44 protein-coding genes are annotated in these 57,671 nt (G+C 42.5%); 28 read left to right on the top strand and 16 right to left on the bottom strand.

Annotated features, from left to right (window positions below):
- Positions 1 to 187 precede the first annotated feature (187 nt).
- From AC1DU2_RS26150 to AC1DU2_RS26140, 3 genes are all read left to right on the top strand, one after another.
- Positions 188 to 1,408 (top strand): ATP-binding protein, encoded by a 1,221-nt coding sequence (locus tag AC1DU2_RS26150; RefSeq protein WP_477388057.1) that lies wholly within the window; start codon positions 188 to 190, stop codon positions 1,406 to 1,408.
- The gene (locus tag AC1DU2_RS26145; protein ID WP_477388055.1) at positions 1,405 to 1,902 is read left to right on the top strand and encodes a hypothetical protein; all 498 of its coding nucleotides are present in this window, start codon (positions 1,405 to 1,407) and stop codon (positions 1,900 to 1,902) included. Before AC1DU2_RS26150 ends, AC1DU2_RS26145 begins: the two co-directional genes overlap by 4 nt.
- Positions 1,903 to 2,124: 222 nt before the next feature.
- A complete protein-coding gene (locus AC1DU2_RS26140) occupies positions 2,125 to 2,319 on the top strand; it encodes a hypothetical protein (RefSeq protein WP_477388053.1) in 195 nt (64 codons plus the stop codon).
- A gap of 2 nt (positions 2,320 to 2,321) precedes the next feature.
- On the opposite strand, the gene AC1DU2_RS26135 is transcribed toward AC1DU2_RS26140, so the two are convergent.
- The gene (locus AC1DU2_RS26135) at positions 2,322 to 3,830 is read right to left on the bottom strand and encodes a B12-binding domain-containing radical SAM protein (protein WP_477388051.1); all 1,509 of its coding nucleotides are present in this window, start codon (positions 3,828 to 3,830) and stop codon (positions 2,322 to 2,324) included.
- A 177-nt stretch (positions 3,831 to 4,007) separates the two neighbouring features.
- Between AC1DU2_RS26135 and AC1DU2_RS26130 the strand changes: the two genes are divergently transcribed.
- The 7 genes from AC1DU2_RS26130 (at position 4,008) to AC1DU2_RS26100 (ending at position 15,217) form a co-directional block, all read left to right on the top strand.
- Positions 4,008 to 4,619, top strand: a complete 612-nt coding sequence (locus AC1DU2_RS26130) for a hypothetical protein (protein WP_477388049.1) — start codon at positions 4,008 to 4,010, stop codon at positions 4,617 to 4,619.
- Between the two features lie 106 nt (positions 4,620 to 4,725).
- Entirely contained in the window at positions 4,726 to 6,693 is a 1,968-nt protein-coding gene (locus AC1DU2_RS26125) for a prolyl oligopeptidase family serine peptidase (RefSeq protein WP_477388047.1), read from the top strand.
- Between the two features lie 62 nt (positions 6,694 to 6,755).
- The gene (locus AC1DU2_RS26120) at positions 6,756 to 8,747 is read left to right on the top strand and encodes a prolyl oligopeptidase family serine peptidase (RefSeq protein WP_477388045.1); all 1,992 of its coding nucleotides are present in this window, start codon (positions 6,756 to 6,758) and stop codon (positions 8,745 to 8,747) included.
- Between the two features lie 166 nt (positions 8,748 to 8,913).
- The gene (locus AC1DU2_RS26115; RefSeq protein WP_477366014.1) at positions 8,914 to 9,309 is read left to right on the top strand and encodes a hypothetical protein; all 396 of its coding nucleotides are present in this window, start codon (positions 8,914 to 8,916) and stop codon (positions 9,307 to 9,309) included.
- A 162-nt stretch (positions 9,310 to 9,471) separates the two neighbouring features.
- Positions 9,472 to 10,863, top strand: a complete 1,392-nt coding sequence (locus AC1DU2_RS26110) for a TolC family protein (protein ID WP_477388043.1) — start codon at positions 9,472 to 9,474, stop codon at positions 10,861 to 10,863.
- A gap of 12 nt (positions 10,864 to 10,875) precedes the next feature.
- A complete protein-coding gene (locus AC1DU2_RS26105) occupies positions 10,876 to 14,130 on the top strand; it encodes an efflux RND transporter permease subunit (protein WP_477366008.1) in 3,255 nt (1,084 codons plus the stop codon).
- Between the two features lie 4 nt (positions 14,131 to 14,134).
- Positions 14,135 to 15,217: an efflux RND transporter periplasmic adaptor subunit gene (locus AC1DU2_RS26100; RefSeq protein WP_477366005.1), complete on the top strand. Its 1,083-nt coding sequence runs from the start codon at positions 14,135 to 14,137 to the stop codon at positions 15,215 to 15,217.
- 118 nt (positions 15,218 to 15,335) lie between these two features.
- Here the strand turns inward: AC1DU2_RS26100 and AC1DU2_RS26095 are convergent, their stop codons facing one another.
- From AC1DU2_RS26095 to AC1DU2_RS26070, 6 genes are all read right to left on the bottom strand, one after another.
- On the bottom strand, positions 15,336 to 15,872 hold the full coding sequence (locus AC1DU2_RS26095; RefSeq protein ID WP_477366002.1) for a pyridoxamine 5'-phosphate oxidase family protein: 537 nt from the start codon (positions 15,870 to 15,872) through the stop codon (positions 15,336 to 15,338).
- A 180-nt stretch (positions 15,873 to 16,052) separates the two neighbouring features.
- Positions 16,053 to 17,417 (bottom strand): exonuclease domain-containing protein, encoded by a 1,365-nt coding sequence (locus AC1DU2_RS26090; protein ID WP_477365999.1) that lies wholly within the window; start codon positions 17,415 to 17,417, stop codon positions 16,053 to 16,055.
- A gap of 365 nt (positions 17,418 to 17,782) precedes the next feature.
- Positions 17,783 to 18,541 carry an ABC transporter ATP-binding protein gene (locus AC1DU2_RS26085; RefSeq protein WP_477365996.1) on the bottom strand — a complete coding sequence of 253 codons (759 nt, stop codon included), beginning with the start codon at positions 18,539 to 18,541 and terminating at the stop codon, positions 17,783 to 17,785.
- Between the two features lie 137 nt (positions 18,542 to 18,678).
- Positions 18,679 to 18,969, bottom strand: a complete 291-nt coding sequence (gene gatC, locus AC1DU2_RS26080) for an Asp-tRNA(Asn)/Glu-tRNA(Gln) amidotransferase subunit GatC (RefSeq protein ID WP_477388041.1) — start codon at positions 18,967 to 18,969, stop codon at positions 18,679 to 18,681.
- On the bottom strand, positions 18,966 to 19,697 hold the full coding sequence (locus AC1DU2_RS26075) for a lysophospholipid acyltransferase family protein (RefSeq protein WP_477365990.1): 732 nt from the start codon (positions 19,695 to 19,697) through the stop codon (positions 18,966 to 18,968). Before AC1DU2_RS26075 ends, gatC begins: the two co-directional genes overlap by 4 nt.
- A gap of 108 nt (positions 19,698 to 19,805) precedes the next feature.
- The gene (locus AC1DU2_RS26070) at positions 19,806 to 20,438 is read right to left on the bottom strand and encodes a lysophospholipid acyltransferase family protein (protein WP_477388039.1); all 633 of its coding nucleotides are present in this window, start codon (positions 20,436 to 20,438) and stop codon (positions 19,806 to 19,808) included.
- Between the two features lie 159 nt (positions 20,439 to 20,597).
- Here AC1DU2_RS26070 and trpS point away from each other — a divergent pair, with 159 nt between their 5' ends.
- The 4 genes from trpS (at position 20,598) to kdsB (ending at position 23,731) form a co-directional block, all read left to right on the top strand.
- Entirely contained in the window at positions 20,598 to 21,593 is a 996-nt protein-coding gene (trpS, locus tag AC1DU2_RS26065; protein WP_274212672.1) for a tryptophan--tRNA ligase, read from the top strand.
- A 176-nt stretch (positions 21,594 to 21,769) separates the two neighbouring features.
- Complete coding sequence (locus tag AC1DU2_RS26060) at positions 21,770 to 22,384, top strand: deoxynucleoside kinase (RefSeq protein ID WP_090652037.1); 615 nt, start codon at positions 21,770 to 21,772, stop codon at positions 22,382 to 22,384.
- A gap of 22 nt (positions 22,385 to 22,406) precedes the next feature.
- On the top strand, positions 22,407 to 22,994 hold the full coding sequence (locus AC1DU2_RS26055; RefSeq protein ID WP_477388037.1) for a hypothetical protein: 588 nt from the start codon (positions 22,407 to 22,409) through the stop codon (positions 22,992 to 22,994).
- A gap of 2 nt (positions 22,995 to 22,996) precedes the next feature.
- Positions 22,997 to 23,731 (top strand): 3-deoxy-manno-octulosonate cytidylyltransferase, encoded by a 735-nt coding sequence (gene kdsB, locus AC1DU2_RS26050; RefSeq protein WP_477388035.1) that lies wholly within the window; start codon positions 22,997 to 22,999, stop codon positions 23,729 to 23,731.
- Positions 23,732 to 23,852: 121 nt separating this feature from the next.
- Here the strand turns inward: kdsB and AC1DU2_RS26045 are convergent, their stop codons facing one another.
- On the bottom strand, positions 23,853 to 26,882 hold the full coding sequence (locus tag AC1DU2_RS26045; protein WP_477388033.1) for a glycosyltransferase family 117 protein: 3,030 nt from the start codon (positions 26,880 to 26,882) through the stop codon (positions 23,853 to 23,855).
- Between the two features lie 413 nt (positions 26,883 to 27,295).
- Between AC1DU2_RS26045 and AC1DU2_RS26040 the strand changes: the two genes are divergently transcribed.
- The 5 genes from AC1DU2_RS26040 (at position 27,296) to AC1DU2_RS26020 (ending at position 35,026) form a co-directional block, all read left to right on the top strand.
- Positions 27,296 to 28,432 carry an FIST signal transduction protein gene (locus AC1DU2_RS26040; protein ID WP_477388031.1) on the top strand — a complete coding sequence of 379 codons (1,137 nt, stop codon included), beginning with the start codon at positions 27,296 to 27,298 and terminating at the stop codon, positions 28,430 to 28,432.
- Between the two features lie 3 nt (positions 28,433 to 28,435).
- Positions 28,436 to 29,968 (top strand): response regulator, encoded by a 1,533-nt coding sequence (locus AC1DU2_RS26035; protein ID WP_477388029.1) that lies wholly within the window; start codon positions 28,436 to 28,438, stop codon positions 29,966 to 29,968.
- Positions 29,969 to 30,168: 200 nt separating this feature from the next.
- On the top strand, positions 30,169 to 31,779 hold the full coding sequence (locus AC1DU2_RS26030; protein WP_477388027.1) for a CTP synthase: 1,611 nt from the start codon (positions 30,169 to 30,171) through the stop codon (positions 31,777 to 31,779).
- A 21-nt stretch (positions 31,780 to 31,800) separates the two neighbouring features.
- Entirely contained in the window at positions 31,801 to 33,621 is a 1,821-nt protein-coding gene (yidC, locus tag AC1DU2_RS26025) for a membrane protein insertase YidC (RefSeq protein WP_477388025.1), read from the top strand.
- 202 nt (positions 33,622 to 33,823) lie between these two features.
- A complete protein-coding gene (locus AC1DU2_RS26020; RefSeq protein WP_477388024.1) occupies positions 33,824 to 35,026 on the top strand; it encodes a sensor histidine kinase in 1,203 nt (400 codons plus the stop codon).
- Positions 35,027 to 35,118: 92 nt separating this feature from the next.
- Here AC1DU2_RS26020 and AC1DU2_RS26015 read toward each other — a convergent pair whose 3' ends face one another.
- Both AC1DU2_RS26015 and AC1DU2_RS26010 read right to left on the bottom strand, forming a co-directional pair.
- Positions 35,119 to 35,907 (bottom strand): hypothetical protein, encoded by a 789-nt coding sequence (locus AC1DU2_RS26015; protein WP_477388022.1) that lies wholly within the window; start codon positions 35,905 to 35,907, stop codon positions 35,119 to 35,121.
- Positions 35,908 to 35,987: 80 nt separating this feature from the next.
- Positions 35,988 to 37,004, bottom strand: coding sequence for a chitinase (locus tag AC1DU2_RS26010; protein ID WP_477388020.1), 1,017 nt, complete (start codon positions 37,002 to 37,004; stop codon positions 35,988 to 35,990).
- 182 nt (positions 37,005 to 37,186) lie between these two features.
- On the opposite strand from AC1DU2_RS26010, the gene AC1DU2_RS26005 reads away from it, so the two are divergent.
- From AC1DU2_RS26005 to AC1DU2_RS25995, 3 genes are all read left to right on the top strand, one after another.
- Positions 37,187 to 37,735 carry a cob(I)yrinic acid a,c-diamide adenosyltransferase gene (locus AC1DU2_RS26005; protein WP_477365959.1) on the top strand — a complete coding sequence of 183 codons (549 nt, stop codon included), beginning with the start codon at positions 37,187 to 37,189 and terminating at the stop codon, positions 37,733 to 37,735.
- 92 nt (positions 37,736 to 37,827) lie between these two features.
- Positions 37,828 to 38,049 (top strand): DUF2795 domain-containing protein, encoded by a 222-nt coding sequence (locus AC1DU2_RS26000; RefSeq protein WP_002996718.1) that lies wholly within the window; start codon positions 37,828 to 37,830, stop codon positions 38,047 to 38,049.
- A gap of 105 nt (positions 38,050 to 38,154) precedes the next feature.
- Complete coding sequence (locus tag AC1DU2_RS25995) at positions 38,155 to 38,304, top strand: lmo0937 family membrane protein (protein WP_110585189.1); 150 nt, start codon at positions 38,155 to 38,157, stop codon at positions 38,302 to 38,304.
- Positions 38,305 to 38,341: 37 nt separating this feature from the next.
- Here the strand turns inward: AC1DU2_RS25995 and AC1DU2_RS25990 are convergent, their stop codons facing one another.
- Positions 38,342 to 39,061 (bottom strand): 2-C-methyl-D-erythritol 4-phosphate cytidylyltransferase, encoded by a 720-nt coding sequence (locus AC1DU2_RS25990; RefSeq protein ID WP_477365956.1) that lies wholly within the window; start codon positions 39,059 to 39,061, stop codon positions 38,342 to 38,344.
- Positions 39,062 to 39,375: 314 nt separating this feature from the next.
- Positions 39,376 to 40,425 (bottom strand): tRNA preQ1(34) S-adenosylmethionine ribosyltransferase-isomerase QueA, encoded by a 1,050-nt coding sequence (gene queA, locus AC1DU2_RS25985; RefSeq protein ID WP_090652026.1) that lies wholly within the window; start codon positions 40,423 to 40,425, stop codon positions 39,376 to 39,378.
- A gap of 238 nt (positions 40,426 to 40,663) precedes the next feature.
- Here queA and AC1DU2_RS25980 point away from each other — a divergent pair, with 238 nt between their 5' ends.
- Entirely contained in the window at positions 40,664 to 41,911 is a 1,248-nt protein-coding gene (locus tag AC1DU2_RS25980) for an ABC transporter permease (protein WP_477365953.1), read from the top strand.
- A gap of 8 nt (positions 41,912 to 41,919) precedes the next feature.
- On the top strand, positions 41,920 to 42,447 hold the full coding sequence (locus AC1DU2_RS25975) for a DUF3347 domain-containing protein (protein WP_477388017.1): 528 nt from the start codon (positions 41,920 to 41,922) through the stop codon (positions 42,445 to 42,447).
- Positions 42,448 to 42,456: 9 nt separating this feature from the next.
- On the opposite strand, the gene AC1DU2_RS25970 is transcribed toward AC1DU2_RS25975, so the two are convergent.
- Entirely contained in the window at positions 42,457 to 45,684 is a 3,228-nt protein-coding gene (locus tag AC1DU2_RS25970; RefSeq protein ID WP_477388015.1) for a PAS domain-containing hybrid sensor histidine kinase/response regulator, read from the bottom strand.
- A gap of 153 nt (positions 45,685 to 45,837) precedes the next feature.
- Between AC1DU2_RS25970 and AC1DU2_RS25965 the strand changes: the two genes are divergently transcribed.
- Positions 45,838 to 47,124, top strand: a complete 1,287-nt coding sequence (locus AC1DU2_RS25965) for a citrate synthase (RefSeq protein ID WP_477365944.1) — start codon at positions 45,838 to 45,840, stop codon at positions 47,122 to 47,124.
- Positions 47,125 to 47,353: 229 nt separating this feature from the next.
- Here the strand turns inward: AC1DU2_RS25965 and AC1DU2_RS25960 are convergent, their stop codons facing one another.
- From AC1DU2_RS25960 to AC1DU2_RS25950, 3 genes are all read right to left on the bottom strand, one after another.
- Positions 47,354 to 48,379 carry a SusE domain-containing protein gene (locus AC1DU2_RS25960; protein ID WP_477365941.1) on the bottom strand — a complete coding sequence of 342 codons (1,026 nt, stop codon included), beginning with the start codon at positions 48,377 to 48,379 and terminating at the stop codon, positions 47,354 to 47,356.
- Positions 48,380 to 48,457: 78 nt separating this feature from the next.
- Complete coding sequence (locus AC1DU2_RS25955) at positions 48,458 to 50,053, bottom strand: RagB/SusD family nutrient uptake outer membrane protein (protein ID WP_477388013.1); 1,596 nt, start codon at positions 50,051 to 50,053, stop codon at positions 48,458 to 48,460.
- A 19-nt stretch (positions 50,054 to 50,072) separates the two neighbouring features.
- Positions 50,073 to 52,976: a SusC/RagA family TonB-linked outer membrane protein gene (locus AC1DU2_RS25950; RefSeq protein WP_477388011.1), complete on the bottom strand. Its 2,904-nt coding sequence runs from the start codon at positions 52,974 to 52,976 to the stop codon at positions 50,073 to 50,075.
- 394 nt (positions 52,977 to 53,370) lie between these two features.
- Between AC1DU2_RS25950 and AC1DU2_RS25945 the strand changes: the two genes are divergently transcribed.
- From AC1DU2_RS25945 to AC1DU2_RS25935, 3 genes are all read left to right on the top strand, one after another.
- Positions 53,371 to 54,540: an alpha/beta hydrolase-fold protein gene (locus AC1DU2_RS25945; protein WP_477388009.1), complete on the top strand. Its 1,170-nt coding sequence runs from the start codon at positions 53,371 to 53,373 to the stop codon at positions 54,538 to 54,540.
- 140 nt (positions 54,541 to 54,680) lie between these two features.
- The gene (locus AC1DU2_RS25940; RefSeq protein WP_477388007.1) at positions 54,681 to 56,573 is read left to right on the top strand and encodes a RecQ family ATP-dependent DNA helicase; all 1,893 of its coding nucleotides are present in this window, start codon (positions 54,681 to 54,683) and stop codon (positions 56,571 to 56,573) included.
- A gap of 269 nt (positions 56,574 to 56,842) precedes the next feature.
- Positions 56,843 to 57,442 carry a GIN domain-containing protein gene (locus AC1DU2_RS25935; protein WP_477388005.1) on the top strand — a complete coding sequence of 200 codons (600 nt, stop codon included), beginning with the start codon at positions 56,843 to 56,845 and terminating at the stop codon, positions 57,440 to 57,442.
- Positions 57,443 to 57,671: the final 229 nt, after the last annotated feature.

The raw sequence follows: 57,671 nt of genomic DNA, 5'->3' as shown, positions 1-57,671 counted from the left end.
AAAGTATAGGCTTGCTGATAAGAAAAATATTCTCTGCGTGATAAGTTTCAATGATTAACTTTAAATTATGTAACCAACATACCGGGGCACGGCAAATTGGCATGGTATTTACTCATCAAGAAAAGGCAATTGTTAAAAATTAAGACACAACACTATGGATTGTTTATCTTTGTGTTTTCTATGATCTATGAGTAAAATTCGCATTGTCAATTTCGGCCCGATCAAAACTGGGTATACCGGTGAGGGCGGATGGTTGAATATCAATAAAGTCACTGTATTTATAGGTAACCAGGGATCAGGTAAAAGTACTGTTGCCAAAGTAATTTCGACCATGACCTGGTTTGAAAAGGCATTGGTACGCGGCGACTTTGCCACTAAAGAATTCAATACCAAGATATTCAAAAGTCATTTTACTTACCAGAACATAGGCGGGTATTTTAAGAGTGAAACAGAGCTTGAATATGAAGGAAATGCCTACCATATTTGGTATCGGGAAGGCGAGGTTAGTATCCGTAAGATTGAAGACAAAGCGTATGCTTTTCCTAAAATTATGTACGTGCCCTCTGAAAGAAATTTCGTCAGCTCGGTAAGAAATGTTAATAAACTAAAAGGCTTACCCAGCACCCTTTATACATTTTCAGACGAGTTCCTTAATGCCGCACTGGATATACGCGGGCAATTGGAACTACCGATTAACCAGGCGCGATTTGAATTTCAGCAACTGAACAGTACTTCCTATATTGTGGGGGAGGACTATAGGATTTTCTTGTCAGAGGCCTCCAGCGGATTTCAGTCTATAGTACCCTTGTATATTGTAAGCAAGTACCTGGCAGGTTTGCTTCATCGGGAAAAGAATCTGGCTAATAAGCAAAATAGTATTGAAGAGGAAAGGAAGTTAAGGAAGCGGGTACAGGAATTGTTAACCAATCCAGACATTTCTGATGATGTACGTCAAGCGCTGGTCAGCTCTCTTTCAACTCCTGATGAGTATGAGGCATTCGTAAATATCGTTGAAGAACCAGAGCAGAACTTGTTCCCCACCTCGCAGCACCAGATTCTGAATTCGTTGCTGGAATTAAATAATGATAGCCCTAACAATAGTTTGGTGCTCACTACCCATAGTCCATACATTATCAATTATTTGACAATTGCCGTTGAGGCAGGTGAATTACTATTAAATTACTCCGGAGATACAGCCAGAATGAAACTAAATAAAATTGTACCGGTTGCGGCTGCTATTAAAACCCAGGAGTTATGTATTTACCAATTGGATGAGATTGAAGGGGGGATAAGTGATCTGCCAATGCCGGAAGGTGTACCATCCGATAATAATTACCTGAATCGTTCTTTGGTTGAAGGGAATAGGATATTTGATGCGCTACTTGAATTACAACAGGAATTAAAATGAGCGTGGACTTTTTTACGTCGACCTGTAGCGAAGGTGCAAGGACTGACGAATTATTCGGATTGTGCGACGACCAAAATAGTACGATAGCTTACAGCGATACCACCAATTCGAAAAAATGGGTTGCTACGGTCATTAATAATGAAACTCGGGAAGTTGTTTTCACACCGATAGACTATTGCATTACCGTTTATAAGGAAGGTACCAACGATCAGGAAAGTACCTGCGACGGTATGCTTACCACTACAGATACTCTTTATTTGGTCGAACTCAAAACAGGCGTTAAGGGCTGGCAATCACAAGCAATTGATCAAATTTTGAATACTATCCGGTTAATCGCGGAAAATCACAATCTTTCAGCTTTTCGATTTAAAAAAGGATTTGCCTGCAATAACAAACATCCCAACTTTGCGATCATTGACAATGAATTAAATAAGCGGGTATTTAAGGCGACAGGTTTTCGCCTTGATGCTCAGGCTAATATTGTCATTAAATAGGGTCTGCTGAAAAACTCAAATCACCATGAAATACAGGCAGTTGTGTTAAGATTTAACGAATGAAGTGCACGGGTTTATGCGATTTTCCCTCAAAACCCGTGCACTTCAATTTTAGTTAAATTTATTTGCTGTTCGAAAATTCAAAAATACCGGGTATTTCATCGCCATTTTTAACAAAACACCTCGAGAAATCAACTTTTTCATGAGGAAATCATTTTTGAGGTGCATCTACGAGTTTTTCAGCAGACCCTAAGTAACTTTAGGGCTTCCTGCAAGGAAAAAAATGCATCCCATTCCATCATCTACGCAGGCAGCGATGAAAACTTTGCCGAAGCCGCCCGCGCCGAAGCATTGCGTATACAGCAGCAAATGGAAGTGGAATTGGAAAAGGCGGGGGGGATAGTATCAAGTAGTTAGTATCAAGTATCAAGATTTTTAAGTGAGTAGTTTGGGGTTAAAATAGGTGAGTGGTTGATTGGGTGAGTGGCTGATTGGGTGAGTGGCTGATTAAGTTGGCCTTCTGGTAAATACATGGACGTTGACCTGGCTGTTTTGCCTTGGTTATTGCCGAAGTTTATTTTTGATAGCACAGTTTCGAGGGCCGGGAGCGTGTTGTTGAGATTTTTTGTTTTGATGAGGAAATTCCAAACCGGTTCAAATTTTTTCCAGCCGCCGGCATAAAAAAAGTGTTTGAGTTTGTGCATATGCGATTGGTGCTGAATGCTGGCTTTGAAGATATTGTTCCATTTATAAAATTCCTTATAGGCCCACCAGTAGCCATCTTCCAGTTCCTGTGCGCTTAACCCAACGGTTTGATAAACCACTTTGCGGGTATCATACAAATCCCAGTTTTTGGTAACTATCCTTCCCTGCCTTTCCATGGTTTTAAATAATTCGGTACCGGGATAGGGAGTTAACACGTGATAGGTTGATGTTGTAATTGAATGTTTTACACCCCAATCAACTGTCCGCTTAAAAACATCTTTGTCATCATCATCCAACCCAAAAACAAAGCTGCCGTTTATCATGATGCCAAGGCTGTGGAGCCTGTTTACGGCTTTTACATAATCTTTTTCGAGGTTTTGCTTTTTATTACTTTGTTTAAGGTTTTGCGGCGAAAATGTTTCAAAACCCACAAATAAACTCCTTAAGCCGGCTTCTGCGGCTTTTTCAATAAGGTTTCCCCTTAATATCGAATCTACGGTTGCCGCTCCCTGGAAAACACGGTTCATACCCTTCATGCCGTCAAATAGGGCGGTCGAGAATTTGGTGTTGCCTAGCAGGTGATCATCTAAAAAATATAAATGCCTGCCGGGCAGCCGGTCAATTTCGGCAAGGGCGTCATCAACCTCCTGGGTGTAAAAAGTGCGGCCACCTTCAAAAAAAGCATCCTTATAACAAAAGCTGCAATGATGTGGGCAGCCCCTGGTAACCACAATAGAGTTGGGAACAAGGTACAAGTGTCTTTTGATCAGGTCCCGGCGGATGAGCGGAACTTTTTCTAAAGTGCGGATGGTTGAATTGTATATTTTTTGAGGGCAGCGATTTTTAAAATCCAGCAAAAACTTAGGGAACGTATCCTCTCCCGGGCCTGTAAAAATACTATCGGCATGCGGTGTGGCCTCAAACGGCAGCGATGTAACGTGCAGGCCGCCAAGAATAACGTAAGCTCCCTTTGCCCGGTAATGGTCGGCAATTTTGTAGGCACGGTAAGCATTGGTGATGTATACCTGGATAACCACCAGGTCGGGGCTGTCATCCAGGTTAAGTTTCTCTACGTGCTGGTCTTGCAGGTCAACCACATCGTCGGGCGATAGATATGCAGCCAATGTTGCCAGGCCAAGGGGTGGGAACAGGGAATATTTTATCGGCCTCCAAAACGGACTTTCGGCTTCGGTTAAGGCGGGGAGGATCATTTTAACTTTCATATTCTGTAAATAAAAGTACTTTGTTAAACAAAGTAAATGATTTAATTTTTAATAAGCGAAAAAAATGCGTTATTAAGAAGTACTAAGCATATAACAACAAATGCCGGCGGGTGACTAACAATATTTTATTGTTAATTAGAAAAGATGGGTATATTAGTTGAACCTAAATAATCACCCATGCTAAATTCAAAACTAAAGGAGATTTATATATCTTCAGATAAAGAAAACAAAACGTTTATTCCTAAAGAATACATTTTATTATTTATGGGAGCATTTATATCGTTGTTGTCAAGTTTCGGAGTAAGTTATTTTAACAACAAAATCGAAAAAGATAAACAGTTAGCTAAGAATATAGTTGATAAGCGAAATGAAATAACAAAAGCAAAGATCGCTTTTACTGATGAATTATGTAAAAATATCGCAACCAGAATAACCGTTGTTGGAAGCTTATACAATTCAAAATGGGAACACAATGACATTGAATTAAAAAAGTGGCTGGGCAGAAATGAAGCGTTAGATACATTTATGTATGCCCGTACATATTATTATCCTTCCAGGCTGAAAGTTTTGTTCGGTGATCAATATGCCAATTGGTTTAGAGATTCTGTTGATATGCCATTTGATAAATTAGAAGATGAAATTGTTGATTCAAAACAAGAGGACTTGCTTAAAATAAATATGAAAGTAAGATGGCCGAAGTTGGATACTGCTATTCACAATTTTACAAGAGCTATTTATGCTGATGCTTTTAAAGATTTTAAAAAAGTAGATACGATAGGAATTAAATAAGAACAGGTAGTTGATATTCACAGTCTCTCCGTTACTTGAATTACCTATTTTTATTTGTTTTTAAAAGATAGTATTTTCCTAACTTACCACCTCGTAAGTTGACGCTATGAAAAAAACACTGCTCTCGCTTTTTGCGCTATCCTATGCTTTGTATGCTACTGCTCAAACAAAACCATTTAAACCGGCCGATTTTGATAAAATACCTACGGTAAGCGACCCGCAGCTTTCGCCTGATGGCAAATGGGTGGCCTACAGCGTATCTGAAGTTGATACGGCAAAGGATAAACGGGTATCGCACCTGTGGATGCAAAGCTGGGATGGTAAGGAATCATTGGCGTTAACGCATGGCGATGAAGCAGCTTCGGTGCCGCGATGGTCGCCGGATGGTAAGTATTTGTCGTTTGTCTCGTCCCGCGATTCGAAAAAGGGCGGCCAGATCTGGCTGATGGACAGGCGCGGAGGCGAGGGCGTGAAACTGACAGACATTAAAGGCGACTTGGGCGAATATGCATGGTCGCCGGATGGCAAAAAACTGGTGATTGTTATTGGCGACCCTGAAAATAAAGGTAAAGAGGAGCCTAAAACGCCTAAGCCCATTGTTATCGACCGTTATCATTTTAAACAGGATATAGAAGGCTACCTGCAGCACCTGCACAAGCATTTGTACCTGTTTGATGTTGCAGCAAAAAAGCTTGATACCTTAACCAAAGGAGATAAGGATGAAAGCTCGCCGGTATGGTCGCCGGATGGTAAAACGATAGCTTTTGTGAGCAACCGCAGTGCCGACCCCGATAAAAACGAGAACACAGATATTTTTACCATTGATGCCCGGCCGAATGCCAGTATGCTCCAGGTTACTTCATGGAAAGGCCCCGATACAAACCCACAGTGGAGCCCGGATGGCAAACTGATCGCTTTTTTGCGCTCTACCAGTGATGCCGATTATATGATGTACGATCAAAATATGTTGTGCACCATGGATGTGGTTGGCTCCAATAAAAAGATACTAACGCAGCAGATTGACCGCCCGGTTACCGACCTGGCCTGGGGAAAAGATAATAAAAGCATTACATTTTTGGTTGTTGACGACCGTGAACGCTATGTGGCCAGCGTGAACATAAACAATGGTAAAATAAGTACGGTTAATAAGGGCACGTACAGCATTACCGATATCAACACCAACTTAAGCGGCAACTGGGTTGTTCAAAAAACAGATCCTTACACCCCTGCCGAGTTATTCGCGTTGGAAGGCGGCAAGCTGCGCCGCTTAACGTTCCATCAGCAGGCATGGTTATCCAATGTTAAACTGGCTCATGTAGAAGGTTTTGAATCTACCAGTGCAGATGGTACCCAGGTTAACGGTATTATTTTAACGCCCGATAGTAATGCCAAAAAGTTACCTTTTATTTTATTTATACACGGCGGCCCCGTTGGGCAGGATGAATATGCCTTTGATGCCGTACGGCAGGTTTTGGCCAGCGCGGGTTATGCAGTTGCCGGTGTAAATTATAGGGGTAGCAATGGCCGTGGCCTTGATTATTGTAAAGCGATATATGCCGACTGGGGTAACAAAGAAGTAAAAGACCTGCTGGGCGCGGTTGACAAACTGGAAAAATTAGGCATTGCCGATCCCGACCATTTAGGTATAGGCGGATGGAGCTATGGCGGCATCCTTACCGATTATACCATTGCATCTGATACCCGTTTTAAAGCCGCAGCCAGCGGTGCCGGCAGTGCCTTGCAATTAGCAGTTTATGGCAGCGATCAGTATGTTTTACAATATGAAAACGAAATTGGTGTGCCCTGGAAAAATGCCGATAAGTGGATTGCCTTATCGTACCCATTTTTTCATGCTGATAAAATCAAAACACCGGTGTTATTTATGTCGGGCTTAAAAGATTTTAATGTCCCGACCATCGGCAGCGAACAAATGTACCAGGCTTTGCGGTCGCAGGGGATACCTACGGAGTTAATACTTTACCCAAACTCGTTCCATGGCATCACCAAGCCAAGCTACCAGGTTGACAGGCTGCAGCGGTACGTGGAATGGTATGATAAGTACTTGAAGAAGTAAATATCATTAGGTATACCTGATGATATTTTTTGCTAAACAACACTGATTTTTGTTTCATTGCTATGAATAAAAATGTACTAATGTTTGTCGCTGCATTCGCTTTTACGGGCGTTATGGCACAAACGACAAAACGCCCTTTAAAACCGTCTGACGTAAATAATATTCCCACTCTTGCCGATCCGCAATTATCGCCCGATGGTAAGTGGCTGGCTTATAGCGTTTCGGATGTGGATACGGCAAAGGATAACCGGGTGTCGCATTTGTGGATGCAAAGCGTTGATGGCAAGCAGTCTATTCAGCTCACTTACGGCTCCGAACCGGCTTCTTCGCCAAGGTGGACAACGGATGGCAAATTTTTGTCATTCGTATCAGAGCGCGACTCAAAAAACGGCGGCCAGGTTTGGCTGATGGACCGCAGGGGAGGCGAGGGGCATAAATTGACAGATTTAAAAAAGGGCGACCTGGAAGATTATGCATGGTCGCCGGATAATAAAAAATTGGCACTGGTAATTAAAGATCCTGAATATGATGGTAAGGAACCAAAAACAATCCCACCCATAAAAATAGACCGCTATCATTTTAAGCAAGACATTGACGGGTACCTGCAGCACCGGCACACGCATTTGTACCTGTATGATATGGAGAGTAAAAAGGTAGATACATTGACGACCGGCGACAGGGACGATCAATCGCCGGTGTGGAGCCCCGATGGCAAATACATAGCTTTTGTAAGCAATCATACCAATGATCCGGATAGGAACGAAAATTTGGATATTTTTACGGTTGAGGCCAAAGACGATGGCGAGATTAAGCAGCTGACTACTTTTACCGGTCACGATATTCAGCCGCTTTGGAGCCCCGATGGTAAGCATATTGCCTACCTGAGATCGACAAGTGATGCCGATTATTATATTTACCAGCACGATTTGTTGTGTATGATGGATGCCGACGGAAAAAATAACCGTGTACTTACCGAAGCACTGGACAGGCCCGTAAGCAATGTGGCCTGGAGCCGCGATAGCAAAAATATTGGCTACCTGGTTAGCAACGACCGCACCAGGTATGTGGCTCAATACAACTTATTGCTCCGCAAATCAACCACCGTATATAGAGGTGCCGAGTGCAGTTTTGAAAACGTTATTGGTGCAATGCCCGGCGTGTGGATTGCTAAAATGACCACGCCCTATATGCCTCATGAACTTGTTGCTATCGAAAATGGGAAGATTAGAAGACTCACCTTTCATCAGGATAAGTGGCTAAGCAGTGTAAAATTGGCTTATGTAAAAGGTTTTCAATCTTTTAGTGCCGATGGCACGCTGGTGTCGGGAATTTTATATACCCCCGATAGTGTAGTAAATAAAAAACTACCATTCATCCTGTATATTCACGGCGGCCCAACTGACCAGGACGAGTTTGAGTTTGATATGATCCGCCAAACTTTAGCTTCGGCAGGATATGCAGTCGCCGCAGTTAATTACCGGGGCAGCGCAGGCCGTGGGCTGGAATATACCAAAGCTATTTATGCTGATTGGGGTAATAAAGAAGTTCAGGATTTATTAGGGGCTGTAGACGAACTGGTGAAATTTGGCATAGCCGACCGTGACCGGTTAGGTATAGGCGGCTGGAGCTACGGTGGCATTTTGACCGATTACACAATAGCAACCGATCCGCGCTTTAAAGCAGCATCCAGCGGGGCGGGCAGCGCTATGCAACTGGGCATTTACGGCAGCGACCAATGGGTGGTGCAATATGATAACGAACTGGGTGCTCCCTGGAAAAATCCCGAAAAATATATCAAGTTATCGTATCCGTTTTTCCATGCAGACAAAATCAAAACACCAACGCAGTTTATGTCGGGCCTGAAGGATTTTAATGTACCAACCAGCGGCGGTGAGCAGATGTACCAGGCCCTTAAATCGCAGGGTGTGCCTACCCAAATGGTACTTTACCCCGGTCAGTTTCATGGTATTACCGTGCCAAGCTACCAGGTGGATAGGCTACAGCGCTATATTGATTGGTATGATAAATATTTAAAAGGCCCCCCAACCCCCTGAAGGGGGAGTTTTTTATTGAGAGCATTGGTAAATATTTATGAATTTTGTTTAGTTCGGTTTATGTTGAATTCATGAAGATTGCTCTCGCCGGCTCAATTGCAACAATACTTTTGCAGAAAAACATATTTTTTATTTTGATGTTTGCATCCAAAAGAATACCGTTACGATGTTGCCTGAAAAAAATGGTGTAGTTAAAGATTTAAAGGTGCTGCTTGTGGCGGCCTGGTATATCTTTATAGCTGTTTCACATATTTTTTTGCTTCCCAAACTCACTGAACAAGGCAACCAGCCAGCTTCTGGGCACAATTCTATTTTTAAAAGAAACTCCGGTAATTTAACGCTAAATGCGGTGCATTGGAATTTTATTCAGCGTACAGATAAGGTAGTGATAAGTGATAAAAAATCGGTAATCGACCTCCTGAAAGCGGTTGTCGCCAGCTTTATCGTGCTTTTCTTTGCCTTACAGATCTGGAGAATACGACCCCATTGGCAACTGCTTTTCCGTGTTCTGTTTAGTGATTACCGGTATTCATACCTTTCTTTTTGTTCCTTCCGTATTTGATGTGATGGCCTGTTACGGGCATCTGCCTAAGCTATCCTGCTTAAGGCATTCATTTAAATTTAGTTAAATCAATTACCGGTATTAGCCAGGTTTGCTATGTTGTGTTTACATAGTTTTCTGCCCGGCGTGTTGTACCGGTACATCAAATTCCAGGAAACTTATATGCAAATCATAACAAGAAGTGTATTCATACTGATGGCACTACTCATCAGCCTGAATACTTTTGCACAACAAAATATAAAACCTATCGGCCTTAAAGCCCTGCTGAGCCAGGTAAACGCCAACGCGCCGGCGCTGATAACAGATTCGGCTGCAATAGGCATCCGCCAGGCGCAGGCAGCCGAAACGCGCAGCAATTGGCTGCCCAATTTAAAGCTTAATTACCAGGCCGATATTGGCACAAATAATAACGTAGCCGGGCCCTATTTTGGTTTTGGGATCATACCGTCCGATTCGCGGGGAGTGCGTACGCAAAGTAACACCACCGCGGTATCTGCCAATGTAGGTGTAGCCGCCCTGGATTGGGAAGTATATAATTTTGGCGCTTATGATGCCCAAAATAAAGTGGCTAATTCCGATATCCGGGTGCAACAAAGCCAGTTTGCCAACTCAAAATATCAATTACAGGCTTACGCCATCGGCAATTATTTACTGCTGATGAGGCTGCAAAACTTTTTGGATATCCAGTCAAGAAACATCCAGCGTAATGTCGAGATCCGGCGGTCTGTACAATCATTGGCCAAAAGCGGTGTAAGGGCAGGGGTAGATACCAGTATAGCCGAAGCCGAACTATCCAAAGCCAGGTTAAACTACATCGAACTGGCCAACCAGGTAAAACAGGTGCAATTACAGCTTTCGGCAGTAAGTGGCTTGCCATATCAATCTATCGTGCCCGATACCGCTGCCGAAACCGCATTGATAGATCAGCCTGCCGCATTGCAGCCAATTGAGCAGGATACCGTTAACCACCCGATTATCAATTATTACCGGTCGGTATATCAAAATAGTCTGCAGCGGGAAAATTTGGTTAAAAAAAGCTATAATCCTAAAATTATGTTAGAGGGTGCCGTGTGGGGCAGGGGATCAAGCGTTGATGCCAATGACCACTTTAATAGCCTATCCACGGGTTGGGGTTTCGACCGGAACAATTACCTGGTAGGCGTTGGTATCAGCTATAATTTGTTCGACTTGCGCCGCAAGCAATTAAAACTCCGCACCCAAAAGGCCGAAACCAGCTATAACGCTCGCAAGCTACAGGAGCAAAAGCAAATGCTTGCAGTTAACGCCAACCAGGCCGATGTGGAGCTGGAAACCGCCCGCCAGCGCTTACAGGAAATTCCGCACCAGTTGAGGGCTGCTAATGACGGATACCGGCAAAAATTGTCGCTTTATAAAAACGGCCTTACAGATATCATCGAATTAAACGCGGCGCTCAATATCCTTTACCGCGCCGAAACCGATTTTGCACAGGCAAAATACAGCTATTCAAGCGCGTTGTTCCAAAAAGCGGTTACCGATAACCAGGTAAACGCAGTTTTAAACCTTTTAAAATAAGTTAATATGTCAATGGTCACATCCGCACTAAAAAGGCCTATTACCACGGTGGTTATCACTATGAGCCTTTTGCTTTTTGCAGTGCTTAGTGCAATAAAAATACCTATCGATATTTTTCCGCAGTTAAACCTGCCTACTATATATGTAATTGAATCGTACGGCGGCATGTCGCCACAGCAAATGGAGGGGTTTTTCTCCACCCGCTTGCAAGATCAGTTTCTGTATGTAAACGGGATAAAAAGCATCACGAGTAAAAATATACAAGGTTTAACCCTCATCAAACTCTCGTTTTATGAAACTACCAACATGGCCGAAGCATCAGCCCAGGTGGCTTTGCAGGTAAACAGGGCAACCGCTTTTTTTCCGCCGGGGGCATTGCCGCCGCAGGTAATCCGGTTTGATGCGTCCTCATTACCGGTTGGTCAGCTGGTTTTTTCCAGTCCTACGCGTAGCTTAAAAGATATTTATGACCTGGCTGCTACCAAAATCCGGCCCATGTTTGCAACTATACCGGGGCTTTCGGCACCGCCGCCGTTTGGGGCAAACGCGCGGTCGATAACTGTGAGTGTTGATCCCGATAAGTTGCGCAGTTATAATTTAACACCCGATGAGGTGGTTGAAGCATTATCTAAATTTAATGTTATGTCGCCCTCGGGTAACCTCCGGTTAGATAACACGATGTTTTTAACCACCATGAACTCGCTGATTAAAAGCCCGGATAATTTTGGCGATATACCCGTAAAAACGCAAAACGGTGTACCCATATTTATAAAGGATGTGGCCCGTGTTGCTGATGCAGCAGACGTTACGGTTGATTATGCGCTAATTAACGGCAAGCGTTCGGTTTATATCCCGGTGGTAAAAACAGCCGATGCTTCTACCTGGACGGTAGTACAGACCCTTAAAAGTAAACTGCCCGAAATGCAAAGCCTGCTGCCCGATGATGTAAAGGTGAGCTACGCCTTTGATCAATCGGTATTTGTGGTTAACGCGGTTAAAAGTTTAATGACCGAGGGCGGGCTGGGAGCCCTGCTTACCGGCTTAATGGTACTGCTGTTTTTGCGCGATTGGCGAAGCAGCCTTATTGTAGTAATAACCATCCCGGTCTCTATCCTGATAGGGGTGTTGTTATTGAGCCTGTTTGGGCAAACCATCAACATTATGACGCTGAGCGGGCTGGCCCTGGCGATCGGCATCCTGGTAGACCAGGCCACGGTAACCATCGAAAATATCCATCAGCACCTGGAAATGGGTAAATCAAAAAAACAGGCAATTTATGATGCATGCGAAGAGATCTCGTTCCCGCTGCTGCTGATATTGTTGTGTATCCTGGCGGTATTCGCGCCATCATTCATGATGTCGGGCGTACCTAAGGCTATGTTTTTACCACTTTCTTTGTCAATAGGTTTAACCATGATCGTATCGTACATCCTCGCCCAAACAGGTGTGCCGATATTGAGTAACTGGCTCATCAAAGCCGAACGCTATCAACACTATCACCACGGCAAAGTACACGCCCATGCGGGTGAATCGTTGGATGACAAGGAACAAAAACAGGTTGAAAAACACCTGGAACACGAGCAGGAGCACCCCGAAAACAACGACCTGTTTGAAAGAGTAAAACTCTGGCTCATTAATGCCCTCAATAATTCTATGCCCCGAAAGCGACTTATCGTATCTGTTTATTTAGGCGTGGTTATCATTTTAGCGGGATTATGCTTTGTTTTTATTGGTAAGGACATGATGCCCAAAATTAATAACGGGCAGTTCCAGATCAGGCTGAAAGAGCCGGACGGTACCCGGTTGGAGCGTACCGAGGATGCTTTTAAACAGGTATTGCAGGTTATCAATCAAACGGTAAATAACCATGTAGAAATTACATCAGGATACGTGGGGCTAATACCAAGCAGCTACGGTACCAGTAACCTTTATATTTTTAATACGGGTACCCAGGAAGCCGTATTGCAGGTAAATCTTGATGAAAAGTACAAGGTAAATATGGATGAACTAAAAGATGCGCTGCGCAAAAACATCCATTATAAACTTCCCGAACTGCAAATAACCTTTGAGCCGATAGATATGACCGAAAAGATCATGAGCCAGGGTGCCTCGTCGCCTATTGAAGTACAGGTGGCCGGCAAGGATATGCAGCAGATTGAAGGTTACGCCAATAAGGTAGTAACCAAGCTGAAGAATATCAGTTATTTACGCGATGTACAGATAGAGCAGCCTTTAAAGTTCCCGGTAATAAAAATTGCTTTGGATAGGTTAAAAGCTGCGCAGTTAGGGCTGAATATTAAAGATATTGCCCGCTCGGTTACAGCAAGTACATCATCCAGCCGCTTTACTGATAAAAACTTGTGGCTTGATGAAAAAGGTGCCTATACATACCAGGTACAGGTACAAATTCCCGAGTATGTAATGAACACCCTGGATCAGCTGAAAGAGGTGCCGCTGGTAAGAGGGCAAAGCAGCCCGGTTTTAAGCGATATAGCAACATTTACCACAACCTATGTTCCCGGCGAGTACGACAGGGCCGGGCCAAGGCGGTTTTTGACTATCAGCGCTAATATTTATAAAACCGATTTGGGTACTGCCACTACAGATGTGCAAAAAGCGCTGAACTCGGTAGGCGCGCCGCCAAAAGGATTGATTGCCACCATGGGAGGAATGTCGACCCTGTTAACAGATACATTGGGCAGTTTACAAAACGGGCTAATGCTTGCCATTGTAGTTATCTTTTTATTGTTGGCTGCCAACTATCAGTCTTTTAAAGTATCGCTTGCTGTACTATCAACAGTGCCGGCGGTTATTTTAGGATCGCTGCTGATGTTGCTGCTTACCGGGTCAACCTTAAACCTCCAATCGTATATGGGGATGATCATGTCCACGGGGGTATCCGTGGCCAATGCCATTTTGATTGTAACCAATGCCGAAAAATTGCGGATTGATTATAAAGATGCCACAAAAGCGGCTATAACCAGCGCATCCATCCGGTTACGTCCCATCCTGATGACCAGCCTGGCTATGATTGCCGGTATGATCCCCATGGCTTCGGGCATGGGCGAGGCAGGCGAGCAGTCGGCACCTTTAGGGCGTGCGGTTATTGGTGGTTTGTTTGCATCAACACTTGCGGCCCTATTCATTTTACCACAGGTATTTGCGTGGGTACAGCAAAAAACAGATTTTTTATCGCCTTCGCTGATGCCTGGTGAAACCGACGAACAATCAGCTAAAATAACAGAACCAAAAACCTCCATAGTTTAAAATCATGAAATTTCAATCAATTATATTAATAGCAGTCGTAAGCCTATTTGCCGCATGCGGTGGCAATCAAAAGCCTGTAGATATTTCGGCCCCGGCTGCAAAAAGTAAAGCGGGCATCGAAACAGGTATTGTGACAGAGAAAGCCTTGTCAAGTAACGCCCGCCTGCCCGGCCAGCTTAAGCCTTACAACGAAGTAAATATTTTCCCGAAGGTAAATGGCTTCGTGAAAAGTATGTACGTAGATAGGGGTACCATTGTAAAAAAGGGACAATTACTGGTCAGCCTTGAAGCGCCCGAAATGGAATCGCAATTGCAGGCAGCCAATTCAAGGTATCTGCAAGCGCAGGAAAATGCCGTTGCCAGTAAAGAAAAATACCAGCGGTTAAAAGAGGCCGCTAAAGAACCCGGCTCGGTATCGCCGCTCGACCTGGATAACGCGTCGGCTAAAATGAGGGCCGATGAAGCCATGGCAAGATCAGAACAATCCAACGTGGTATCGGTACGTACTATGCAGGATTATTTGAATATCCGCGCACCGTTTGACGGAATGATTGTTCAGCGTAATGTGTCGCCGGGTGCGCTGGTTTCGCCGGGTAAAGGAACAGACCAGCCAATGTTAATCCTGCAGGATATCAGTAAATTGCGTTTAGAGGTTTTTATCCCTGAGGATTATGTAGACAAGGTAGATTTGACCAGGCAGGTAAATTTTACCTACAATTCTATGCCCGGTACACAGCAAACAGCCAGGATCAGCCGGTCGGCAAATGCGTTGGGCAGTATGCGGTCTGAAGCCATTGAGATTGATATTGAGAACAAAAACGGCAACTTAAAACCAGGCATGTATGCCGAGGTACATATCCCGATGCTATCGGGCGCCAAATCATTACTGGTGCCTAACCAGGCCATTGTCCGGTCGACAGAACACGAATATGTGATTGTGGTAAAAGGAGGCAAGGCCCAATTACAGGATGTTAAAGAAGGGCTTTCCCGGAACGACTCGACCGAAGTATTCGGTAATTTAAAGGCCGGCGATACAATTGTAAAACATGCCAGCGACGAGATGCGACAAGGAGATGCGATAAATTGATAGTTGCTCATGAAACCTTACCCGGTTTCTGAAACTTCGTAATGTTTAAAAAAGCCATGCAGAACTTTATCTGCATGGCTTTTGTCCATTAAGGACATCTCTCTCCACTTAAAAGTAGTTATACGTTTATTTTGCCCTCAATCGAATCATCGAAGGTTTTGCCTATAGCCGCGCCGGCCAGCATTTTTACAAAAGCGATGGCGTTGCCATGCTTGTTGTCCCAGTAGTAGCTTTCGGTAGGCTCAACCTTTATTACCGAAATGCGCGGATCGTCAATGCCATCGGTGAACCAAACTTTTAGTATTGGTTCCCAAAGCTCTTTAATTTTTTCCTTGTCTTCACTCACGGTGGCTATACCATAAACATTCAGGAAGTCGGAATGTGCAGATCCCTGGAATAAAAGATGGACCATAGGGTCTTTCGACAGATCTTCATTCTTGTGGCTGTCATTGGCACTCAGAAACCAGAGGTTGCCCTCGTCATCCACTTGTTGAACAGACATCGGGCGAACATTTGCCGGGATGCCGGTTTTAATATTGGTTAAAAAGAAGCAGCTTTTAGCGCTGTCAACCATGGCTTTTAATTTGGCTATGGCCTCTGGTCCGCCAAGATCCTGATAATTATCTTCTGGTTGTTGTTGATTAATGCTATCCATTATTTAAAGTTTTTGTTGGTAAATGTTATAGAATAACCAATCAACATCTTTATTGTGTTAATAAAATTAACTTTTAGGATAAAAACAGTAGTAAGTAGTTAGTATCAAGTAGTAAGACTAAATAGTAAACTCGAAGTTTTTGAAACTTCGCAAGTTTCTGCGCCAGGCAGATTTGTAATCTTATGCAAACACCACCATCCTATCAGGATACCGTGTGGCATAGCTGGATACGATGTTTTTGATATAGTCATTGCCCGGGTAGGGGGTCAGGTAGTTTTTGAGCTGTTGCACGTTATTTGCATCAAAATAGTGCGAGATGTAGCCCATTCCGTAAAACTGGCCTTTCTCCACCAAAATACAGCTATGTTCATCGCCGGTACGGCCTTCATCGCGGATGGCGTAGGTAGGCAGGGCAAGTTTCAGCTGGTTAATAGCGTTATTAACCTTTTGGTTGTAGTCCTCTACAGATTCAACACCTTCGCAGGCGCACTGGCTGCCGGCGGCGCCGGTACATGCGGCCGTGTTGGTTTGTATAAAGCAAAGTTTGGGGCATAGTCCAAAAGCTTCTATCAGTTTATTAAGCAGATTATAGCCATCCAGCAATGAGTTGCAGGTATAAATAACATCACTGAATTTGCGGCGTTTATCAACCGCCAGCCTGGTATAGCCGCGCTGATCCTCAAAGGCATACAGGCAATAGGCGTTTTCAAAGCGTTTTAACGACCGGTTGTATTTTGGCCACAAGCGTTTAATTTCGATGGCTTCCAGTACAAAGGCAATCAGCTCGGTGCCGCAAACCTGGTAGCTTACCTGGTGAATATTGCGTAAAAATTCCTGCCGTTGCAAACCCGGGTTATTGCCGGTAAAATGGCTGCTTACCCGTTTCTTGATGTTTTTGGCTTTGCCAACATAAATCACTTTCCCTTTTTGATCATGAAAATAATATACGCCCGGCGAGTATGGCAATTGCTCCACATCCTTTTTAGGTAAGTTGGCGGGCAATACCTGTTCTTTTGAATTTTGCTTAAGTGCCTGTTTAATATGTCCTTCGGTATCGCTGCTTATTAACAGCGTAAATAATTCGGCCGTGGCTTCGGCATCGCCGGCGGCACGGTGGCGGGCTTCGTTACCGATGCCTAAATGGCGGCAAAGGCGGCCAAGGCTGTATGACGGCAGACCGGGCAATATCTTGCGGCCCAGGCGTACGGTACAAAGTTTGTTCAACTGTAAATCGTATCCGGCGGCGGCAAGGTGGTAGCGTACAAATGAATAATCGAAGTTTACGTTATGCGCTACAAATATTTTGCCGTGTATCAAATGATAAATATCAGCCGCTACATCCTCAAAGGGAGGGGCGCTTTGCACCATCTCGTTGGTAATACCTGTTAAGGCGCTGATATATATGGGTATTTCGCGTTGCGGGTTAACCAGGGTTTGAAAGCGTTTTACAACTTTTTTACCATCATGTATGCATATGGCAATTTCTGTAATGCCATTGGCGCTGGCATGCCCCCCGGTAGTCTCGATATCAACAATTGCATACATATTTCAAATGTAATACAAGTTTGCTAATTATTTTAGTGTTATTTTTATTTTTCTTAGTCCGAAAGTCAGTAAGACGAAAAGTTAAGAAGATCGAAAGTTTTGAAAATCAAAATAGCTAATGGAATGAGCGATTTAAGCATCAAGCTACACCTTGTTTTTATTGGCTGATCCTGGCTAAATGATCCAGCTACCGAAAGGGTGAATATTGGCCAGCAACAGGCACACGTATTTGGATGCGCCTAAATTGAGCTCATTTTAGTGTTAACCATGATTAAATATAAAACATTGATTATAAGTTATTTGTAAACATTTAACTCGAAATGTGTTAAGTTATGTTAACCCAGTTAGATGCATTTGCCCCGGTATTAGTGCGCATCCATTTCCGAGTTTTCCACAGCAAGTCTTCTGTCAACTTTTTGGATATGTTCGTTTTGGTAATCTTTTTCAATCAGGCCGTCGCGCATACGTACTATACGGTGTGCATGCATGGCAATATCTTCTTCGTGGGTTACCAGTATAATGGTATTGCCTTTGGCGTGAATGTCTTCCAACAGTCCCATAATTTCTATGGATGTTTTGGTATCAAGGTTACCGGTAGGCTCATCGGCTAATATGATAGAAGGATTGTTAATAAGCGCCCGGGCCACGGCCACACGCTGGCGTTGCCCACCCGAAAGCTCGTTGGGTTTATGATCAACCCTGTTCTCCAAACCAACATTTTTAAGAGCGGCATTGGCGCGCTCGGTACGTTTTTCTTTGCTGATGCCTGCATAAATCAAAGGCAGGGCAACGTTATCAAGGGCGGTGTTACGGGGCAATAAGTTAAAAGTTTGAAAAACGAAACCGATTTCGGAGTTACGCACTTCTGCCAGCTCGTTATCACTCATATGGCTTACGTTTATTCCGTTCAGGATGTACACACCCTTGGTTGGTGTATCCAGGCAACCCAAAATATTCATCAGCGTTGATTTGCCCGAACCCGATGGTCCCATCAAAGCCACAAATTCGCCTTTATTTATGGTTAACGATACCGATTTAAGCGCGTGGATCACCTCGCTACCTATCACGTACTTACGTCCAATTTCGTTTATGGTAATTAAAGGCTTGTCTTTTAATGGCTCCATGAATGTTTTTTTATTTGGACTGCTGATAGGTACGGAATGTTACAATAGAAATTCAAAATTCAAAATTAAAAAGTCAAAAGCCTGAATGTTATCAAAACAAGCCATCAAACAGGCACTTTTGAATTTTTACTTTTGACTTACTTCTCAATCACCTTAGCCACCAAAAAGTAGTCTTTATCGTGCTTAGGGGCGTTTTCGAGCGCTTCTTCGTGGGTTACCTGTTGTTTTACCACGTCGTTGCGCAGTACGTTGGCGCCGTCGGTCATGTAAACCAGGGGTTCAACGCCGGTGGTATCCAGTTCGTTTAGTTTGGCCATAAAATCAAGAATCTTGCTCATATCCTGTATCATGTCCTGCTTTTCGGTCTCGCTTAGTTCTAAACGGGCCAGGTGGGCAACTTTTTCAACTGTTTCTTTATCTATGGTCATGCAGTTTGCAGTTTTTTATTAATCATATCAAATACTTGGTCACGCAATGCATCGGCATCATCCAGTGTTAAATGGGCCGTTTCAATGGGTTTATGTACAAATATATTACAAATTCCGGGTCTGCTGCCATATTCTTTGCCGGTATCCCAAAGCACTTTCCAGGTATCAAGGGATGATATAGGTAAAATGGGCACTTTCATTTCAATAGCCAGCCTGAATGGGCCATTCTTAAAACTATGCAATTCGGGTGGATAATCTTTCGGGATAGTGGCTTCGGGGAAAATTACTACGCTCACCCCGTTCTTAATTCGTTCGGCCGCAGTTTTAAAAGCACGGAATGATGACATTTTACTTTCCCTGTTAACCGTAACGTCAATAGTCTTAAAAAAATAGCCAAGTACATAATTGTTCAGCAATTCTTCTTTCCCCATAAAACAAATATTGTTTTTGAGTATGGTATTTATGGCCGATACATCAAGGTTTGATGTGTGGTTACCGCATATTACGTAAGTTTTTTTCCAATCCAGCGGCTCTTCAAAAGTGGCGCTGTAAAAAATTCCCGAAATGCTCGAACTCAAAAAAATAATAAGTCGCCGCATTTGGTTAATGTACCGGTACCGGCTGGTTTTTTGCCTGAGTATATATAAAACCGGGTAACAAAGGGTGAAAAAGACGGCTATGCTATACCTGTAAAAATTGGTATGGATCCTTTTCAGTGTTAATTTCATGTTCCCCAAATGTAAAAAAAATACTGGTTTCAGAAAGCTTAATGCTTCATGCGAAAACCTTAAAGCTAAAATTTTCACGTTAACTTCATTTGCAGGTCTCAATAAATTTTATGCAATTGTTTGTAGCTTTTCGGATGCGGCCAGCTTTTGTTGGATGATGGTGTAAACGTCATCGCGCAGGGTATCTGCATCTGCAATGGTAAGGTTGCTGGTATCTATGGGTTTATGAACGTAAAAATGGCAAATACCCGGCCTGCTGCCATATTTGGTGCCGGTATCCCAAAGTATTTGCCAGGTGTTTACAGATGTTACCGGGATGATGGGTATTTTATGTTCAATAGCCAGGCGGAACGGCCCGCTTTTAAATTCACATAATTTAGGCGGATAATGATCTGAGATCATCCCTTCGGGAAAAATAACCAGCGAAACGCCTTCCTTCAACTTTTCGGAGGCTTTTTTAAAAGCCCGGAAAGACGACATTTTACTTTCGCGGTTAACAGCGATATCAACCGAGCGGAAGAAAATGCCGGTTACCAGGCCGTCCTCCAGTTCCTGCTTGCCCATAAAGCTGCAATTGCTGTTTACGAGAATGCACATGGCCGAAATATCGAGGTTAGAGGTATGGTTTGGGCATATGATATACGGTTTGCTCCAATCAACAGGCTCCTCATACTCAAAATTATACAATATACCCACCAGCGCCGAACTGATGAACCCCCAGGCCCGGCGCAGTTTGTTCATGCTATGGTACCGGGAGGGTTTTTTAGAAAAATATTTAAAAAAAGGCCATAATAAAAAGTAGGATAGCGCTACACTCAATACATATAAATAGATGTGCACTTTTTTCAATATCATTTTCATCGCCATCAAAAATAGAAAAATTCCTTACTTTCGCCACCTATGGAAACTGTTGTTAGTGGCATCCGTTCGACCGGAAATTTGCACTTAGGAAACTATTACGGGGCTTTGCAGAACTTTATAAAAATGCAGAATGAATATAACTGCTTTTTTTTTATTGCCGATCTGCATTCGTTAACCACGCATCCAACACCTGCCGATTTACATAGTAATGTAAAACAGGTTTTGGTGGAGTACCTTGCCGCGGGTATCGACCCTGAAAAGGCTACTATCTACGTACAGTCAGATGTGCCCGAGATTAGCGAGCTATATTTATATTTAAACATGAACGCCTACCTGGGCGAACTGGAACGCGCTACATCATTTAAAGACAAAGTGCGCGCCAACCCCGATAATGTGAACGCGGGCCTGCTTACCTACCCGGTATTAATGGCGGCGGATATCATTATCCATAAAGCCACCAAAGTGCCTGTTGGTAAGGATCAGGAACAACACCTGGAAATGGCCCGTACCTTTGGCAACCGCTTTAACCGGCTGTACAACCACGATTATTTTCCCGAGCCTTACGCCTTTAATTACAGCAGCAACCTGGTGAAAATTCCGGGGCTTGATGGTAAAGGTAAAATGGGCAAGTCAGAAGGGGAGGGCAATGCCATTTTCCTTTGTGATACCCCGGAAGCCATCAAAAAGAAGGTAATGCGTGCCGTTACCGATGGCGGGCCAACAACCGAAAACCAAACCAAACCCCAGGAAATTCAAAACCTGTTTGATTTGATGAAGGTAGTATCATCTGCGGATACCGTTGCCCATTTTGACGATTTGTATAATAAAATGGCTATCCGTTACGGTGATCTTAAAAAACAGCTTACCGAGGATATGATCATTGCTACAGCGCCCATCCGCGAGCGGATAAACGCTATTGCGGGCGATGCCGATTATTTAAGAAAAGTGGCCGCCATGGGCGAAGAAAAAGCCCGCGCAAGCGCCTCAAAAACCATCAGGGAAGTACGGGAAATTATAGGATTTAAGAAATTTTAAAAATCATCTGAACCGGAATTAAACGAATTAAGGAATTTCCGGAATTTATAACAGAAGCCCTTTGAGGGCTTTTTTGACATTTAAAAGTTGAAATAATAAAGTATTGAGCCTTTTAAAATTCAAGTAATTCTGTAAATTCGACAAATTACGGTTCAGACAAAACTCATTGACATCGCATGCACATAGCTATTGTAGGAAATATTGGCGCCGGTAAAACCACGCTGACTGAAATGCTGGCCCATAACTACGGCTGGGAACCACTTTTTGAAGCCGTAGACAATAATCCCTACCTGGAAGATTTTTACAGCGACATGAAACGCTGGAGCTTTAACCTGCAAATTTATTTTCTGAACAGCCGTTACCGCCAGATTATCGATATTCAGAAAACCGGCCGCAATATTTTGCAGGACCGTACCATTTATGAGGACGCCTACATATTTGCCGAAAACCTGCATGATATGGGGCTGATGACCACCCGCGACTATCAAAACTACGAATCGATATTTGAGAATATTACCGAGTTTATAAAGCCGCCCGATTTGCTGGTTTACCTTAAAGCATCAGTGCCCACGCTGGTAAGCAACATACAGCGCCGCGGCCGCGAGTATGAAATAGGCATCCGCCTGGATTACCTTTCAAAACTGAACGAGAAGTACGATAAATGGATCAAAAACTATAAACTGGGCAAATTGCTGATCCTCGATAAAGACAACCTCGATTTCGCCAATAATACCGAAGATATGGCTACCATAGTTCAGTTGATCGAGCGGGAAATTAATGGGTTGTTTTAGACTTTAAATTTGTCTGTTTAACATGGCTATTGTTCGTAAATATTTTGATGAATCATGGAATGAAATTCAGGATATTTCAAAGGAGAGTATTTATCATGTTGAAATATTTGAAGGTGATAGAAAAATAAAAAATGAGCATTTCTCCGAGGGGATATTAGTTGGAATTTCGTATTACATTTCTTCTTTAGATGAAATTCCATCGCTTTTAGTTGGTACTTCCGATACGTGTTTTATAAAAGAACATACAATCCGAAACCATACAATTAGAGAATATTTAGACTATAAAGGAGGTGCGTTGATTAGAAAACGAGTTTGGGTAGCCGATTCACCTCACGACAACTTAATATGTATTCAGGATACATATTATGATAGTTTAACCAACTTACCTGTTAACACCAACATTGAAAAAAGCTATTTTAATAGGGAAGGATTAGAGATATACCGTTTCGAATATTTTCCGAATGGCTCTTGTCTTCACATTCATAATATGCAGGAATATCAATGTGATATTTATCCTGATAAAATAGGCGTTGATCCAAGTATAGATTTTTCGTGGGAGGGTTTTGAATATTATAAATATGCAGAGCCAATAGTACCTAATACAATTTAAAAATGAAAATCCTCGGTATTATCCCCGCCCGTTACGCGTCATCCCGTTTTCCGGGAAAGCCATTAGTTGACATTGCCGGTAAAAGCATGATTCAAAGGGTGTGTGAGCAGGCTAAGAAATGCGTTGATGTTGCCGAGGTAATAGTGGCTACCGATGATAGCCGCATATTTGACCATGTACAAGCCTTTGGAGGAGTCGCGGTTATGACAGCCGACTACCATCAAAGCGGTACCGATCGCTGTGCCGAAGTTGCCTCCTTACATCCTGAATATGATGTGATCATCAATATCCAGGGCGATGAACCCTATATCGACCCTGAACAAATTACTAAGCTCGCAGCTTGCTTTAATGATCCCGGTACTCAAATAGCTACGCTGATAAAAAAGATTCTAACCAGGGAAGAGTTGTTTAACTACAATTCGCCTAAGGTGGTTATCAATAAATTATCAGAAGCCATATATTTTTCAAGAGCTACGTTGCCGCATATTCGCGCACAGGAGCCGGATAACTGGCTGGAGTTTTATACTTACTATAAACACATAGGCATTTATGGCTACCGGGCAGATGTGTTGCAGCAAATTACAAAACTCCCCATCTCGGGCCTCGAGAAAGCCGAAAGCCTTGAACAGCTGCGTTGGATTGAGAATGGCTACCGCATAAAAGTTGCCGAAACAGAGCTGGAAACCCATGCAGTGGATGTACCGGCTGATTTGGAAAAATTGAATTTGTTCAAATAAATATATAGCTAGGCAGACGGAAAACTTACGAAGTTTTTAAAACTTCGTAAGTTTCGTTCACTTGCATATGGTGGGCAGCTAAGCCCTTAGCGTTAGGCCTTTCCGCTTTCAGTTCTTTTAATTACCTGTTCTCCAGCACCGCAAACTTATTCCCGTAATCATTTAACTCATCCTGGAATTGTTTATGCAGCCCGGTTTCGTTGTATGCTTTGGTGGTTTCTGCCAATCCGTTCAATACATACAGCTGAAATTGTACTTCGCCAACGTTAAGGGCCTCGGGTTTATCTTTTAGTAGGGTGTAATTATAGGCAAGCTGATCGGTAAGGTAATTACCTATCCCTTTGGCGTAGCGGTTGGCCAGCTCTTTATCGTTAAGTTTATAGGCCAATTGGGCCAATAGCAGCTTACGGTGGGCGGTATCAATATTGGGGTTAATATCGGGCATTTCCTGGTCAAATTTATGCAACGCATTTAGGGCCAGATCACTGCGGCCGTCCTTAATCAGACCCTGGGCAAGGTCATGAAAGGTGGTTTCCATGAATGGGTAAAACTCGGTTTTGCTTACATCGTCAAGGTAGCGGGCATGTTTAAAATTGCCGTATTTAAACTTGTTCATTACGTTATTGTACATCACCAGGCTGTTTACCTTACCCAATTGGTCGTGCACCGTGGTATCGGCCTTAAAAGGGATGAGATGATAGGCGAAGCCTTCTTTGTAAAGATAAGGTTCCATTCCCATCATGTATTCCGAAGCTACACCTATCGTGAAACATACCGGCCGTTTCCAGTCGTTATGTGCCAGCAGGTCAATCATGGCCAGTTTATCTTTATAAATATAATCGCCTTTGAGTTGCCACTCCATACTATTGGTTAACTTATACTTTTGCTGTGGGGTTACCACGCCGTTTTTTACAAGCTGGTCGGGGTCAACCTTTAGTTTAAAGTTTTTGGTGGGCAGGTAGTTCATGCTTTCGCCGCTTTGGTATTGCACTTTGGTGCGCTCATCATCCGATGTTATGAAATCAAATACCTCTTTTACATCAACCGAACCGGGTATTTTGGCATCGTTATAAGCCATAAAATCGCGTACACCCTGTTTGTATTTATCAAAAGGCATGGTTATGGGCAGCGGGGCCGATTGGTTCATAGGCTTTTGCATCTGGCGGATGTACCAATCGCCGCTAAACAGGCTGGTGCAAACTATGCGCACATCGGGCCTCACGCCTTCAACCTCCTGGTCGTACCAAAGGGAATAGGTGTCATTATCGCCATTGGTAAACAGGATGGCATTTTTGGGGCACGAGATCAGGAAATTATAAGCCATATCATGCGGCGTCATCTTGGTAGACCGGTCATGATCGCCCCATTCCTGCCTGGCCATTAAAACAGGCGCAACAAGCAAGCAAACAGCCACTGAAGCAAAAGCCGCACCCTTGGCGTTTACTTTATGCCTTATAAAATCATTAATAGCCAGCACGCCCATACCTATCCAAATGGCAAAGGCGTAAAAGGAGCCCACGTAAGAGTAATCGCGTTCGCGGGGCTGAATATTGGCCTGGTTAACGTAGAGTACAATAGCCAGGCCCGTAAAAAACCACAGCAGGCCAATAACCATGGCGTCGGCTTTTTTGCGCTTAATGTGGTAGGCCATACCTAATAAGCCAACAATTAAAGGCAAGGCGTATAAAGGAGTGTAGGTATTGGAACTGGTTACCGATTTGGGCAGGTGTTTGCTGCCATCAAACCAGCCCGATGTCCAGTTGCCATCAATAGATGCCGTGCTGGTTTGACCGTCGGTATCATTGTAGCGGCCAACAAAATTCCATAAAAAGTAGCGCCAGTACATCTGGTACATTTGCCAGCTTAACATCCACTTCATGTTATCGGCAAAGGTAGGGCTTTGCCCGTCGGCTAACTGTAGCCATTGTTTGTAAAACTGCACATTTTGAGCATATTGTGGATCGCCCTGGGTGCTGTGCATGCGCGGCATGATGGTGTTATGATCATACGTATTGATGAGCTTTTTGCCGCTTACTTCGTACCGTTCGGCCCCTTTGCGGCACAGGTTTTTACCCTCCCGCTGGTCGGTAAGTTTGGCATCAAAGTACGGGCCGTAAAGCAATGGTGTTTCGCCATATTGGATGCGGCCAAGATAATCGTTAAGTGTAAAGGCATTGTCCGGGTGCGAGTTATTCAGATCGGTATTGGCCGTAGCCCTGATAGGGATATAAAAAAATGAGCCGTAGCCAAAGTAAATAAAGGCCAGGCAAATCAACGCCACGTTTAGCGCGGGTTTTTTATGACGGATGCTGTACCAGATACCCAAAGCTAATGAAGCTACAATCAACATTACAAAACACATGGCACCACTGCCAAAACCCAGGCCCAGGGAGTTTACGAAAAACAGGTCGGAGTAAGCCGCGAATTTTATAGTGTATTCCCTGATACCATACTGCACCAAACCAAGTAATACAATGCTGAGCAAAAATACAACGATGCCGCTTTTTATAGTCGGGTTTTTATACCTGCGGAAATAATACACCATGGTAATGGCAGGAATGGTTAACAGGTTAAGCAGGTGGATGCCGATAGACAGGCCCATAACATATGCTATTAAAACTATCCATTTATCGGCACCGCGCTCATCCGCATGGGCATCCCATTTTAAAATGGCCCAGAATACTACAGCGGTACATAGCGAGGACAGGGCGAATACAATAGTCTCCACCGCCGAAAACCAAAAGGTATCCGTATAAGCAAACGCTAATGAACCAACCAGGCCGGCCCCCATTATCGCAATCAGCTGTGATGATGTGATTGTTTCACCTTTTGCGATAAGCAGCTTTTTGGCCAGCGCGGTAATTGTCCAGAACAAAAACATCACCGTGGCAGCGCTTGCAAGGGCCGAACCGAGGTTGGTAAAATAGGGTACTTTGGTATTGTCGCCCATGGATAACAGCGAAAATACTTTGCCCAGCATGGCAAACATAGGATAGCCCGGCTGATGCGATACCTGCAGACGATAAGCGCAGGCTATAAATTCGCCACAATCCCAAAAGCTAACTGATGGCTCGAGGGTTAAAATGTAGGTTGCAAGGGCAATTACCAGGCAAAGCCAGCCCAGCAGATTGTTGATTTTGTTGTACTGCATTATTAATAAGGTTGTAATTGTTTTATCATACGTTAATGCGGTACAATTTCGAAGTAAAATATCAGAAGGCCATGGGCATTAACATCTGCTTAACATCTTTTAACAAAATTTAACTTATTGATTTTGAGTGGGTAGGTAGCAGTCGATACGGCTACGTAATGCTGTGACAATAGCAACAAAAAAAATTAACATTATTGAATATAAAACGTAAAAGCATATAAGCCGATTTATTAAGCACCCTGAACAACAGCGGGATAAACCGGTTAGTTAACCATTAAGAAAGCAACATAATAATCAACAATTAAGGAATTGTATCTTTTTAGTAAATCGTTCAAATTTTCAATGGTTTGGCCGTTATTGCTCTTTCTTTTGTTTAAATTACAAAAAATACTCCAGGATAAACCTTTTCAGTTATGAAAACCGCACAGCATCATTTTATCAATAATAAGTGGATCGATTTCAACCCCGATAATGCAATTAACTCAGCAAAATGCCAGCTTGTGCTTGTATTTGGCGCGGCGGAGCTAATTACGGCGCCTGAAGTATATGAGCATCTGAAAATAAAATATCCTATCGCCGATATTGTTTTTTCTTCAACTTCGGGCGAGATATTGGACAACGAGGTTTATGACGATAGCATAGTAGTTACTGCCATCGAGTTTGAAAAATCGAGCATAAGTTGTGCTACAACCCATGTAAGCAGCCAGGCCAGCAGCTTTGAAACCGGCGCCTACCTGATGTCGCAGCTGGATAAAAATGGCTTGAAATGCGTGTTCATTATTTCCGATGGTACGTTTATTAACGGCAGCGACCTGGTGGCTGGTTTTAACAGCGATAACCTGGATAATATACCGGTAACAGGTGGCCTGGCAGGCGATGCAGCCAGGTTTAACAGCACTTTTACCAGCCTTAATAGTATACCCGCGCAAGGTAATGTAACAGCTATAGGTTTTTATGGCGCTGATTTAGTTATCAGCCACGGCTCAAGCGGAGGATGGGACGAGTTTGGCCCGCAACGTACCATTACCCGGTCGGATAAAAACGTGTTGTTCGAGATTGATAATAAAAGTGCGCTTGACTTATACAAGGAGTATCTTGGCGAATATGTAAAAGAATTACCGGGGTCGGCCTTATTGTTTCCATTGTCATTAAGCATAGCCGGCTCTGATAAAAGGCTGGTGCGTACAATTTTGAGTGTAAATGAGCAGGAAAAATCCATGACCTTTGCCGGCAACCTGCCCGAAGGAAGCCATGTGCGGCTGATGAAAGCCAATTTTGATAAGCTGATAGATGCATCATCAACGGCGGCAACAGATGCCTCGGATAGGATCGCAGCTACAAATCTGGCTATTATGGTGAGTTGTGTAGGCCGTAAACTGGTGCTTAACGAACGTACCGACGAGGAATTGATGGCCGCTAAAGAAATTTTTGGCGATAAAACGGTTATTGCCGGCTTTTACTCCTATGGTGAGCTATCGCCACTAAACAAAGGCTCAAATTGCGAACTGCACAACCAAACCATGACCATTACCACTTTTACCGAGAACTAATTTATGGACTACCATTACCTGTTAGCTAAGCAAATAAGAAAAATGCTGCCGGCCCGATACCTGCAGGATGAGGCCATTTTGCAGTTTTTGAGTGCTGTAGATAATAGTTTTAAAAACTTCGACAAATCAATAAAGCTTGCCGATCATGCCTTTAACATTAGCGAACGCGAATACCTGGCCGCAACAGACGATCTTAAACAACAAAACGAGATCAAAAAAAGATCGATAACACAGTTAAAGGAAGCCATAAAAGCGCTTAACCCCGATGTTGAACTGAAAATTTCCGACTCGGACGATGACCTTATCCATATCATCAGCTTTTTGCAGGAACGTATAGCCAAGGCCAAGGAGCTTGAGGTAGAGCTTATTCAGTCAAAAGAACTTGCCGAAAAAGCGGCCATGGCCAAAGCTCAGTTTCTGAGTATCATGAGCCATGAAATACGTACACCAATGAACGCCGTAATAGGCTTTACGCACTTGCTCATTCACCAGGACCCTAAGCCCGAGCAGAAAGAGTTTTTGGGGTTTTTAAAGTTTTCGGCCGAGAACCTATTGGTGCTTATTAATGATATATTGGATTTTAGTAAGATAGAGGCAGGTAAAATTGAATTTGAACACGTTGATTTTAGTATTATCGATTTGATAAAAAACACCCGTTTATCTCTTTTACAAAAGGCAAATGAAAAAAACATCCAGATAAAACTAATGATGGATCATGACCTGCCAAACGCTATTATAGGCGATCCGGTGCGGTTAGGACAGATTTTAACCAATTTGATAAGCAATGCTGTTAAATTTACCGAAAAAGGAAAGGTTACCATTACAGCTACAATGGCCGGTAACGATGGCGATAAATCAATCATTGATTTTGAAGTTGCTGATACAGGCATAGGAATTATGCCCGATAAAATTGACCATATTTTTGATAGCTTTAGCCAGGCCAGCACCGATACTACCCGCAAATACGGAGGCACAGGCTTAGGTCTAACCATTACAAAACGCCTTTTGCAATTAATGGGTACCGATATAAAATTGAAAAGCGAATTTGGCGTAGGGTCTGTTTTTAGCTTTAGCCTGGCGTTTAAAAAAAGCAAAAGACACTTAAGCAGTACATCTGACAGCGATGAGTTTTACGCCTTAAAAAGTTTGAAAGGGACCAGGTTGCTCATTGCCGAGGATAACCAGATTAACGTAATACTGGCCAAGCATTTTATGAAGCAATGGGATGTAGAGTGTGATGTGGCCGAGAATGGCGAAATTGCATTGATGCTGGTACAAACCCGTGATTACGATATGGTGCTGATGGATTTACAGATGCCCGAAATGGACGGCTACCAAACCACCAAGGCAATACGTAACTTAGCGGGCGAGAAGTATAAAAACCTGCCCATTATAGCCCTTACCGCTTCGGCCATGCTGGATATACAGGATATGGCATTTACAGTAGGGATGAATGATTATGTGAGCAAGCCATTTAATCCTAACGAGCTTCACCGCAAAATAGCTTTGTATAGCAGGAATAAGACAATAGTTTAGCTACTGTCATTTCATTACTTTGTTTATTTTGTAATTATCTCAATTATAAAATGTTATAAATACTGGTGCTTACTAAGCACCGTGGTCCGACCGTTTTTTTCTCAACAAGTACGCCAAAGCCTGAAAATTTTCTTACTTTTGTATCCCGTACACAAACATTTGGTTTMGGCATAAAACCGCAGCCATTTTTCAAAAAAATCATGACTAAATATATTTTTGTTACGGGTGGCGTTACCTCGTCTTTAGGGAAAGGTATTATCTCAGCCTCATTAGCCAAATTACTTCAATCGCGCGGTTATCGTGTCACAATCCAAAAGTTTGACCCCTATATCAATATCGATCCGGGAACGTTAAACCCTTACGAGCATGGCGAATGCTATGTAACCGAGGATGGTGCCGAAACAGATTTAGATCTTGGTCATTACGAACGCTTTTTAAATACCCCAACGTCAAAAGCCAATAACATTACTACCGGCCGCATTTATCAAAATGTGATCAATAAAGAGCGCGAGGGTGCTTTTTTAGGTAAAACTGTACAAGTAGTACCGCACATTACCGACGAAATTAAGCGCAATTTTCGCATCCTTGGCGAAAGCGGCGATTACGATATCGTGATTACCGAACTGGGTGGTACTGTGGGTGACATCGAATCTTTACCTTATATCGAGGCTGTACGCCAGTTTAGGTGGGAGATAGGCTCTGGTAACTCATTGGTTATCCATCTTACTTTGGTTCCTTTCCTTGCTGCAGCAGGCGAATTGAAAACAAAACCAACGCAGCACTCGGTAAAAATGTTGCTTGAATACGGTATTCAGCCGGATATTTTGGTTTGCCGTACCGAGCATCACCTGAATATGGATATCCGTAAAAAAATCGCGCTTTTCTGTAACGTGAATATCAACGCGGTTATTGAATCTATCGATGCATCAACCATTTACGATGTGCCTTTATTGATGCTGAAAGAGCAACTGGATAAAACTGTACTTACCAAATTAAAACTATCGCACAAAAATGAGCCAAGCCTCGAAAATTGGAAAGATTTCCTGGGCCGCTTAAAAAACCCTACGGCCGATGTACGCATTGCCCTGGTAGGCAAATATGTAGAATTGCCGGATGCCTATAAATCTATCACCGAAGCGTTCATCCACGCGGGCGCTGCCAAAGAGTGTAAGGTAAGGGTTGAATATATACCATCAGAAAGCCTGACGCCCGAAAACGCTATTGAAAAGCTTAAAGGCATGCACGGTGTACTGGTTGCCCCTGGTTTTGGCGAACGCGGTTTTGAAGGTAAAATTGAGGCTATCCGCTATGTTCGCGAAAATAATATACCTTTCTTTGGTATTTGTTTGGGCATGCAATGCGCGGTAGTAGAGTTTGGCCGTAACGTGTTGGGGCTTGAAAATGCCAACAGTACCGAGATGAACCCCGAAACCAAGCACCCTGTTATTGGTATGATGGAAGATCAGAAAACAATCACCAACAAAGGTGGCACCATGCGACTTGGAGCTTATGCCTGCGAATTGAAAAAGAACAGTAAGGCTGCTGGTATATATGGCAAAACCAGCATATCCGAAAGGCATCGTCACCGTTATGAGTTTAATAATAACTACTTAAAACAGTACGAAGCCGCGGGTTTAATCCCTTCAGGAATTAATCCCGAGAATAATTTGGTAGAGGTTGTAGAGTTGAAAAATCACCCGTTTTTTGTGGGCGCGCAATTTCATCCCGAATTAAAATCAACAGTTGCGAATCCGCACCCACTTTTTATTAACTTTGTCGCCGCTTCACTGGCTTATGCCCGTAAGAAATAAGTAATTGTACGATACAATATAATGGATAAAAATACTTTCACAGGATTATTCCTGATTATGGCTATCATAGCCGGCTCAATTTATTTTTTAAAGCCGAGCGATGCCGAATTAAAGAAAAACAGACTGATAGAGCACCAGGATTCAGTAAAAAAAGGCTTGTTCAATAAAGCCAATACGCCGGTAGCTGCTAAGTTTGATACTGCTAAAGCCGCGGTTAAAACCGTTGCCGATTCTGCAACTTTAAAAAGCCCCTTCGGCGCGGCATCTGTAGGCAGCGAGAAACTTATCACCATAGAAAACCAGGAGTTATTAGTTAAACTGAATACTAAGGGGGGTAAAGTAGCATCGGTTGAGTTAAAAAACTACAAAACCTTTGATAAAAAGCCGCTGGTATTGTTCAGTGGCGATAAAGATCATTTTGGCTTAAACTTTAACGTTGGCGCTAAAAACATCAACACCGACGAGTATTATTTTACACCAGGCGGAACCGATTTAAAAGTAGCCGAAAAAGATTCGGCTTCCATTACCCTGCGTTTAAGCTACAGCCCAACCCAGTATATTGATTATGTATATAGCTTAAAAGGTACCGGCTTTAAATTAGGCCTTACCATTAAGCCAACCGGCCTTGATGGTGTTATGGCCAACAGCAGCAACCTTAACCTGAACTGGGCAGCCAGCCTGCACAAACAGGAAAAGGATATGAAACAGGAGCGCCAGTATACCACTGTTTACTATTATAATACCGAAGGTACTATTGATTGGCTGAACGAAAATAAGGACGATCAAAAAGAAGTGGCCGACAAAAAGATGAATTGGGTTGCCTTTAAACAACACTTTTTCTCAAACGCGCTGATTGCTAAAAATGGCATAAGCAAATCAAGCCTTGCAGCTACCACTGATGTGGCCGATACCACTGATGTTAGGCAATTAAAGGCCGATTTAACTTTGGCACGCTCGGCCGATGGTAGCGTTCCTTTGGAGTTTTATTTTGGCCCCAACCGCTACTCAACGCTAAAAGCACAGGGAGCTGATTTACAGAAGCTGGTTAACCTGGGCTGGGGGCCTTTAAAATACATCAATCAGTTTGCGGTATTGCCGTTGTTTAACTTCCTGAACCAGTTTAACTGGAATTATGGGTTAATCATTTTGATACTGACAATTGCCCTTAAGCTGGTATTATCGCCGCTTACTTACAAATCATACCTGTCTATGGCTAAAATGCGTGTGCTGAAGCCCGAAATKGACGAGATAAAGACTAAGGTTGGGGAGGATAACCCAACGCTTTTACAACAGGAATACCTGAAGCTTTATAAAAAAGCGGGTGTAAATCCATTGGGCGGCTGTTTGCCTTTGGTAATACAGATGCCAATTGTTATCGCCTTCTTTAAGTTTTTCCCAAGCTTATTTGAGCTGCGCGGGCAAAGCTTTTTGTGGATGCACGATTTATCAACTTATGACTCGGTAATTAAATTTGCGCCTATCATGAATGTTGATCACATCAGTTTGATGTGTTTGCTGATGACCATTTCTACATTGATCTATACTTATTTCAATAACCAGATTTCGGGAGCTACCGGGCAGATGAAATATATCGGTTACATTACGCCGCTGATATTCCTGATCACCCTGAATAGCTATCCATCAGGTTTGAATTATTACTACTTTTTGGCCAACATGCTTACCTTTTTACAGCAATACCTGATTAAGTTCATGGTTGATGATAAAAAGATTCATGCCCAAATCCAGGAGAACAAAAAGAAACCCGAGGAAAAGAAAAAGAAATCAGGTTTCCAGGCCCGTATGGAAGAAATGATGAAAAATCAGCAACAAGCTAAAAAATAAACTTCGGACGAAATATTTAAGCTATGAAATATCCCGGGAGGTTGGCCTTTCGGGATATTTTGCATTTGATGGGTGGGAAATGCAAAGTCTGCAGTTGGTTTATTGCATACGCCGCCGACGTGTAATTTTAATGATACAAATACCCCTTAATTGCAATAACATTTCTTTAACTTAGAAGCTGTTTTGTTATCGGTAAAATTTAATGATAAAACCCCCAGTTCCGGAAAATGAAAATGAGCGCCTTGCCGCTTTAAACTCCTACCAAATTCTGGATACTTTGCCTGAGCAGGGTTTTGACGAAATCACCCTCATTGCATCTGAAATTTGTCAAACGCCTATTTCGCTGGTTAGCTTAATTGATGACGACAGGCAATGGTTTAAATCAAATAAAGGTCTTGAAGTTACTCAAACACCTAAAGAGCTTGCTTTTTGTGCCCATGCTATTTTAGAGCCTGAAAAGGTAATGGTTGTTCCCGATGCGCAAATTGATGAACGATTTGCCGATAATCCACTGGTAACTGGTACCCCACAGGTTGTTTTTTATACTGGTGTGCCGCTTATTAATCCGGATGGCTATGCCCTGGGCACACTTTGCGTTATTGATCATAAAGCCCGCCAGCTTAATAACGCCCAAATACTTGCCCTTAAAGCACTGGCTAACCAGGTGGTTGCACAGCTTGAGCTTAAAAAGAAAGTTAATGAGCTTAACACAACCCGGCTCCAACTGGAAGAATCAAATCAATATCTTGAAAAATTTGCCATAATGGCGGCTCATGATATCCGTAACCCGCTCACCAATATTTTGCTTACAGGGCAGGTATTAAAAGATAGGTTTAAAGATAAGCTTGATGAAAAAGGGAACAAATTCCTGGATATCATTAATGCATCGTCTTATAAATTGATCTCGTTGCTTGAAAAGATGCTCGACTATTCCAAATCGAGTAAGGTGTTGATGCAGAACAGGGAGGAAGTTGAGGTAGTGCGCTTGTTAAACGATGTGCTTAAAATGGTAAATGTACCTGCTGCCTTTACTGTTAACATATTATCGCGGCCTGTTAAAATTACAACGTCGGTTGTTGCGTTTGAGCAGATCATGACTAACCTGATCAATAACGCTATCCGTTATAGCAACAAGCCAGAGGGTATTATACAAATTGAATTTACTGCCGACAGCTGGTTTTACACTTTTACTATTACCGACAACGGCATAGGCATTGCCCCGGAAAACCACACTAAAATATTTGAACCGATGACTACACTGGGCATTAAAGACAGGTTTGATGAACATGGCTCGGGTGTTGGTTTAAGTACGGTAAAAAGCCTGGTTGAGGCATTAGGCGGCACTGTAAAGATTAACTCGGTTATTGATGAGTTTACTACTTTTACTTTTACGTTGAAAAGATAGCGTTAGGTTAAAAGTTCTGGGTCTTGAGTTACGAGTGGACTTTCTTGACTAGAACCAAGGCCTTTCATCGTTTAAAATTAACATAACAGTAGTTATTTCCACCATTCGGCCTTTTCTGTCATTAAAGCCAGTTTTGAACTTGGTTTATTGCCAACATAAGCATCTCTAACGGGTTGCCATCCATATTTTAAGTATTTATCGTTGGGGCTAAACTCGCCCGCACCTATATCCAAATCGCCACAATTTGGTACCCGAAAGTCGCCCCAGTTACAGCGTTGTGTAAAATTACTATCGTACATTTTCCAGTGCCCTGTAAATTCATTATTGGTATAGCCGTCGGCATCTAAATCAATATCATCGTAAACAATATTGTTGCTTTTATCTAAATAGAAAGACGTTTCGAAGCTTCCTTCAAATGTGCCGGAATGAGGCTGTCCTTTGGTTTCGGCAAAGATGTAATTTCCTTTCATTACAAACCGGCCCTTTATGCCTTTGTTTTTATATCCGTCATCGACTCCATAGGAAATATTTTCAAGCTTAGATATATCGGTTATGGCGATAGTTCCGGTAAAGTCGCAGATGTTGGTTTTAACCATTGATTTACCTCCGACTGTATAGGTATTAGTTACCAGCATCTTTTTAACCGATAAAAATTTAATACGAATACGTTGGTATTGATCTCCTATAAACCCATAAATGTTTTGATTTGTTGTTTTTGTCCACAGTTTGGCAAAGTCCCGGCTAATAAATTGAGGGGCTAAATTTTTTTTAATGACCGCGTCTCTCACTACCTCGCGGCTTTTATTCGGTTTGGTGCCGGTTTGCGCAAGGCAAACGTGTACAATTGTGATTAACAAGAAAAATAAAGCAAGCTTTTTCATAGTCTAAATATAAGATTATGAAGCTATATGCCTGCTGTGTTTATTACGGTTATTTACGTTGAAAGATGGTTAAGTATGTTTTAATATTTATAGGGCTTCATTGTAGCGCATGAACATGCACAATTTGGATCGCTGATGCCAAGCTTCTTTAAAAAGAACTGGTAGAAACCAATTCGGTCTGTCATTCCAAAGTTATCGCCTTTGCCGCATTCTACGTCGCCGTTAACAATGTTGATAGTCATGCCAAAGCCCGGTGTGGTACGGCCATTTGCTTTATCATTAGCTGTCGGTTGCCATTTTCCGGTCATTACATCATGGGCCGATGGTTTGTGGGTTTCGGGTGTCATCCAAAAATATATGGCAGCTTTAAAAGCTATTACCGCATCTTGCTCCACCAGCTCGGGGTTGTTGAGCAAGATTTTTGAGTTACCAAAAATAATGTTCGAGGCAAAACCATAGTTTCCGTTATAACTTAATTGCATAGGGCCGCGGCCATAGTACTTTTTGCCTTTAATCGCAGGATATTCGTCGCTGTCGGATACATACACATTTGATGTATTGTCTTCATGTATCAGCATTAATCCGTCGGTATAACTACCGTTCATACCGTGGCGCGTTTCGTGGGCTATTTGTGCAAAAAATGCCGCGAGTTCTTTTTTGTTGATATCGGCTGCCGAGGCAGTGCAAAAGTCGCCATAGTCAACAGTAAACACACTGTCAGGTTTCTTTTTGGCCCACTCTTCATTCCAATCGGCATCCTGGCGTGCCACGGAATCTTTGCCGGTTTTTTTGTTGGTGCGGATAAATTGATAAACAGACACAGCCCTGCGGGATATTTTTACTTTAATCTGCCCTAATTCATCTGCCGCTTTAATAAATGCGGCATAAGTATAAAATTTATCGCGCTGCGGGAAAAGATCATTGAATTGTTTTTCGGTAAGTATACTGCTGATGGATGCCTTAGGTGCAGTTGCAGCTATTGAGGCAGTATTCTGAGCTTTTTTATCCCCGGTGCTGCCGCCGCAGCTAACAGATGATATAATCATGGTGCTGGCGGCAAGGAACAATAGTTTAGATGATAATATGATCGATTTCATGATTTTCATTAAATAACGGTTTTGACTATATTATAGGTGCAAGTTTAATGCTATCATTTTATAAAAGCATTTTATATGTAAAAATTAAACAAAAGTGTTGTGTTATAATATTGGAATTGCGCTATTTGTTTCCAGTAAAAGTGATATATTCACTTTGGCCGAAATGGGTACGAAAAGAATTCATGAAGATATATACTAAAACAGGAGATAAAGGGTTTACATCATTGATAGGCGGCACCCGGGTAGCTAAATACCACTTGCGGATTGAAAGCTATGGAACTGTTGATGAGCTAAACTCGTACATTGGCCTTATTCGCGATCAGGATATTGCAGATCATGATAAGGAGATATTGAAGCAGATACAGGACAGATTGTTTACAATAGGCTCCTGTTTGGCGGCAGATCCCGAACGGTCAAAAATGGTGATACCTGATTTGCATATGGAAGATGTGGAGTTGCTTGAACAGGAAATGGACAGCATGAATGAACAATTGCCCGAGCTGCGTCATTTTATTTTACCAGGTGGCAGTAATGCCATTTCGTTTTGCCATATTGCAAGATGTATATGCAGGCGTGCCGAGCGGATAACTGTTGAACTGGCTACCGGGAGTACTGTAGATGAAAAAGTGAATATTTACCTGAACAGGCTGAGCGATTACCTGTTTACTTTGGCCCGTAAAATTGGATATGATAATAAAGTGCCTGAAAATCAATGGATACCGAGAATTTGATAATGTGAAAAAAAATATTGATATTCCACTTAAAAATATTATAGTTTTGCGAAAAAGTTAATTTACTGATAAATTATAAAATATAGAGAAATATGTATTGGACACTTGAACTTGCATCGCATCTTGAAGATGCCCCATGGCCAGCAACAAAAGATGAATTAATTGATTATGCTATCCGTTCCGGAGCCCCTGTTGAGGTGATTGAAAACCTGCAGGCGTTGGAAGATGATGGTGAACCGTACGAAAATATAGAAGAGATATGGCCGGATTATCCGACCAAAGATGATTTCTTTTTTAACGAAGACGAATACTAATCAGCATAAAAAAGCCTCTGAAAGGGGCTTTTTTATTTAGCCTGCATTTTTGGAATGATTTTAGTAATAAGCTTAACACATTTATCACTTTAAAAACATACAAAAATGAGAGGCTTATTGTACATCATCGCGGTTATCCTGGTAATAGGATGGCTATTCGGAGCATTTATTCACCCATTTGGCGGTGGCTTAATTCACATCCTTTTGGTTATAGCTATTATAGCTGTGCTTTTAGGCGTTATCCGAAGAGCATAACAACCTTAGGCAAATAAAAAGCCATTAGCCGACAAGGTTAATGGCTTTTTTTATTCAACAGCAATTCTGCAATTGCTATATCTTCGGGAAACGTAATTTTGATGTTTTCATGACTGCCCCCGGTAAGTTGGATATCAATACCAGTTTGTTCAACAACGCTGGCATCATCGGTAAATTTGGGGCTGAAGGCTTGTTCATAAGCTTTTCTTAATAAACCGGCTTTAAAAGTCTGGGGCGTTTGCACCAGGTAAACTTCATCCCGCAATAAACTTACCGATTTATCGGCATTGCCCTGCCTTACCGAATCGCGGCTTTTAACGGCCGTTACCGCATTGCCGTGTTCGCCGGCATGATTATATGATGTTTGGATAACGAAGGCGCTGGTGAGCGGTCGCACAGCGTCGTGCACGGCAACCAAAGCGTCGTCGTTGCCTTCAATGGCGCTCAATCCGTATTTTACAGAATGAAAGCGCGTTTCGCCACCGGCAACCAATAGGTGGGGTATGCTGAAACTGTGTTTTTTGCACAACTCATGCCAATATGCATGAAAATCGGGATGAAGCACAAGTACGATATCGGGGTTCACGCCCGAATTAAAAAACGCCAGCATAGTATGCATCACTACCGGCAGGCCGTTAACCAAAAGAAATTGTTTTGGCACCGCAGCCTGCATACGGGTACCCGAGCCGCCGGCTACTATAATAACATACTTAGATGTGGGATGTGAGATAGGAGATTTGAGATTAGCGTCGGTCATCGGTGCTTAATTTCTTTTAATCGTTATGCCTGTTAAAAAATCGGCGAACACAGGCCTGGTTACAATCTATAGCAAATACCTTATGTCATTGCGAGCGATAGCGTGGCAATCTCGTGGCAAGCATAGCCAATTTGCATAGCTCGCGATTGCTTCGTGCCTCGCAATGACATAGATTTATTTTGTCATTTTTCAGTTCAGAGCCACCTTGAATTTTACAATTCAGGATGATGTTAATTCTTAGTAAATCTAAAACAAAAAAAATGAGCTATGAGCTTTAGTCCCATATCTCATTTCTAAAAATCTCAGATCTAGACTTATATAATCAGCATGGCATCACCATAGCTGTAGAAGCGATATTTTTCTTTAACGGCAACTTCATAGGCATTCATTACATGCTCGTAACCGCCAAATGCCGATACCATCATCAACAGGGTTGATTCTGGTGTGTGGAAGTTGGTGATCATGGAGTTTGCAATGCTAAAATCGTACGGAGGGAAAATGAACTTGCTGGTCCAATCGTTGGCGGCTTTTAATGTTTTACCCGCAGATACTGCCGATTCGATGGCACGCATCGAGGTAGTGCCAACAGCACATATACGTGCTTTGCGCTCAATACCGCGGTTTACAATATCGGCTTGTTTTTGTTCGATAATAAACTGCTCCGAATCCATTTTGTGTTTGGTTAAATCTTCAACCTCAACCGGGCGGAAAGTTCCTAAACCTACGTGAAGGGTAACTTCGGCAAAATCAACACCTTTTAATTCAAGGCGTTTCATCAGCTCGCGGCTAAAGTGCAAACCAGCAGTAGGGGCAGCTACAGCGCCTTCGTGTTTGGCAAAAATAGTTTGATAACGTTCTTTATCTTCGGCAGTAGCTTTACGCTTAATGTATTTCGGCAGCGGCGTCTCGCCCAGGATCTCCACATTGCGGCGGAATTCCTCGTCGGTACCATCAAACAAAAAGCGGATGGTACGGCCACGTGAGGTGGTATTGTCAACAACTTCGGCAATTAACAAATCGTCATCGCCAAAATATAATTTATTGCCTACGCGTATTTTACGGGCCGGATCAACCAGTACATCCCATAAACGTAGTTCTTTGTTTAGCTCGCGTAATAAAAAAACTTCGATAGTTGCGCCAGTTTTTTCTTTATTTCCATACAAACGGGCAGGGAATACTTTAGTATTGTTAAGGATCATTACATCCTTATCATCAAAATAGTCAAGTACGTCTTTAAATATTTTATGCTCAATTTTGCCAGAATCTTTGTGTAATACCATTAAACGGGCTTCGTCGCGGGTAGCTGATGGATTGTGTGCAATTAATGACTCTGGTAAATTGAATTTAAATTGAGATAATTTCATGTTTGTGTATATGAATTTTCAGGGCGCAAATGTATGAATTTTTTTGTTAAATTCACGGATTTTTTTAAGGGTGTTGTTATTTTATAAACCTTTAAGTTTAATATTAAAATGCTGTAACTTAAACGCAGCAATACCGTCTAAAAAACAAAAACATTCAACCGGGTAAAATCTGTTCTTTTTGGCTTTTGCTACGGTGCAAATGCAGTAAGGTTAACCATTGAAACCAAAATAAGTTTATATGCTGTTTTTAAAACTTTTCGGGGAAAGCTTTTTGTTTGCTTTTGATGCGCTAAAACAAAACAAAACCCGCACAACGCTTTCGTTATTAGGGGTAACCATAGGCATATTCACCATTATAGCTGTATTTTCGGCTGTTGATACCCTGCGAAATAACCTGCAAAGCAGCGTTAATAAGCTGGGCAACAATAGTATTTATGTTGAAAAATGGCCATGGGTAGGGGGCAGCGATTTTCCGTGGTGGAAATATCTGCAAAGGCCGGTTGCAAAACTTAAGGATTTTAATGAACTATCTCGCCGTAGCCAAACCGCCAAAGCATTATCGTACGAAATTAGTATTGATAACCGCACTATTAAATATAAAAGTAATACAGTTGATGGCGCACAAATAGATGCAGCCTCACAAGATCATAATAAAACCTGGAATTTTGATTTTGCCGAAGGCCGGTATTTTACCGATATGGAGTCAAAAACCGGTGCCCCCATAACTGATATTGGTTTTGATATAGCCCAAAATCTTTTCCCGGCGGGCGATGCGGTAGGCAAGCAGATAAAAGTAATGGGGCGGTATGTTACGGTTGTTGGCGTATTTTCAAAACAGGGAAAAGATATGCTGGGCATATCAACTGATAAGGAAGTGCTTTTGCCGTTAAACTTTGCCCATAACCTGATAGATATCCAGGCCGAAAATTATCACCCCTCAATTATTGTGCGCGGCAAAGATGGCATCCCTACAGATGATGTGGAAAGCGAGATCAGGGGGCTGATGCGTTCAATCAGGAGTTTAAGGCCTGGGGTTGAAGATAACTTCGCGCTTAACCGCACCACCATGCTAACCCAGCAATTAGATAGCGTTTTTAAAGTTTTAAATACCGGGGGAGCCATAATAGGTTTATTTTCGATGCTGGTTGGCGGGTTTGGTATAGCCAACATCATGTTTGTGTCGGTAAAAGAGCGTACTAACATTATAGGCATCCAAAAATCATTGGGAGCAAAAAGATATTTCATACTATTACAGTTTTTAATCGAATCCGTATCGCTTTGTCTCATGGGTGGGTTGATAGGGCTTTTGTTTGTATACTTTTTAACATTCGGTATCAAAGCGGTATTTGATGTACAGGTGATACTTGGCGCTTCAAACATTGTTACTGGCTTAAGCTTTTCGCTGATAACAGGTGTTTTATCTGGGATTATTCCTGCCTATTTTGCATCGGTACTTGACCCTGTTGAAGCAATACGGACTAACTAACGTAATAAATGAAAATTGTAAACCTTATTTCTGTTGTTGCCGCACTGGTAGCCACATCGGCATGTAACCAAAATGCAAAGCAGCAGGAGCTTGCCAAAACCGATACCGCCACTGTAAAAGTTGTAGATGCAAAAATTGCGGATACTGCTAATACAGCCCATGTTTTTTCTGCTTATATCGCGCTAAAAGACCAGTTCCTGAAATCGGATGTAGCGGGAATTAAGGCAGCGGCTTCGGTACTTGAAAATAAACTTATTGGTATTAAAGGTTGCTCAGAAACAGCTACCCTTACCAGGAAAATAGCTGTAACCGATGATATTAATGATCAGCGTGCTGCCTTTTTAACCTTAAGTAGCGATGTGATTGCACTGGTAAAAGGAAGCAAAATAAAAACCACCGCCATTTATGTTGACTATTGCCCTATGGCCGATAGCGGTAACGGCGGGTACTGGCTGTCGTTGGATAAAAAAATACAAAACCCATACTTTCCCGAACAGATGAAAGAATGCGGATCTGTTAAGGAAAAGATGAATTAGCAGCTTCTTTTATTTATTAACGTTGACCGGAGGTTTGTAATATTTGGCCGCTTTTTCAAACAAGGCTTCGGGTGCAAATGGTTTGGTAAGGTAATCGCTCATGCCCGCTTCAAGGGCTTTATTGTAGGTTTCGGGCATAGCATCGGCCGTTAGCGCGATAATAGGGATGTCGGGGTGTAATTTTTTGATAATAGCCGTGGCTTCAAATCCATCCATTACCGGCATCTGCAAATCCATAATAATAAGGTTGTATTTGTTGTTGTTTGCCATGTTTACAGCTATCTCGCCGTTTAGTGCTTCGTCGGCAGCGGCATTCCACTTCCTCAAAAAGCGGGTGGCAATCATCAGGTTCATCTTATTGTCGTCAACAACCAATATATTCATCCCGGTAAGGCTAAATGTAAGCCCGGCCACAGCAGGTGTCATCGCTTGATGGCCGATGGTTTTTGGAGCTATATTAAAGGCAATGGCGAATATAAAGGATGTGCCCTTCCCCAGTTCGCTTGTAACAGATATGGTGCTGTTGTGCAGCTCAACCAGGCGTTTGGTAATGGCCAGGCCAAGGCCGGTACCGCCATAGTCATTATTAATTACCTGCTTGTCCTGCATAAACGGATCAAAAACAATATCAAAGCTGTCGGGACTGATGCCTATCCCGGTATCGGCAACAGTAAACTTCACGGTAACCACCGTGTTGCTTATCTGTTCTTTCTCCAGCTTAATGGAAACACCGCCTACATGTGTAAACTTCACGGCATTGCTTACCAGGTTGTTTAATACCTGGCTTAAGCGCATGTTGTCACCGGTTACCATTTCTGGTATACCTTCGTCAATTACAGCATCCAGGGATAATTGCTTTTCGGCAACCCTGGGGTGAAAAGACTGCTTTATTTTATGGATCAATTGATGAAGGTTGAAAGGCGATTTGTTAAGCTCAAGTTTGCCCGCCTCAATTTTATTATAATCCAAAATGTCATTTATGATGGCCAGCAGGTTCTCGCCCGAGAATTTTAGCGTATTCAGGTACTCCAGTTGCCCGGGTCGTGGATTTTCTGAGAGTAATAAATTGGTAGTGCCAATAACCGCGTTCATTGGGGTACGTATCTCATGGCTCATGATCGACAAAAACTCCGATTTGAATTTTGATGCTTTCTCGGCTACGTCTTTAGCCCAGATCAACTCCTGTCGTGCTTTTTGCTGGTCGGTTATGTCTTCGCCTATGCTGGTGGTTTCTCGCAGGTCGCCGTTTTCGTCAAAAATGATGGTGTTTTGCCAGCTCATAACCCGTTCCTCGCCGTTGCGGCATATAATGGGGTTAATAAAATGGGCTTCAACCGCATTGTTTTTAAACCAGTTGTGCATGAAGTTTTTTAAATCGCCCGGTATAAAATGATCCATCCAGTTCATGCCAACAATTTCGGCCTGGGAGTAGCCAAGTAGCTTGGTCAGGTATTTATTGCAAAATATAATGTTGCCGTTTTTATCTAAAGTAACTGCCGCCAGGTTAATGGTTTCTAAAACCAGTTTGTATTTGCTTTCTGATTGCCGGTAGTCTAATTCGGCTTGTTTGCGTTCGGTTACATCCTGTAAGGTACCGATGATTTTACGAATGCTGCCATCGTCGCGCCTCATCAGCTTACCTATAATTACACTTAAGTATCTTACATTGCCATTGGGCGTAATTATGCGGTACTCCTGCGAGATATCTTTTAAATTTTCGGGTGTCCTGATTAATTGTTTTAAAACATGCCTGTCATTTGGATGAACATACTTTAATAATAAGGTCATCTGTTTTAACCCGAGCAGGTGAACGGCCGAAACTTCGTGGATAATGTTTAACTCCTCCGACCAGCTGAGTAGGTTTGTAGTCAGGTTCCATTTCCAGTTACCTATTTTGGCTATGGTTTGGGCTTCCATCAATTCTACCTGGCTAACTTTTATCGCTTTTTCGGATAATTTAGCTTCGGTAATATCCTGTAGCACCCCAAAAATTCTTTTACTGCTGCCATCATCGGCCTGCAACAGGTTACCGCGGATGATTTTGATGTATTTTACGGTGCCTTTTGGTGTAATAAACTTATGCTCAAACTGCGCCAGCGTTGTGTGGTGAACACTCGAAAGGTAAGCTTCGGCATTTTTGCGGTCGTCGGGATGAATGAGGCTGATATAATAATGAAATTTGCTGATGTTGGCAGGGATGCTGTCAATCTCGAGGAGACTGAATAAATTATCTGACCAATAGGTTTCACTTGTGACGCTATCATACCACCAGTTACCGGTTTTTGATATAGCCTGCGCCTCAAGCAACAGTGCCTCGTTGGCCTTCAATGCGTCTGCGTTTTTCTTTTGCTCAGATATATCAATCAATGCGGCAGATATTCGCCCGGTATAATTTCCATTACGCTCATAAATAGGCATCATATTACACCTGAACCATTGGTTTGTGCCGTAATCGGATACAAATTCAATAGACATAGGTAAACGGTTTGCTATCACGTAATCAAGGCAATCAATATACTTTTTTGCTCTATCGGGTGGCAGTGCCTCTTCAAGTCGCTTGCCAACAATTGCTTTTGGATCGGCCGACCGTTCAATCAGTTCGTTATACCATACATTAAGACAAAGCCTGGTCTCATCAAACTCAAATACCATATCATTAAAAGAGCCTATAAGCGAGTGAAGGTTATTATTAAGATTAACCATTTTATCCACCGCGTTTTTCAGCCGGTATTGATACGCCTTAACAACAAGAAAAGATACGTAAGCTATAATGGTAAAAATGATAATAAGCACCACCAGCACAGGAAGGGAAATATTTAGCCGCGGGGCATTAGCGTAAGCGGTTATAATTACCAGCAGGTTAAGCCCGCATATAGCAACAAACTCCCAGCCTTTTTTACAAAACAGTGTGAGTGCTATAAAAATGGTTATAGAACTAAAAAGGTACGCATGCTCAAACCCGTTTATACTTAATAAAAAGTAATTGTTAATGATCAGAAAGGAGAAAATTGTGATGTAAGTACTTGTATTGTAAACGGCTTTGTTGGTGCCAAAAGACCGGCCAAGTGAAACAATGCACAAAAAACTATTAATAAGCCTCAACCAAATAGGGTCATATGAGTTATAATAACAAAGATAGTGTAGCGAAGGGCTTGCAATAAATAAGCCGATGAGCAATAACCGGTAAATTGTTTCGTCGTTTTGGATTATTAATACTGTTTTAACTTTCAACGACATTAACGAATACTTTTTAATGATTCAGGACAATATTACTTAGCAAAAGAGGGGTAATTTAATAATTTTGCAGTTAAAAATTTACAAATAGTAAATTATCTTAGCGGGTATTAATACGCAGATTTAATTACATTTGTTGCAGATACAAAAATTTCTATGTCGGAAACAGCACAGCTAAAAATTGGTGATAAAACATTTGAACTCCCGGTAATTGAGGGTACAGAAGGCGAAAAAGCGATAGATATTTCAAAACTAAGAGATCAAAGCGGTTACGTAACGCTGGATATCGGCTACAAAAATACAGGTGCTACCAAAAGCGCTATTACTTTTTTGGATGGTGAAAAAGGCATCCTTAAATATCGTGGCTACTCTATAGAGCAACTGGCCGAGAATGCCAGTTTTATTGAGGTAGCCTACCTTTTGATATATGGCGAATTACCTAAAGAACAGGAGTTAACCGATTTTCAATACCAGATAAGCCGCCATACCCTGGTTCATGAGGATATGAAAAAGTTTTTTGATGGCTTTCCGTCAAAATCACATCCTATGGGCCAGTTGTCGTCGTTAATTGGCGCATTGGCTGCTTTTAACCCGGAATCATTAAAAGCCGGTTTATCTGCCGAGGAAGTAAACCTCGAAATCATAAAACTGCTGGCCAAAATGAGTACCGTAGTTTCATGGATCTACAAAAAATCGTTAGGCCATCCAGTTGTTTATCCTCAAAACAAATACGACTACGTGACCAATTTCCTGTACATGACTTTTGCCGAGCGTACAGAAGATTACAAGGTTGATAGGGTAGTGGTGGATGTAATGAACAAATTACTGATACTGCATGCCGATCATGAGCAAAACTGCTCAACCTCAACAGTGCGTATTGTAGGCTCATCAGATGCTAATTTATATGCCTCTATTTCGGCAGGTATTTCGGCATTGTGGGGTCCGCTGCACGGTGGCGCCAATCAGGCGGTGATAGAAATGCTGGAGAAAATTAAAAACGATGGCGGAGATACAGATAAATGGATAGCCAAGGCAAAGGATAAAAACGATCCTTTCCGTTTAATGGGCTTTGGTCACCGGGTGTATAAGAATTTCGACCCGAGGGCTAAGATTATTAAGAAAGCTTGTGATGATATATTAGAAAAATTAGGCATCAATGACGAGGTATTGGAGATAGCTAAAAAGCTGGAAGAAGTTGCCCTGAAAGATCCATATTTTGTTGAGCGCAAGCTGTACCCTAATGTTGATTTTTACTCGGGCATCATTTACCGGGCATTGGGTTTCCCAACTGAAATGTTTACCGTATTGTTTGCCCTTGGCCGCTTACCAGGCTGGATTGCCCAATGGAAAGAGATGAAAGCTAATAAAGAACCCATCGGCCGCCCGCGCCAGATTTATACCGGCGATACCGACCGGGAGTATAAGGATATAAAAGAACGATAGTTCTTTTGGTTCATTTGTTCACTGGTTCATTGGTCTGCTTCTTTAGCCCGACGGCTAACGTAAAGCAATAAACAAAAAAGCGATTGGTAGCCCCAATCGCTTTTTTTATACAGCCAATGACCTGCGGATAGGACCAATAAACTAATGAACCAGTGAACCAATGAACTAAAAAGACCCGCTGGTTTTCACCGGGCGGGCCTTTCAAATCAATCAACCGTAAATAAGTATCTTATTGTTTTGTAATGGTAAAGGTGTTTGCGTTGGCATTAAGCACTATTTTATAGTTGCCGGTTCCTGGAGGATCAATATTTGGTCCGTTTTGCGAAAGGCTGCCTGTTGTGCCACCAAGGTTAGTATCCCAGCCATGGTTAAACCTGAATTTAAATTGTTTATTACCACCACTAACCAAAGCAACAATGCCTGAATAGGTTTTTGTACTTGCATCGTAGGTCAAGTCGGTGTCATCGCTCCATCCGCCTGGTGTCGCATCACCAATAACAGACCAAACTTGCTTGGTAGCTGTGAATGTAAGCGCATTTAGGTCCAGGTGTAAAGCATATAAGCCAGCTGATGGAACAGATAAATTACCTCCCGAAGTGCTTACCTTGCCACCACCGGCGTCGCCATAATTGGTATGATCCCAATCTTTTTTAGACGTTATTTTGAACTCAAGATTACCCGGGGTAAAGGCGGTAAGGCCATCATAAATATTATCGCTGTTTGGCGATTTTAAGCTATCGGCAGTTGACGGGCTCCATCCTTGCGATGCGCCGGGTACATAAACATAGCTTGCCAGTTTGTAAGGTTTTACAGTTAAAGTAAGTACGTTGGTGTAAGTTATAGAGTTAGCTGCAACGGCCGATTTAACACGAACTTCCAAATCGGTATTATTATCATATGATAAACCCATTGTAAGTAAGATAGCATTTAAACTGCCAACTGTGTATGATTGGGTAGTTCCGGTTAAGGCAACCTCAGTTAATTTGGTCGATTTAAAGCTGCTCCCTTTTGTGTCTATTTGCAAGGTATAGTTAACTTTTGTGCTATACCCGCTTATTGACGTTGCCGGCCAGCTAAAGGTAACTGCAACATCTGTTGCTATGTCTCTTGATAAAACCGGCGTTGTAGATGTTGCAGCTAACGTTCCTGCTTTACCAACAGTTGTTACAACCCTGGTTTCGTCCTTTTTACAGGATGATAGCAATAACAGCCCTATGCTGCTTATTGCTAAAATTTTGGTTAAAAGTTTTTTCATTTTTCTCTTTTAATCTGTTTAATAAATGTTTTATAAAGTACCATAAGGCGCAAAGTGCCTTATGGTAAGTAATGAATGCTATTTATAACCCGGATTTTGTTTTAAAGTAGGGTTGTTAACTATATCTGCTGATGGAATTGGCATCAGGTTAAGATCGGTAGATACACTTGTACCGGCTTTAACGCCACCTTTCCAGGCCCAGATGTAATCACCACCGGCAAATTTGCCAAAACGGATCAAATCTGTCCTTCTGTGCATTTCAAACAGGAACTCGCGGCCTCTTTCGTTTAAAATAAAATCGAGCGTAAGTTGTGGTGCAGTAATATTGCCTGTTGCACTGCCACCGTAGGCTCTTGTACGCACTTGGTTCACATAGGTTAATGCTGTAACCAAATCGCCACCAGTACCGCCGCGTAAAACAGCTTCGGCATAAATCAAATAAGCATCGGCCAAGCGGAACATTGGGAAATCGGTATCAGGGAAGTTACCTGTAATGTCTGAGCCAACTGCGCCTGTGGAAGTTACGTTTCTGAATTTTTGAATTGCATAACCATCGGTAAACGTATACTCGTCATTAATTTCCAGGTTCTGTCCATCAGTAAAAAATACAGCTCTTTTATCTGTGTTGCCGCTGTTATCGGTAAATAAGCTTACGTATTGTTTAGTAGTACGTATACCTGCCCAGCCGCCGTTGATGCCAAAATCAGCAGCTTTCATGTTACCACCTACAGGAGCGTGTATAAGGTAGGTAATGCCTCCGTAGCCTGTTGTATGCAAGCCATCAAATGTTATAGGGAAAATTATTTCGTTTGATTTGTTGTTATCAGCAAGAAACAGGTTTTTGAAATTAGGCTCTAACGAATAGCCATCAGCAATTACCTTTTTTGCGTAGGTTATGGCATCGGTGCTTCTATCGGTACCGGTGTAAACTTTAGCGTTAAGGTAAAGTTTGGCCAATAACATATCGGCAGCAGCCTGATCTGCACGTCCGTATTCAAAACGTGGAGCGCCCATATCTGTTTCGGCAGCCTTTAATTCACTTTCTATGTAAGCAAAAATTTCAGCACGCGATTTTTGTTTAGGGAAAAATACACCTACAGGGTCGTTCTCGGTTACAAACGGTACTGAGCCAAAAAGGTCAATTGCATGCCAGTAAGCCAATGCCCTTAAAAAGCGGGCTTCTGCGCGGTACTGTTTTGCTTTTGCAAGGTTATCGCCGGTAATGCCGTTGCTGGCCAATTTAGCATCAGTAGTTTGGCGTATAAATTCGTTGTTTAATGATACCACATAAAATATACGGTTGTACATGGCTGTGATGAATTCGTTTCCGGAATTCCAGGTCATGTTGTGTAGACTATGGATGGTACCATCGTTCCAAACAATAGCTGCCTCATCTGTGGTTAACTCCTGCATGTTATAGTACTCGCGCAGGTAGTTGCCGAAGCCTTCGTCGATACCCGAAATATCCGGATTACCTGCCGGGCCTGCCTGGCCGCTCAAGGCAAAGGACGAGTACAGTTTAGCTAAAACACCTTTATAGTTTGAAAAGTCGGCATATATTTTATCTGTGGTTACCGCTCCTTTTGGAGTAAGGTCCTTCTTACAGGATGTTACAGTAACTGATGTAGCTATCACTATGATCGCCATCAGCCATGTTAAATTTCTTTTTCTCATATCTTAATATCTTAACAAATTATAAGCTCAGGTTTAAACCAAGTGTATAAACTCTTGGACGTGGATAGAAGTTATTGTCAACGCCACCGTTTACTTCCGGGTCAAGGCCTTTGTATTTGGTTACTACAAATACATTAGATACGTTGAATGAAGCCCTAAGGTTGTGTTTGCCTACTGTTCCAAATGTATAACCTAAGGTTGCATAATCCATACGCAGGAACGAGGCGTTTTCTACGTAATAGTCAGAGTAAAGCTGGTATTGTTGAAATTGAGTTTGCAACACGCTTGACGGCAGGTTACCCAGGTAGCCCGAGAACTTTATGCCGGCGTAAGCGCCATTGGCTGCAGATTGCGCGTTGTATAAATAGTTGCCCAGGTTGGCACGTACACTGAAGCCTGCATTCCATTTTTTATAGGTGAAGTTGGAGTTAAGCCCCATAAATACTTTTGGATCGGCTTGTTTATAAAGGTATTTATCATCTACACTTGATCCATTTTTATTTCTGTCAACATATACACCCTCCAATGGCAGGCCATTTTGGTCGTATACTTGTTGATATACGTAAAAGGTACTTGGGTTTTCACCAGCTTTTTCCAAGCCGATTGTGTTTCCAACACCACCAGGGATATTAGTTATGGCAATTTTTTGGTTAGGATCTCCGGTTAATGAAATGTTGGTTATTTTACGTTGGTTAAGGGAAATGTTGTAACCAATTGTCCAGTTAACATCCTTTTTATCGATAGCTATAAAGTTGATGTTGAAATCAATACCCTTTGTAGTAAGATTACCAATATTAGCATTTATAAAGTTGCTTAAGTTGGTACCTGCAGGTACAGAAGTATAAACTAAAAGGTCTTTTGTTTTCTTGTTATAAAGATCTATGCTGCCGTTAATCCTGCCGTTAAGGAAACCATAATCAAAGCCTGCGTTAACGGTGGCAGTTTGTTCCCATTTAATATTAATGTTATACCTATCGGCACGTAAGGTATTTACAAATGAGTTGCCAAATTGATATTGGGCGGCAGCGTTGCTTGGATCATATACGGCCAAGTAAGGGAAGTAATCGGCACCAAGATCCTGCTGACCTGTAATACCATAACTCACCCTGAATTTCAGGTCAGATAAAACGTCAACTGATTTTAAGAAAGACTCTTCTTTAGCGCGCCATGCAAAGGCAACCGATGGGAAATAACCATTACGGTGCAGTTCCGAAAAACGTGACGAACGGTCGTCCCTGATGCTTGCTGTTAACAAATACCTATCATTAAGTGAATAGTTTAAACGTGCAAAAGGCGATTCGATGTAATACTGGCCATAACCGGGCAGGCTTGGGGTACCAACAGGAGTAGTTTTATCGGCTTTGTATTGTTGACTGGACCTGTAATAGTTGTTGAAGTACTGATACGAATAGCCAGCCTGCAAATCAAAATGGCTGTTTATTTCTTTAAAGTCTTTTGAATACTTTAAGTAATAATCGGTATTGTAGGTATAATTCTCGTTAAAATATTTCGAGTACGAACCACCCTGGGTAAAGTTGGATGCAGCTGTTGCGGGGATAAATGTGTAGCCATCACCGTCAGATAAGTCGCCGCCAAAAGTAGCGTTAGCTTGTAATTCCTTCAGGAATGGGAACACATAAGTTAACGACAATGTTCCAATACCACGTTTAGCTTTACCTTTAGCATCTTGCTCGTTAAGTAAGCCCACAGGGTTGCGGGGGGCAAGTGTGTTAGGGTTGCCACTGCTGTCCAACCATTCAAAATAGCCCCCAAATTTTGTTTTATCATTTGAGTAAACTGGTTGGGTAGGGTCGAAGCCAATGGCGTTACCAATAGCACCGGCAGCAAAATGGCTATCAGTTACCGAACCTTTTAAGCTCAAATCTACTTTTAAGCTACCATGTAAAAAGTCGTGGTTAATGTTAAATGATGCTGTTGTCCTTTTCAGGTTATCTGTTTTAACAATACCATCCTGGTCTAAATAACCGATAGATAAACGGTATGGCACACCTTTTATACCACCGGTAATGCTTAAGTTATTATCATAGGTATAGGCCTGGTGGTAAATAAGGCTTTGCCAATCGGTATTAGCGGTACCCAATAAGTTGGCCTGGCCGGGGCTTTGGGCTTTAACCGCAGTACGGAACTGATCGGCTGTCAGCACGCTTACTTCTTTGGTTATTTTTGAAAGCGCGGTTTTTGAATCAAAATTGATGTGTACATCTTTATCGCCTTTACCTTTTTTGGTAGTGATGAGAATTACACCGTTTGATGCACGTGAACCGTAAATAGCCGTTGCAGATGCATCCTTAAGGATATTATATGATTCGATGTCATTAGGGTTGATCAGGCTTAAAGGATCAGCTACACCGCTGATGCCGACATTGCTCAACGGAATACCGTCAACCACGATCAATGGACTATTTGACGCGTTTAATGAAGCGCCGCCACGAATACGGATAGTACTACCAGAACCAGGTGCGCCACTGTTTGAGGTAATTTGTACACCCGATACCTTACCCATAATTAATTGCTCGGGTGTGGTTACAGGGCCCTGGTTAAAATCCCTGGCCGAAATTGAAGTTACCGAACCAGTAAGATCTTTCTTCTTTTGGGTACCGTAACCTACTACAACCACTTCGTTAAGATTTTGATTGTCGGGTTTTAATGAAAAGTTAACCTCGATAGCTGTATTACCTACTGTTACAGCTTTCCTTAAAGCCACATAACCTAAAAATTTAGCGATTACGGTAACGTTCCCGGTTTTAACGCCGGTAATAGTGTAGCTACCATTACCATCGGTAGTTGCACCAATGGTTGTGCCATCAATAGTAACGGCAGCACCAGGCAGGGGTGCGTTGGTTTCGTCAAATACCTTACCTCTGATGCTTCCTGTTTGGGCAAATGCCATTACTGACATCATTAGGAAGGCACAAAGAAGAACGTACTTTTTTGAGTAATTTTTTCTCATTTACTTTTTGGGTTTTTGTGAATAAAATGGCTTAATTAGCCGGTGTTAAATTGGTCTGATAATTTTGCTGAAACAGCACGCGACTAATTTACATTTAGAAATAATAAAAGCAAATTTTATACAAAAGATAATTTTGACCGGATTAATTAAGGTATAGTTAACTTTAATGAAACATTAAACAGGGGAGAACTTTTAACACTTTTCACCTTTTTTTGTGGGAAATTTGCAAACTGGCTAAGATTTGCTCAAAACTAAGTGTCATAATTACACAATGGGCAATTTTACTAATATGTAACGATTTTCCGGGAACGTTCCCGGAAAACAATTGTCAATAAAACAATTAATAATGATAAAAAAAATATTTTTCTGCGCGTTTTGGGTTTTTGCCCAAACTTTTTTGCTTTTCGGGCAGGTAAAAACAGCCTTCAAAACGGGTAAAATAGCACTCTTGAAAGGCTCATCCGAAGCCCTGTTTTTGGCAGGTAATTTTAATGGTTGGAACCCGGCCGATAGCGCCTGGAAACTGATTCCGGATGGCAATGGAGGCTACCAGCTTTTAACAACGATGCCTAAAGGTATTTATAACTACAAAATAACCCGCGGCAGCTGGGATAAAGTGGAATGCACTGTAACCGGCAAGCCGGCCGATAACCGCAGCCTTATAATTACCGGCGATACCACGATAGTTTTAGATGTTGCCGCCTGGCAGGATAATTTTGCCCCTGCGGAAAAGAAACATACAGCTACCGCACAGGTGCATATTATCAGCGATAAATTTGTGATGCCACAGCTGAACAGGAAACGCCGCATTTGGATTTACCTGCCTGTAAATTATACTTCATCGAAAAAAAGGTACCCGGTTATTTATATGCACGACGGGCAAAACCTTTTTGATGATTATACCAGCGGCTATGGGGAGTGGGGGATTGACGAATTGCTGGATAAAGTATCGCCACAAAAACAGTGTATCATAGTGGGAATTGATCATGGCGGCGATTTCAGGATCACCGAATACGATCCTTACGACTCAAAATATGGCAAAGGACGCGGCGATGATTATGTGGAGTTCCTGGCAAAAACGTTGAAACCCTACATTGATACACATTATAAAACCATGGCCGATGCAAAACATACAACAATAGCAGGCAGTTCGATGGGAGGGCTGATATCAATGTATGCCACATTAAAATATCCGGGCGTGTTTGGCAACGCCGGCGTATTTTCGCCCGCTTTTTGGATAGCGCCTCCAATTTACGATTTGGCTAAACAGAAAACTATCAGCAATAAAACCCGTTTTTATTTTGTTTGCGGCGATGCCGAAAGTGAAGACATGGTTGCCGATATGCAAAAAATGTCCTCGATAATAAAGGATAAGGGTGCTAAGCCCGAAAACGCCCCCGTAACTATCATCAAAGGTGCCAGCCACAACGAAAAACAATGGCACGGCGATTGGCCGGTATTTTATAATTGGTTGATAGAGTGGGAAAGTCCGAAAGTCGGGAAAGTCCGGAAGTAGCCTCAGATCTAAGGTTCGGGATATCTGGCAATTTTTACTTTTTTTGTAAACCACGACATTGTACCTGACCGACATTTATTATCTTTCGGACTTTCCGGACTTTCGGACTTTGCTGACTTACGGACTCTCCGACTCAACACATGACCATAGAAGAAATATTAAAACAGTACTGGAACCATGATCATTTCAGGCCGATGCAGGCCGAGATCATCAAGTCTGTTTTATTAGGTCATGATACTTTGGCCTTGCTACCTACAGGCGGGGGTAAATCTGTTTGCTTCCAGGTACCCGCGTTAGCCAAGGAGGGTGTTTGCATCGTCATATCTCCACTGATTGCCCTAATGAAAGACCAGGTTGAAAACCTGAAAGATAAGGGTATTAATGCCGTAGCCATCGTATCGGGCATGGGCAGGCGCGAGATTGACCTGGCACTGGATAATTGTATTTATGGCACCGTTAAATTTTTATATCTATCGCCCGAGCGGCTGTTATCGGAGCTGGTTCAGGAACGGATAAAATACATGAAGGTTAACCTGATAGCGGTTGACGAAGCGCACTGTATCTCGCAATGGGGCTATGATTTTCGCCCCCCGTACCTGCACATTGCCGATTTACGCCAATTGCATCCCAATGTGCCTGTGCTTGCCCTTACCGCAACGGCCACGGCTGATGTTAAACAGGATATCCAGGATAAGCTGCAATTTAAAAATCCTGTTATCTACCAGCAAAGTTTTGAGCGCAGCAATATCAGCTATGTTGTTCAGGATGCCGAAAATAAATTCAGGCGGATGCTGGATATTGCCAAAGGGGTTAAAGGCAGCGGTATTGTTTATGTACGCAGCCGCAAGGATACCGCCGAAATTGCCAGGTATTACAACGAAAATGGCATCAAGGCCGATTTTTACCACGCCGGCCTGCCCATGGACGAACGGGCTGACCGCCAGGAAGACTGGAAAAATAACCGTACGCGGGTAATTGTAGCCACCAACGCTTTTGGGATGGGTATTGACAAGCCCGACGTTAGGTTTGTTATTCATAAGGATATGCCCGAAAGCCTGGAAGCCTATTACCAGGAAGCCGGCAGGGGAGGCCGCGACGGGCAAAAGGCTTATGGCGTATTACTATATACGCATGCCGACAGGCTGCGGCAGGAAAAGTTGTTTGAACTTAATTTTCCAACTGTTGATGAAATAAAGCACGTTTACCATTGCCTGGCCAACTACTATCAACTGGCATACGATGCAGGCGAAGGCCTCAGCTTTGATTTGGACCTGGGTGCCTTTTGCAGCCGTTTTAAGCTGGATGCTATAAAAACGCTAAATGCCCTAAAGTTTTTGGAAAAAGACGAGTATCTGTCGTTCAATGAAAGTGTTTTTCTGCCATCGCGGTTCAGGTTTGAGGTGGTTAACGAGGTGCTGTACAATTTCCAGATCCAGAATGCCGGTTGGGACCCCTTTATTAAAACGCTGTTGCGGTCGTACGGTGGCGCCTTTGAAAATTATGTTAAAATAAAGGAATATGACCTGTCAAGACGTACAACATTAAGCGTTCAGCAGGTTGTTGAAGGGTTGTTACAGCTGCAGCAGTTTGGCTTAATAAGCTACCTGCAGCAAACAGATAAGCCACAGGTTACTTATTTAAAAGCACGGCAGCAATCAAACAGGCTGTTTATCAATAAAAACTACATCCAGGAGCGTAAGGAAACCTATCGCCAAAAAATGGAGGCGGTTTTTGCGTACGCTGTTCATAAACAGTGCCGCAGCCAAATGTTGCTGGCTTACTTTGATGAGCCCAACGCCCGCAAATGTGGCATCTGCGATGTTTGCCTTGACGAAAAGCGCCACAAAAACGAAGATGAACTTTTTGACAACATTACCAACGAGGTTGTACAACTGCTCAGCATCTCAACCCCCGATATCGGCACATTGATAACTACCATCAACATCGGTACCGAAAAAGATAAAATTGAAACCATCCGCCTGCTGCTTGATGCCGGGAAAATAAAAACAGACGGCGAGAAGTATTACTTATAGTCATTGGTCATTTCGCTTCGCTGTCATTGGTCATTTGCTGCGCTGTCATTAGTCATCATGTAAATTTCTGCGACCAGGTACTCGAAACTCGCTCCTGGTAACAAAAATTCTCCCACAATTCACCGTGTAAATTATACACTTCACCGACAAAAAACCTGCGTACAACTAATACACCGGAAACGGCTGTAACGATTTTTATTGGAGATCGTCATATAGGTGTATTTAAAAAATAACAAAAATAATTACTTGACAATCAAAATATTAATACCATGAAAACTAACTTAATAGCCATTTTTACAGTAATAGTTACCGTATTGGGCATCACAAATTCAACTTACGCAGCTGTAGATAACAGCAACAATAAAGGCGTGGTTTTAACAGATATCAGCAACATCAATAAAATAGAAGTTTACGGTAACGTACAGGTATACGTTACTACCGGCGCAGCCGACCAGGTAAAGGTTTACAACCAATATTATACCGAAAGTGCTTTGGTACAATCAAAAAAAGGTGTATTGAGAATTTCATCATACAAAACCGAAAAATTGGTTGTTTGGGTTACTGCAAAAGAGCTATCTTCAATAACTGCTTATGATAATGCCGAAATTAAATCTTTCGGAAACCTATCTGCCATAGAGCTCGATGTTAAATTATACAACAACGCATCTGCCGATTTAAAATTAGACGCTTACAGCACCCGCGTTACCATGAATGATCGTTCAAAAGCAAATTTAAGTGGCAATGTAACCGAATACAGTCTTGTACACAACATAGCATCAAGCGTTAACAGAACATACCTGGTAACCGAAACTGCTACCGATAAATTAACCGGTGCACCAGCTAAAGCCGCCGAATATGCTGGCCTATAATGTTCATTGGTTCACTGGTTCATTAGTTCATTGGTCTTGTCTGGTTGAATTACCAGTCAGGGCCGATGAACTTTTTTATTGTAGCTTAAGCTTTTGCCCGGCATGCCCGCGTTCCAATGACCAATGACCAATGACCAATGACCAATGACCAATGACCAATGACCAATGACCAATGACCAATGACCAATGACCAATGACCAATGACCAATGACCAATGACCAATGACCAA

The organism is Mucilaginibacter sp. P4_C11 (genome assembly GCF_056402115.1).
Note: the sequence above shows the minus strand (reverse complement) of the source record. Positions and strands in the feature narration are given on the sequence as shown.

Bases quoted from the DNA above. Each gene is read 5' to 3' on its own strand.
- AC1DU2_RS26150 (WP_477388057.1), top strand. From the start codon at position 188: ATGAGTAAAATTCGCATTGTCAATTTCGGCCCGATCAAAACTGGGTAT.
- AC1DU2_RS26145 (WP_477388055.1), top strand. From the start codon at position 1,405: ATGAGCGTGGACTTTTTTACGTCGACCTGTAGCGAAGGTGCAAGGACT.
- AC1DU2_RS26135 (WP_477388051.1), bottom strand. From the start codon at position 3,830: ATGAAAGTTAAAATGATCCTCCCCGCCTTAACCGAAGCCGAAAGTCCG.
- AC1DU2_RS26130 (WP_477388049.1), top strand. From the start codon at position 4,008: ATGCTAAATTCAAAACTAAAGGAGATTTATATATCTTCAGATAAAGAA.
- AC1DU2_RS26125 (WP_477388047.1), top strand. From the start codon at position 4,726: ATGAAAAAAACACTGCTCTCGCTTTTTGCGCTATCCTATGCTTTGTAT.
- AC1DU2_RS26120 (WP_477388045.1), top strand. From the start codon at position 6,756: ATGAATAAAAATGTACTAATGTTTGTCGCTGCATTCGCTTTTACGGGC.
- AC1DU2_RS26115 (WP_477366014.1), top strand. From the start codon at position 8,914: ATGTTGCCTGAAAAAAATGGTGTAGTTAAAGATTTAAAGGTGCTGCTT.
- AC1DU2_RS26110 (WP_477388043.1), top strand. From the start codon at position 9,472: ATGCAAATCATAACAAGAAGTGTATTCATACTGATGGCACTACTCATC.
- AC1DU2_RS26105 (WP_477366008.1), top strand. From the start codon at position 10,876: ATGGTCACATCCGCACTAAAAAGGCCTATTACCACGGTGGTTATCACT.
- AC1DU2_RS26100 (WP_477366005.1), top strand. From the start codon at position 14,135: ATGAAATTTCAATCAATTATATTAATAGCAGTCGTAAGCCTATTTGCC.
- AC1DU2_RS26095 (WP_477366002.1), bottom strand. From the start codon at position 15,872: ATGGATAGCATTAATCAACAACAACCAGAAGATAATTATCAGGATCTT.
- AC1DU2_RS26090 (WP_477365999.1), bottom strand. From the start codon at position 17,417: ATGTATGCAATTGTTGATATCGAGACTACCGGGGGGCATGCCAGCGCC.
- AC1DU2_RS26085 (WP_477365996.1), bottom strand. From the start codon at position 18,541: ATGGAGCCATTAAAAGACAAGCCTTTAATTACCATAAACGAAATTGGA.
- gatC (WP_477388041.1), bottom strand. From the start codon at position 18,969: ATGACCATAGATAAAGAAACAGTTGAAAAAGTTGCCCACCTGGCCCGT.
- AC1DU2_RS26075 (WP_477365990.1), bottom strand. From the start codon at position 19,697: ATGAAATTAACACTGAAAAGGATCCATACCAATTTTTACAGGTATAGC.
- AC1DU2_RS26070 (WP_477388039.1), bottom strand. From the start codon at position 20,438: ATGAACAAACTGCGCCGGGCCTGGGGGTTCATCAGTTCGGCGCTGGTG.
- trpS (WP_274212672.1), top strand. From the start codon at position 20,598: ATGGAAACTGTTGTTAGTGGCATCCGTTCGACCGGAAATTTGCACTTA.
- AC1DU2_RS26060 (WP_090652037.1), top strand. From the start codon at position 21,770: ATGCACATAGCTATTGTAGGAAATATTGGCGCCGGTAAAACCACGCTG.
- AC1DU2_RS26055 (WP_477388037.1), top strand. From the start codon at position 22,407: ATGGCTATTGTTCGTAAATATTTTGATGAATCATGGAATGAAATTCAG.
- kdsB (WP_477388035.1), top strand. From the start codon at position 22,997: ATGAAAATCCTCGGTATTATCCCCGCCCGTTACGCGTCATCCCGTTTT.
- AC1DU2_RS26045 (WP_477388033.1), bottom strand. From the start codon at position 26,882: ATGCAGTACAACAAAATCAACAATCTGCTGGGCTGGCTTTGCCTGGTA.
- AC1DU2_RS26040 (WP_477388031.1), top strand. From the start codon at position 27,296: ATGAAAACCGCACAGCATCATTTTATCAATAATAAGTGGATCGATTTC.
- AC1DU2_RS26035 (WP_477388029.1), top strand. From the start codon at position 28,436: ATGGACTACCATTACCTGTTAGCTAAGCAAATAAGAAAAATGCTGCCG.
- AC1DU2_RS26030 (WP_477388027.1), top strand. From the start codon at position 30,169: ATGACTAAATATATTTTTGTTACGGGTGGCGTTACCTCGTCTTTAGGG.
- AC1DU2_RS26020 (WP_477388024.1), top strand. From the start codon at position 33,824: ATGATAAAACCCCCAGTTCCGGAAAATGAAAATGAGCGCCTTGCCGCT.
- AC1DU2_RS26015 (WP_477388022.1), bottom strand. From the start codon at position 35,907: ATGAAAAAGCTTGCTTTATTTTTCTTGTTAATCACAATTGTACACGTT.
- AC1DU2_RS26010 (WP_477388020.1), bottom strand. From the start codon at position 37,004: ATGAAATCGATCATATTATCATCTAAACTATTGTTCCTTGCCGCCAGC.
- AC1DU2_RS26005 (WP_477365959.1), top strand. From the start codon at position 37,187: ATGAAGATATATACTAAAACAGGAGATAAAGGGTTTACATCATTGATA.
- AC1DU2_RS26000 (WP_002996718.1), top strand. From the start codon at position 37,828: ATGTATTGGACACTTGAACTTGCATCGCATCTTGAAGATGCCCCATGG.
- AC1DU2_RS25995 (WP_110585189.1), top strand. From the start codon at position 38,155: ATGAGAGGCTTATTGTACATCATCGCGGTTATCCTGGTAATAGGATGG.
- AC1DU2_RS25990 (WP_477365956.1), bottom strand. From the start codon at position 39,061: ATGACCGACGCTAATCTCAAATCTCCTATCTCACATCCCACATCTAAG.
- queA (WP_090652026.1), bottom strand. From the start codon at position 40,425: ATGAAATTATCTCAATTTAAATTCAATTTACCAGAGTCATTAATTGCA.
- AC1DU2_RS25980 (WP_477365953.1), top strand. From the start codon at position 40,664: ATGCTGTTTTTAAAACTTTTCGGGGAAAGCTTTTTGTTTGCTTTTGAT.
- AC1DU2_RS25975 (WP_477388017.1), top strand. From the start codon at position 41,920: ATGAAAATTGTAAACCTTATTTCTGTTGTTGCCGCACTGGTAGCCACA.
- AC1DU2_RS25970 (WP_477388015.1), bottom strand. From the start codon at position 45,684: ATGTCGTTGAAAGTTAAAACAGTATTAATAATCCAAAACGACGAAACA.
- AC1DU2_RS25965 (WP_477365944.1), top strand. From the start codon at position 45,838: ATGTCGGAAACAGCACAGCTAAAAATTGGTGATAAAACATTTGAACTC.
- AC1DU2_RS25960 (WP_477365941.1), bottom strand. From the start codon at position 48,379: ATGAAAAAACTTTTAACCAAAATTTTAGCAATAAGCAGCATAGGGCTG.
- AC1DU2_RS25955 (WP_477388013.1), bottom strand. From the start codon at position 50,053: ATGAGAAAAAGAAATTTAACATGGCTGATGGCGATCATAGTGATAGCT.
- AC1DU2_RS25950 (WP_477388011.1), bottom strand. From the start codon at position 52,976: ATGATGTCAGTAATGGCATTTGCCCAAACAGGAAGCATCAGAGGTAAG.
- AC1DU2_RS25945 (WP_477388009.1), top strand. From the start codon at position 53,371: ATGATAAAAAAAATATTTTTCTGCGCGTTTTGGGTTTTTGCCCAAACT.
- AC1DU2_RS25940 (WP_477388007.1), top strand. From the start codon at position 54,681: ATGACCATAGAAGAAATATTAAAACAGTACTGGAACCATGATCATTTC.
- AC1DU2_RS25935 (WP_477388005.1), top strand. From the start codon at position 56,843: ATGAAAACTAACTTAATAGCCATTTTTACAGTAATAGTTACCGTATTG.